This window comes from Aestuariirhabdus sp. LZHN29 (assembly GCF_049985285.1).
Classification (GTDB): domain Bacteria; phylum Pseudomonadota; class Gammaproteobacteria; order Pseudomonadales; family Aestuariirhabdaceae; genus Aestuariirhabdus.
Map to the genome: position 1 here is coordinate 1190420 of NZ_JBNIEU010000002.1, position 40581 is coordinate 1231000.

Below are 40581 nucleotides of genomic sequence, written 5' to 3' on the forward strand. Positions count from 1 at the left end.
TGGGAATTAAACCTCTGTATTACTCTGTTGGTGAGAATGATGAGTTGTTTTTTGGGTCGGAGCTCAAGGCATTACTTGAATACGGTTTAGTTGAAAAAAAGCTCGACCTGACAGCAATAGATGATTATTTCGCCCTGGGATACGTACCTGAACCCAAATGCATCTATAGTGGAGTTTTTAAGTTACGACCCGGTCATTTTGTCGAGTTCAAAGCAAAGGAAAAGTCATTACGAGAGGTCCGCTATTGGGGCCTTGAAAGAGAAGATGACTGCAAAGACAACGCTGAAGCGGCGCAAGAATTAAAATCCAAGCTAGCGGAGGCGGTTGAGCTCCGCCTTGTATCAGACGTCCCGATTGGTGCATTTCTATCGGGTGGAGTAGATTCCAGTAGTGTGGCTACGCTGATGGCACAGCGCAGTAGTGACGCCATTAATACCTGTTCAATCGGATTCTCCGAGGCAGACTTTGATGAGAGTGAGTATGCAGTAGGTGTTGCGAGCAAGATTGGATCCCGTCATATTTCACGTAAAGTAACGTTGCTTGATACGAGCTTGGTAGATCGCTTGGCAGACACTTACGATGAACCTTTTGCTGACAGTTCTGCGTTGCCAACCTATCGTCTCTGTGCGCTTGCTCGTGAAAAGGTTACGGTAGCATTATCGGGTGACGGTGGGGATGAGCTTTTTGGTGGCTATACCCGTTATAAGTGGCACCTCAACGAAGAGCGTTTTAGGCGTTTGATGCCGGATAGTATCAGGTGTCCCCTGTTTTCCCTGGCTGCAAAAATCTATCCCAGAATGAGTTTTGCACCTAAGTGGCTTCGACTTAAATCCACATTCGCTGCCTTGGGCCGCGATTCTATTAGCGCCTATTTCAATAACATTGCCATCATTCCAGATGAGCAGCGTAGTAAATTGTACAGCGCACAGATGCGCAATGAACTTCGAGATTATCGTTCCAGCGACCTGTTTAAAAACTATGCCAGAGAGTCTGGGAGTAAAGATCCACTTTGGATGGTTCAGTACATTGACCTGAAAACCTACCTTCCTGGGGACATTCTCACAAAGGTTGATCGAGCTAGTATGGCTCATGGCCTGGAGGTTAGAGTTCCAATTCTCGATCATCATCTTGTTGAATGGGGAGCTGACCTGGCTGAGGACTTCAGGGTCAGGGAGGGTGAAGGAAAGTGGATACTTAAAAAATCCATGGAACAGGACGTTTCTGATGAAGTGCTGTATCGAAAAAAAATGGGTTTTGGTGTCCCGGTGTCCCAATGGTTCAGGCAGGAATTAAGACCCCAGGTTGAAGCGTTAGTTGATAGCCCCTATCTGAGTCGGTTGGATCTTTTCGATAGTAGACAATTGCAAGCTCTGGTTCGAAATCATCTTACCGGGTTACATGATAACGGGGCCGCTCTTTGGAGCCTGTTAATGTTTGAGGCTTTCTTACGGGTGGTTCACTTTGCAGGAGATGACGATTGAAAATCCTGCACATATTCGACCACTCCCTTCCTCTTCATAGCGGATATACGTTTCGTAGTCGGTCTTTGATAAAAAACCAACGTTTGTTGGGTTTTAACACCTGCCATCTTACTGGCCCTAAGCAGGGTATTCATGCGGACCCGGGTAGCGGGCAACAGGAGGAAGTTGGCGGGCTTGTATTTTATCGATCACCCACGCCACCAGTGTGGATTTCCAACAATCGGGTGTTGCAACAGCTGCATGTTATCTACTGGTTAATTATTAGGACTTATCAGGTTTCACGGAAGGAAAAACCTGATCTATTGCATGCTCACTCACCCTCGTTGAATGGTTTTTGCGCAGTTGTTGTAGGAAAAATTCTCAACATTCCAGTGGTTTATGAGATTAGGGCTTTCTGGGAAGATGCCGCAGTGGATCACGGGAACACCCTTGAAGGGAGTTTCCGTTACCGATTAAGTCAAAAGTTTGAAGAGTGGGTTGTCAGGCGAGCGGGAGGTGTTGTAACGATATGCGATGGTTTGATGTCTGATCTGGGGAAGCGTACGACTCTTCCAAGCTGCACCGCAATAGTTCCTAACGCGGTGGATGTTGATAAATACCCCGATCGTACAGATAGTCTAAAAGCGCGTTGGGCTAATGACGATTATGTTCCTGTCATCGGGTTTATTGGTTCATTCTATCGCTATGAGGGGTTGGATATTCTTGTCGAGTCCATGGCTATTCTTCGCGATAGGGGGCTGGGTTTCAAGTTGCTTTTAGTCGGGGGGGGGCCGGAAGAGGGACGTTTGCATGAACTGATAGCACGATTTGAGCTTGGCGACTGCACCGATATGCCTGGTCGGGTCCCACACGAAGAGGTTGACAGGTTTTATGACAACATTGATATGTTGGTATATCCAAGGCGCTCAATGCGGTTAACGGAAACTGTAACCCCCTTAAAACCTCTTGAAGCCATGTCGATGGGGAGAGCTGTCGTCATGTCCGATGTGGGTGGGCATCGGGAGCTTATTCCTGATGGGGTAGGGGTAGCGTTGTTTGAAAGTGGAAGTTCTAGCGAGCTAGCAGAGGCTATCGTTCGTGTTGTCACCCGTTTAAGAGGGGATCCTAAATTAGACTGGCTTTCCAAAGGTCGAGACTATGTTGCAGAACAGAAGAGTTGGTCTGCATCGGTTTCCAACTATCAGTCTCTCTACAAGCAGCTTTTGGAGCGTCAATGAACTCAGTTCCCACACCTAGACTGATTGTGTTTAGTACGCTTTTCCCCAGTGTTATGGAGCCGCTGAAAGGCTGCTTTATTTATCAACGGGTACATCGACTTTACAACGGTAAAGGCGTGGTGGTTGTCTCCCCCCAGCCCTGGTTTCCCTTTCAGCGTCTACTGGGAAGATTATTCAATCATCACCGTAGTGTGAACCCCTACGAGGATCGTTTTGGAGCACTGCAGGTACTTCGGCCCCGCTTCTTTTCTCTTCCCATCGTAGGGAAGTGGCTCGACCCCCTGTTTATGGCGATGGCCTCCTACCGTACAGTCAAGCAACTCTCAAAGGGGAACGGCTGCAGCCTTCTTGATGCTCATTTTGCTTTTCCTGATGGGGTGGCAGCGAGTTATCTAAAGCGCTGGCTCAAGCTGCCACTGGTCATCACGCTTCGGGGCACAGAGATCAAACACTGCACTCATCCGATAAAGCGGCGCCTGATTGGCTCCAGCCTGATACGGGCAGATGCGGTGATTGGTGTTTCCAACTCGTTACTGGATGCGATGAAAACCCAGGGGTTTGGTTTGCCTCACGCCGAGCGCATTGGAAACGGGGTTGATACCAACCAATTCTTTATGAGTCCTGCAACAGGTTCCCGTAGCTCCCTCGGCCTGGATGAAACGGACCCTCTACTGATTACGGTCGGCGGTCTGGTACCGAGAAAGGGGCAGCACCTGATAATTGGGATGCTACCTAATCTACTAAACGACTACCCTAACCTTCATTACCTGATCATTGGAGGATCTTCTGGCGAAGGGGACTACCTGCAGAAATTACGGAGCCAGGCACAGGAGGTGGGAGTCGATTCTCATGTTCATTTTCTTGGAACCCTGTCTCCCGATGAGTTGCGGCCCTGGCTAAATGCCGCCAATCTTTTCGTGCTGCCTACGAGCAATGAAGGCTGGGCCAATGTTATTTTGGAGTCAATGGCCTGTGGTACTCCCGTTGTCGCAACGCAGGTAGGAGGTAATGCTGAGGTTGTTAGCGACCCATCGACGGGGATTATTGTCCCCTACGACCCTGAAAGTATTGAAGCGGGTATCCGTGAGGGGCTTGAACGGCAGTGGGATTCTGATTCGATCGCTTGCTTTGCCAAAAATAATAGTTGGAATGATCGAATTGAACGCCTGGAGGGCTTATACACAGAAGTTTTCCGGTCGCTAGAAAAGGGAACTGAGAGTGCGTGACCTTTTCGTTACTGCGGTAATTGCCCTATCTCTGCTGTTTATTCTGAGGCATCCCTATATAGGTATCCTTGTCTGGAGCTGGTTAGGGTATATGAACCCTCATAAGCTGACCTGGGGGTTTGCAACAACCTTACCATTCGCCCAAATTGTTGCGGTTGTGACCTTGCTTGGGATCTTGATCCATCGTGAAAGAAGCACTATTCCTCGCGACCCCCTCGTTGTAGTGCTGGTTCTCTACGCTCTATGGTTATTGATAACCACCTTGGATGCGCAATACAGCGCCTATGCATGGCCTCAACTGGAGAAGGTTTACAAAATACTCTTTATGACCTTTATTACCCTCTACCTGATTAACAGTAGGAAACGCATCGAATTGTTGGTCGCGGTGATTGCACTTTCAATCGGGTTCTACGGAATAAAGGGCGGTATCTTCACACTGATTACCGGCGGGGGGTTTCGGATAATGGGGCCTCCAGACAGTTTTATCGGAGGGAACAATGAAATTGGATTGGCCCTTATCATGATCGTGCCGTTGTTTCGCTACTTTCAGCTTTCATCAACCTATAGGTTGGTTAGATGGGGGGCAGGAATCGCTATAGGACTTTGTTTGATTTCGATCCTGGGTACCCAGTCAAGAGGAGCTCTGTTGGGATTGGGTGCGATGGCGTTCATGTTGATTATGATGAGCAGGAAACGATTTGTTTTGCTGGTTTCTCTCATCGTTTTGCTACCGGCATTGGTGACGTTTATGCCTGAAAGCTGGCATGAAAGAATGGCCAGTATTGGGAGCTATCAAGAGGATAAGTCGGCTCAAGGCCGTTTCTCAGCATGGAGGTTTGCGTTTGAAGTGGCCAAAGATGAGCCCTTTACCGGGGGAGGATTCGAAGTTTTTGCGGGGCGGACCGATGCCCATAGCATCTATTTCGAAGTGCTTGGAGAGCATGGTTTTATCGGTTTGGCGCTCTTTCTCGCTTTGTTGATTGGAGGCTGGGTTGCGAGTGGGCGAGGGGTTAAGGATAGGTCGGAAAAATGGCGTTCCGATTTGATGGCGATGGTCCGAGTAAGCCTTGTTGGCTACGCAGTATCTGGTGCGTTTTTAGGTCTGGCCTATTTTGATCTCTTCTATCACCTTATTGCTATTATTATCGTTACAAACTCCCTTTCCATAAATGGAATGCGGGCCGGGGAAGAGCCGTTGCTAGTCGGTACGCCAGCGCGAGGACGTGCCGCAAAGGAGACCAGGAGTGAGCCCTAGAATCACAGATTATGCCCGAGATAGAGCTATTGGCCTTATTAAGTCGGGATACAGGAAGCTCAGGAGGGAGCCGGCAGAGCGGGTCATACTCGTAGCGGGCGTGCAGCGTTCAGGTACGAATATGGTCATGGATATATTTGATCGATGCATCGATACAGACGTCTACCATGAAACCGATGAACGAGCGTTTGATAACTATCAGATGTTACCTATCGACAGGATACAAGGGCTGGTTCTTTCCAGTCGCTCGCGCTGTTTCATCATTAAGTGTTTATGCGAACTACAGTCTATTGATACGCTAATGGGCTCCTTTGGCAATGTCAGGGTTGTCTGGGTGGTGCGGCACTACCATGACGTGGTCAACTCGATGCTGGTCTCTTTTAGAAATCAGGCTGAGCAGGTTAAACGTATCATCCGCTACAGAGTGTCCGACGGGTGGCTCTCTGAGGGAATGAGCGATGAGACCTATAACCTGCTTTGTGAAACAGTCGGTGACAAGGAGCTTGACGATGCATCGGCCTCCGCGTTGCAGTGGTACTTTCGGAATATCCTGTTTTTTGAGAAGAATCTTGAAAACCATGAGGACGTTATGTTGGTCCGGTATGAAGATCTTGTTAGAAATCCGTCGATGCAAATGGACCGGTTATACGGCTTCGCTGGGTTGGACGAATCCTATCACTTTAGTAAGGAGATATATTCATCTTCAATTGGTAGGAAGAAACCGCTGGATATACAGTCCGATGTTGAAATTCTTTGTCAGGCTTTATACAACAAATTCGAAACCTACTTCTCTCCCTCGAAGTGAGACGTATATATTGATTTTAATTGGTTAGCCGTTTCGCAGAAATCGGTCAGGCAATCAGCCTTCATTAAGGGGTCCGATTGTAGATTATAGAGAAACCAATGTAGGCCATCTTCAAACGGTTTGGCTACCAAAATCCAGGGGTATTGAATCACGGCACGATCTTTTGCTGCGACTATTTTTTGTAGGCAGTGGTCTGCTAATACGATACGGCCGCTCTGGTGGTCGGGGACATCAAGTAGGAGGTCAATATCAGGGTAAAACAGGTGGTTGACGTCGGCAGAGGGTGGGCGGGTTAGCCACACTCCGGTTTCCAGAAATAGTGCAGAAGCCGCCATATCATCTGTTGGAGAACTGCAGTTTTCCGATGGTTGACTCCTAAGGGGCCTGCTTTGGGTGACAGGTATACCAAGGTGCCTGAATAGACTGGGGAATACTGAAAGGTTGGCGCAGTACGTGTGATCTATTTTTCCGATGTTTTCAGGCGTTTTAATGATGCAAGGCACTCGATTACTGAATAGCCCATCCAGATTGTTTCCTTGGCCCCATGAATCATTTTCAAAAAAATCGATGCCATGGTCAGAATAGATGACGACAGCACAGTCGTCGTAGAGATCGCTTTGCTTTAGCTGGTCGATAATATCACCTACTCGGCGATCAAAGTTGGTGATGCAGCCTTCGTATAGTGAAAGAATCTGGTCCAGGTCAAAGGCTAGCCGGGGATCTTTCTGACTCTTGATTATATCTTCGGGTTCGGTAAGTTTTACCATGCAAAATGGAGACTGAGTTGTTTCCGCTTTGCTGTAAAGGTCATAGTAGGGGGCCTCTGACCCGAATGGCGGGTGGGCAGTTGATAGGAACAGGTTTAAAAGAAAGGGTGACTCCTCCTGACTGTAACGATTAATCGCTTCACAAAATCGATAGGTTGCCTGTTCATTTTGTGGCACACCGGCGGCGAAATGAATCTCCGGGAGCAGGCTTAGTCCGATGCGGCCGGAACTAAAAAGAGAGAGAAACAGGCGGTATTGTTTTGTACCCTGACGCAGTAAGTATCGAATATTCCACTGGTCGGGGGGAGTATTATGTTCGTCAAAACCATAATCATAGCGCGCAAAATCGCTGCCGGCCCAATCACTATAGGTTGCTGTTCGGTACCCCATCCCTTTAAGAAAACGAATCTGGGATTTCAGGTTTACCGTATCTGGGTCGGTAAAGTTATCCCAAAGTTTTGTCTCATTTGGCCACTGAGAGCAAAACAGGGATGCTAAAGAGGGCGCGGTCCGGGCAATTGGGGTGACCATGTTCGTATAACGAACTGCTTGTTTGCCGAGTTGATCCAGGTTGGGAGTGAGAGATGTTCCCTGTGGGGTAAGTTTTCCTAAGTAGTCCTCCCGGAAAGTATCGCAGCCAATCATGATTATGTTCGGCAGGGCATGCGTCTTTCTTTCGGAGGAATCGGTTTTGGAAACGGGTGGTTTTCTTTTGTAACTTACCAGAAGATCTAACTGAAGAAGGATAACCAGGAGGGATGCAATAGAGTAAAAAAAACCATCCGTAAGAAATAGAAGTCTGAGAGCACCAAGAGTTGCGGTAGCAAGTAGTAACCACTCAAGTGTGATAATGAATCTTCTAGGCATCAACTTCCGTAGGCGCAGCCAGTGGCGGCTCTGAATATTGCTATTTATTGCTATAGCCGCCGGATTATTATGGAGGATTGTGCCGACTCTAAGCAAAACCATTCCGCCAGTAACTCCTATCGAAAAGAGCAGAATAGCAACTGTAGAGAGCTGCGTATCACTTAGAGTGCTCAAAAAAATAACGATGGTGGCACTGTAAAAGGCCAGGGCCGATAACAGTAGGCTACTTATCAACCATTGGCGCGCTATTGATAGTATTGCCAATACCCTAAAACGCGACACAATAGCTTTTGAGACCCCGGGTCCTGTTCTGGAATAGGACCTAAGCGATGTAAATAAAATGATGCAGGAACCGACCATACCGGTAAGTCCGATAAGGCCGATAAGTGCAATTAGATCAGGAGCGCTATTCATAAGGAGGGGACTTGTCGCCTCGTCTTTGGTAAAGGCTTATATAGGCTGCTATCTCCCCAGCTGTACTGGAACAGCGCATTAAATAGAAGCGCAATCGGGCCAATGGAATCGGCCACAGCAACTGACAGATATTGAGCGCCATTTTAGTAAACAGGAAGCGGGGTGGTAGCTGGCGGTTGGTGATTTTTATGTAGGCAGCAGAACGGCTGCGGGAATAGGCTTTTTTTAGTAGATAGCCTAGAGTCAGGCGTTTTGAGTCAACCCAGTGGTACTGCAGAGGGGCGGGGTCGTAAAGGATTCGGTAACCCTTGTTAAGAGCGCGTCGTACATAGTCACCGTCCTCTCCACCTCCAAGGTTATGTCCCAGGGGGCCGAGGTATACATTGAAGTCACCCACCTGAGCCGTGACAGCTTTGGCCATTACCAGGTTGCCGCCCCCGGGTAGCCGCTCCTTTGCAGTGATCTCTCTATTTTCCTCCCCAAGATCGTAGTGGGGGATTGGCAGGGGGTAGACCGGGTATTGTTTGTCGTGAATCCACAGGGGTTCATGACCGTCCCAATCGGGAATGATTTTACCGCAGAAAATTTCATAATCAGGGTTCTGCTCTATTACGCGCTCAATATTCCGGAAGAAGCCATTATCGATCCGATGGTCATCATCGATGTAGATTTGATAGTCGCCGGTAAGGTGTTTTATAGCGAGATTCAGTGCATGGGATTTTCCTGCTTTCTCCTCGATGAGCACTCTTAGAGGGAAAGGGTAGCTTGCTGCTAGTTCTTTAACTCGCTCTTCGGTATCGTCCGAGCAATGATTCGCAATCACTGTTACTGAAAGATCTGCATGCAGTGGTTTTTTGGCGGCTGATATAGAGGATAGAGTCTGCGCCAATAACGCGGAACGGTTATGAGTGCAAATAATGACCTCTAGCTGCATTGTGACTGTTCCGTGTCTAGCCCTCTATCCCGATAACCCCGGATCATTCCAATTGTATGGGAGACGTTCATCCATTCCCTTACCGCCGGAGAACGAGCCCGTAGTGAGGCTATGCAGGCGGTAGCAGATTGGTTGATGAGGTTTCTATACAAAAAACGTGGTGCCCCAAATAGATTTTTAGTGTAGCTGGGGTCTCGATAGCGAGCTGTTCGATACCCGGCACGGTGGTGAAGATTTAGAAAATAGGAACGCGTCAGTCGCCACTCCTCAACGAAATGATCTACTGCCATCTCTGGAACATAACCTAGCTTGATGCTCTTGTTTTCCAGAAATTGTCGAAACATGATGCCGTCAGACCCTCCACCGATAACATTTCCTACACGATTAAATTTTTTGTTAAATACCAACTCTTTATTGTGTCGAAAAATGTCCATGCGATATGCAATATTTGCTGTCCATAGGGGATACTGGTCACTTTTTATTTCGAAACTACTGTCACCGTAATCGATGGCAGCGAGAAAGGGGAGCAGGCTATCGGATAGCCATCCTGGCCGTTTTTCGTGGAATGAAATCTGAACCTTGCCGCCAACCACGTCGTAACCACTTTGCAGGGCACGATAAGCAGATTGTATGAGTCCCGTTAGAGGGATTTCATCATCGTCAATGAAGATCATATAGTCTTCATCGATGCACTCTTTTAACGCCCGGTTTCTTGCAGGGACGATACCTTGTTCTGGTTCGGTGACAAAATCAAGGGGATGCCCTGTTTCTCTTTTCAGGGTTGCCAGCACTTCAAGGGTGTTATCGCTACTGTTATTGTTAATAACCAGTATACGGATCGGAATATCACACTCCTGCTCGCGGATCGCTTCGATAAGCTTAGCAAGGTTATCCGCTCTGTTGTAGGTACAAAAACAGAGTGTGATGCGCAGACTCATAGGTGGTTTCCTTGTGAGGAGGGTGGGTTAACCTTGGGTGTGAAAACACTTTTGATTAGATAGCGCAATAGCGCTTTTGCGCTGCTGTTGTTGCTTCCTAGAATGAGCTTTCGTTGAACTCTATTGAGCGTATCCATATTTTCAATTGTCAATCGCTTGATCTGATAGTCCGATAGGCTCGCAGAGACACGCCCTGCCTCGGTGGAGCAGGCGTATAAGAAGCCAGCATCTCTAACGCGTGCCATAACGTCTTTATTATAGCGGCCATAGGGGTAGGCGAGTCCAAATACGGGTTTACCGATCTGGTTTTCGAGTTCGGACTTTGCTGCAACCAGTTGCTCCTGCAGATCATTGGGCTGTATTGCGGTCATATCCTGGTGGTACGCCCCATGGAGCCCGATCTCAACGCCTAAACTAGCGAACCGTTTTATCTCTTTCATGGATAGTAGCGACAAGGCTTCCCTGTTTTTTTGCCAGTCACTATGGGAGCCAATACTGTGATAGACCACGTAAAGGGTAGCGGTGTATCCGTGTTTCAAAACGAGTTCAAGAGCCTTGCTGTTGTTCGCGTAGCCATCATCGAACGTTAGCAATATATCCGCTTTGGAGCGCACTCCTTCATCAGTGAATACCGAGCTTACCGAGAGGTCTGACAGCTTCATCATCGCTAAATGGCTGCGGAATTCATTAAAATCGAGGGACCATAGCCAATCATTATCCGTATCATGAAAAGCATGATACATAAGTGCTGTTTGAGGCAGACTTTTCAGTAGCTGATTTTGAGCTAATGTGATCATGGAATCCTGTGGGTCAGTGATAGCGATGACTCTTCTATTTACCTATATCGTTAAGTTGCAACGCCTGTCTGGAGTCAAGGGGAGCAGGGTTGAATATGGAATAGGTATTCGCTGCCACCGCGTTCCAGGAAAAATCCCTGTGAGCCCGTTGATGTGCATTGTTAGCCAGCTCGCCCCTAAGCTTTTTATCGTTGAGTAACCGAAAAACGCCATCGAAAACGGAATCTACAGAGTCACCATCGCAGTTTAATCCCGTCTCCATATGTCGTACTGCCGATACGACACCACCACTTAATCCGGAAATAGATGCTTTGCCGCAGGCTGCGGCTTCTAGATAGACCATTCCAAATCCCTCCACATCACCATCTACCTCTCTGTTTGGCATCACAAATAGATCACAAGAGCGGTAAAGCGCTGGAAGGTCCTCTTCGTCAACGGCGCCAAGAAGCGTTACGCTGTCAGATAATTTTTTGTTGCTTATCATCGTTTGCAGGTACTGCTCGTCCTCACCGATGCCAGCGATTGCGTAATGCACCTTTACTCCTGCTGCGCGCAGTCGTGCCGTCACCTCGATCATGGTATCGAAACCCTTCCTTCGCGATAGTCGCCCTACCGATACCAGAAGGCACCCTTCGGCGCTGTCGGGCAATCTATTACGTATAGATAGGTCGGAAGGCAAAGCCTGTTCCTGGAACTGTTCAGTTTTAACTCCCGGGTGGATCAATCGAATAGAGCCCTGATCCACACCAAGATCAATGAGTCTCTGCTGGGTAAATTCACTGTTCGCAATGACGATGTCCGTATGCCGGTAGACCCAGCTCATTACTCTGCTTTTTATTGGGGTACGCCAGGTCGTAATCTCTTCACCGTGGGCGTAGATTAAACAGGGTTTGCGAAATAAACGCGCCAGAGATAAAGCCACCAATCCTTCGGGGAGTACACGGCCTGCGTGGTATTGAAGGGGACGATGCCGCCAGGCGATTTTGAATCCGCCCCACAGTAAGCGCCAGTAAAGAATTAGGGACTCGGGTCTTAACCAGCGCACCCGTTCCAGTCGCACTCTATGAATGCTGTTGGGGTGTCTGCGATCTGCTTCTTGAACCTCGGGTGCGGAGGCCGTTAGGATATGAACCGACCCTCCCCCAAGCCGACGGTAGACTTGATCAAACCATACCGCCGTTCCGCCTTTGGTTGGTGCAAACAGCTCGGTAATGACCAGTGCGGAATAGTTATCGGGTTTCATGGTGTTGCCCTTGAGATGACTGTGTCCGTAGGTAAAGTGTCTACCATCATGGGTGGGCCCTGTTCAGCAGGTCTGCTGTTATGTACGCGGTCTACCCATATTCCCAAAGCCATCAAAACCCACGCCAGCTCGCCAAAATAATGGGCATGCTCCCCTGAGTTCAGGCTCAGCACATTGTTCGCAAGGTTGGGAGCAAAAACCCCCAGCTCTGTCAGTGAATCTATGGAGTCGAAAGTTAACCGCTCAAGCGATTTATCCTGTTGTAACCAGTACCCATAGGGAAGCCCGAAACCATGCTTGGATTTGTTGAGTATTTTGCCGGGAAGGAACTCACTCATACTTCGCTTGAACAGGTGACGTAACTCGTGGCGATGGATCTTTAGGTCGGATGGGAGCGATGCCGAAAGATCAACCAGGGCATAATCAAGCATGGGGTAGGCTACGTCGATACCAGCAAGGCTACACATGGTATTAACCTTTACCAGATCGTTGTCACACAGGGTGTATTTCCAGTCGAGGTATAGCATTCGGTTAAGAGCGTTACTGTTTACTTCTTGAAACCGTTCATGCTGTTGCGCTGCCACTTGGGTGGAATTATGGGCCTGCAAAAAATCCTCGGATAACAGGGACCTCAGATCGATGCGTTTAAGAAGGTTATAGCTGTGGAGCCTGTCGGGAAGTGGGATCGAGGCTTGACTGACATAACTTCTGGCTTTTGATATGAGCCGAGCACCCTGGAACGGGAGCGCCGATAGTAATTGCTCTGTACCGCCTCTCAGGTAAGCAGGAAGTCGATTAAAGTGTTCAAACAATAATTGCTTACGATAACGCTCGTTGCCGCCAAAGAGCTCATCCCCTCCATCGCCGGCAAGCAATAACTGCTTACCGTTCTCTCGCGCTAAGGAAGCACAGAAATAGGTGGGTACAACACTGGAGTTTCCAAAAGGTTGTTCGAAGGCTTCCATGATAAAAGGAAGCGTTTTTACGACGTCCCCTGAACTGACTGAATAACTGGTGAGATTGGCCCCGAAATGGCTGGCGGCACACTGGGCATATTCGCTCTCGTCATAGCGTTCAATCGGAAACCCAATTGAATAGGCGTCCTTACCAGCAGTGTAACGACACATCATCCCCGTAATCGTCGAGCTGTCTAGCCCTCCACTTAGAAAGGTCCCGCAGGCGTTATCGTACCTACAGGTGACGGCGCTCTTTAAGGTGTCAAATAGTGCTTCCGAAAGTTGCGTGGGGGTATCGCTTGATTTGGTGAAGTCAGGGAGCCAGTTGGTTCGGGTGGTGAGGGCTCCTGTAATGGGGTTTAAGCTGAGAGTCTGTGCCGCATCGATTCGGAACACTCCCCTGTAGATTGTGGCAGGGGCGGGGATGCAGTGAAAAAACAGGTATTGGTATAGCGCGTCCGGGTCCAGGCTCGCTTTGTTAGCCGATAGTTTCGTAACCCAGCTTAGGCGAGTAGAAAGTGACCAGTAATTTGATTCCCGGCAGTAGTATAGGGGGAGTTGCCCAAAGCGGTCCGCTAACAGGGATACCTCTCCATTGTCCTCTATTTGGATCTCAAGATAGGGGCTTGTGAGGGGGCGCTCCGTGGTCCAGCAAAAGCCTGCCGCTCCCCGCGAATAGATAAAGCCTGATGAGGGCATCGGATTGCCCGCAGCGCTGATTCCAGGCGCTACCACACCGACGGCGTTACCTTCCGGCAGCACACTGAAATGGGTCCATACGCAGGCGGGCAGCGTCTCTGCTCTACCAACGCAGACAAGAAGGTGGCTCTGCTGCATTCCGTTGCTAACTCTTGCTTTTTTTATTGAATATCTGGGTTTTAAGTCTAGAGCATAGGCTCAAACTCTGAGGAGAAAGGCGATCATGTTATATAGTATTTGGCTATTTAAAATAATTTTTTATTCAGTGCTTGTTGTCAGGGGCTGGGGTAGGTTCGTTGATTTGCACTACACTAAAGAGGGCTAAGATCAGGGGAGGTGGGGGAGTTGACTAGAGGCTTTGATTTCATAGGGAAAAAGGCTCACTGCGTATTAGGATTGGTTGGCCTTTTTATTTTTATGATACCGACAAGCACTACGGCAAATCAGGTGCAGGAAGAGGAGTGGGCGTATCTTCCACCCTATTGTTGGGCGCGCCTTAGACCCAGCAATGAACAGGAGGTTAGGCAATGGAAGGATATACTGGGACCTGATTTTGAGCATGTTCATCATTTTTGCTTCGCCCAGGCCTTCATGCGCCGGTCCCTGAGCCCGAGAAAAAACTCGAATAATAAAAACTATGACCTCCAGGTCGCAAAATCCAATCTGGAGTATGTGTTTTCCCATCTTGAAAGCCCGCGCTATGTGTTGCTTCCCGAAATCAATATTCTAATGGGCAAAGTATACGAACGCCTGGGAGAAGGTTTTCTCGCGATCCGTTATTATCAAAAAGCGATCGATATAAAGGCGGATTTCCCACAGGGTTACGCAGTTTTTTCAGATTACTACAAGCGTCAGGGGGATCTGGAGATGGCAAGGGAGTTATTGGTTAAGGGTATGGAACAAAATCCAGATTCAATTATTTTAAAGCGGCGCATCGATCGGCTGAATTCTGGAAGTTAGTCCGCCGGGGCGGCCAAGGCGTCCTTTACAGAAGGTTCCTGTAGGACGGGATCCACCTGAATTATCTATGGATGCTTCCACTGTGCCTGTATTCTATACGTTTCCCATCCGCGTACTTTGCATGTCTGGAATTGAAGGCTCTGTGCGCCGCCTTCCTAGGCTTTTACCAGTAGTTTTTTCTGCAGGGTTACGGGAAAAAGGGAGAAAATAGTGTGACGAAGATCCTTTGTTTTCCATTTTCCCTGTTTTAAAAGGTAGCGAAAAAGTGGACTACTTACATTCAAGTTGCCCCGCCAAAAATTTTCATAGGCTTTGCGCCTGACCCGTTCCCAGGTCCAATTTTCGATCTGCTCACAAGAGAATCTCTTCGCAATGTCGGACCGGCGTTTGAGAAACTCTAGCTGTACTTCAAGGTGAACGATGACCAGCCGAGCTTTTTGGCTGGTGATTTGGCCGTCACCATGAAATCTGTAATACGCAAGAACCTCTGGCACCAACGCGACGGAAATATCCGGAGACGCTCGAAGCCATAAGTCGAAATCCATGCAGCAGGGCAGTTGGGCGTTGAATCCCCCCAGCTCCTTAATCAGTGAAGCCTGAGTTAACGCGGCGTGAATTGGCCAGATATTCTCTCTCATTAGCGCTTCTACCAGACCTTTTTCGCTGTAGTCTGGTGGAACATAACGGGGACATAAGTTCGCCGCTAATCCCGTTCGTTGCCAGCCACAGTAGCTGATTGATGCACCAGTATCCCGGGAGTTTTTCAACATGGTTTGGAGGAAGTGAGGCTCCCACCAATCGTCAGCATCGAGAAAAGCAATATACTCCCCCTTTGCTCTATGCAGGGCTTGGTTGCGAGCCCGAGCTGCCCCGAGATGATCCTGTTGAAGAAGCTTAATGCGAGTATCTACCAGAAAGGGGGCGATCAATTTACAGGTATCATCGTTGGATCCGTCGTCTACAATGATCAACTCCCACTGTGAAAGAGTCTGCTCTTTTACCGATTGAATGCTTTGAGTAATGAATGCGGCAGCGTTATAGCTGGGCATGATCACGGATATATCTATCTTGTCAGCCTCTTTTTCCACAGTCTGATCCTTCAGTCACTGGTATGCACTGTTTCTATTTAAGATCAAATTTCACGACATTGGAAATGGAACTCAGGTTTTGATCCTCATCCCAGCTTTTTATAGCGATGTAGTAAGTACCCGGGGGGAGCTTCGATAAGGGTAATTTCCTATCAATCCCAAACCAGGCGTGTGGCAGTAGTTCCGTCAGCCTGAAGTGCTCGGGAGTTCCGGCAGGGGATGGAGAGGGCTCTCCAAACACATGCTCAGCCATCCAGAAAGCATCGAGCAACTGCCAGTTTGGATCATGCAGAGGCCCTCTATCTGACTCCTTATTGATGGACCCTTTGCCGAGGCGCAACTTCAGCTTCCTTTTCCCCTCTGATTGCCGTTTTATAGCCTCCTCGGCTTGAGAGATCGCCTTGTCCCTGCTGGTTACTCGGTCTGGATAATTATTGGCTGCATACTCCACAATCGGCCTATTGCTCAGTTTGACAAAGTAGCGCTTCGCATGGCCGCTCGGCCCGTCGTCTGCCGGGCTTAGCCAACGTAAATCGACACCCTTTTCCCTGGAGGTTTGAATGATCTCCAAATTATTTATCGTTTCAGGTGGTTTCTCAGACGCTTTGGATATACCCGCAGAGCGTTGCCAGTTAAGTACCTGTGTGAACCAGGAGCGAATCCACCGGGTTTTAGTTTTCTCTGCGATTACCTTGTAACGTTTAAGAAGGTTAGGGTCTCCAGAATAGTGATACAGGAGTGGGAGCGCCTGCAGGTAGCGGTCATGCCAGATAGGTTTGAAGGGGGGGGACGCCGTACCATAACGACTATGAGGCATAGACACGGTTTCGTTGAAAAGGCCCAGTTCCGGAAAAAATAACGTGTGATTGGCGAAATAGTCGGTTTGAGCCCAAAGTGCATCAAGGATACGTTCGTCCTGGTATGTCTTGTAAGCTTCATGGAATGCCAGTGGAGCTTGTGCTTCCATCCAGGTTTTTGCTTTGGAACTATAAAGTTTGGAACTCAGCGGGGAGAATAGTTCTGGCAAGGTCAAGTTGCTGGCGGCCTCCGGAGGTGCCTCAAGGGTTGCGATGGGCTTGTCTTTCCAGTTGCTGAATTGGCCGTGACGAAGACGAATCAGCTTAAGCGCGCGGCGAATTTGCCAGCGCGCGAAATAGTCCATCACCGGGTTGCCGGTCGCATGGAACCCTGCAAGGTTGGTGTAAAGCATCCAGTTGTAGATTCGTGAGTAGTGGGCCCGCCGTAACGCGTTACGGTCCCGTTCGAAAAGCTGGGTATCATCGAGTGATAGCGGTACGCCATTAAATAGTTTCAGGGCCTGAAAATTCAGCCCCCAGTTGACGAACCCGTTGATGGTTTCCAAGGCCCAAGGTGAGCCTGTGAGGTAATACCATTCAAACATTCTGAACAGTGCATAATGTTCGATATCCGGGAGCCACTTATAGTAGTTAAGGTAGCTTTGGCCTTCGGGTATTTGCTCGCTGTCCCTAGTGCTTGCCCAAAGGTAGATCTCTTTGGCACCAAATCCTGCAACCTGGTTCCACTTTTCAAGCTGCTCTTGAAGGTTTGCAAACGGGCGCTGGTTGCTCCAGTGCAAGGGTGGCAGGCGATAGTTCAAGCCGGGGTTGTGATTAATACTCCAGCGGCTTCTCGCTTCTTCCCGTTCGATGCTTTCGCCACTTCGCTCCTGTAAAGGGGATAGCCAGCTTGAGCTAAGGCTCCTGTGGTGCCCCCCGGAATTATAGCTTCTTTCCTTGCCAAATTTGCGGTGTCCACCAAGGTCGGGCAACCAGTGTCGGCTCGAACGCTTAGGCAGGGAATAGCCCTCGGAGGCGATCTCCTGGTACCAGGCACCGGTGTCCTGATACCAACTGACTGGGGCCATGGCTCTGGGTGGAAATTGGAAGCTCTGGGCGATGGACTCCAGCGAGGAGGCTGTTGCGCGGCCCGGAAATACTGCGAGCATCAGATCATGGTAATTCCTTTCTCCTATATCCAGTTGGTACCAGCCTCCCTTGTTGCTGGCTTCGGAGCTGTTTTCCTTTTGTTCCAAACGAGCATTGAATTCCACTGTCAGCTGCCCGTTTGATAATGATATTTTTTGCGGGGATTTTTGCCATAGGTCGGCCAGACTGACCATAAGGCTACCGCCTTCACCCGACAGCGCCAGATAGCGCGCAGTTTGGTTTTCAGTAGCACCTGCTTGTTTGGGAGCCAACAGTTGACCGGGAGACGAGAAGTATCGGCCTGATTTTTTATAGTTCAAGGGAGCCCGCTGCCCGACCCAGGTTGTTTGATCGAACGCAGCCTTACGCGATTCCAAACGCTGGGACTTGTGATCTGCTAGCCCATAGAGGACCGTATCCGGCTCGGTCAATGCGAGTTGGGTTTGCCAGGCGTTCATACTGTAAGGGAGTACCCAAAAAGGCTGGTTCGGGTTGCTGTTTTCCACACTGTGTTCGATACGCACGCGATTACTGTCACGGTAAAGATGTATACGGGTTTGGCTCTGGTAAAACCCGTGTTCAAGTGGTGGGCCATCGAGGGGAACAAACTTACCTCGAATCAATAGCACCGCTCGCTGACTGCCGTTCATCTCCAATGAGATGTTTTTTTCGCTGTAGTCACTGATAAACTGTCGCTGCTGAATACCAGTGGCTACGCGTTTCTTGCTCGATCTCCACCCATGGGTGTTCCACGCGCTTCCTTTTTGGTGCTGGGAGTAGGGCGCGGGGTAAGACTCTATCAGCAACCCGTCTCCTGACCGGGACTGAAGTATCGGGGTTTCTCCGGCATCGAGACGGCTAAATAGTCGGTTGGATTTAAGGTCTATATCAAGCGAGATCTTGCCGTTACTGATACGCCAGTAATCAACATTTTTTTGAATGGATAGAAAGGGTTGAGTATCTGCCGCGGGGCGGTTCGTTAACCAAAATTTTCGTTTTTGATCAGGTTTTAAACTTGCTTGAAAATCAAGTAATACCCACTTGAGGGAATTATCCCGTGCCCAATACCGGCTTAGGACAGTGATCTGGCAAGGCACTTCATTACCGGCCTCATCCTCTAATCGAAGCTGTGCGGGGTCTTGAAGCAACCCAAAAGGGAGAGGGATGCCACTGGTGACAGGCGTCTTTAGATGCTCTGTTGAACCTCGATCCCAGACCTCCAGAGCTACCCTGAAATGCTCTCCATCCCACTGATATTCAGGATTCCCCTTAACCAGATCTGCCCATGTTTTGGTGGGGGCGAGGGTGAATAGCAATGGCGCCACCACCAGGGTCAGGGTTACCAATAGCCGGCAGCATCCAGGCTTGCTCATTTATTCTCCCCCTCTTTCCAGTGACAAAGTTCTATTTGAATACCTCCCTCAGGCAATGCATGTTCAAACGCAACCACTCTATCGCTTCCTTGTGTCACCACAGCAGGATGCCGCATCGGGTTATCAGATCGGCGTAAAAACAACGATTCGCCCGGTGCAGAGAGGCCCTTGAAAGATGATGTAATGAGGTCGTAGCGCACTCTTCCCTGGCGCTCCCTTTGCTGGGCTATAGCAACAGCAATAACCCACGGAGAAGGGGTTCCAGCCTCCGCAGTGGATACGCCAATAGAGCCGTACAGCGAGAGGTTTTCGTTGAATAGCGAAAACATAGTGCCGGAGTCCCAGCCAGAGTGACTCCGTTTTTTCTTGTTGGCCAGGGTATAGGTGGTTTTGCTTTCAGGGCTAAACCGTATGCCCGGTGACATTTTTTTGCCACGCCCGGCGATACTGGCGCCCGTAAACAGGCAGATATCTGCTCGATAGCAAAGGAAGCTTGAGTTGGTTCTGGCCAATATCGGGCTCGGTGGACGAAGCTGCCACGCAAGAGACCATCCGGAATTCGATGGTTCAATTTCCGCGAACCACCAACTGATACGCCTGCTTTTTTCTGGAGCCCACTGGCTCTTATCCTCCCAGTTTATCCAAAGCTTCCCTCCCAGGGACTGTAGTGAAATATTCTGTCCTCGTTGCGGAGTCAATGAGGTGTGATCATCAGACGCGGGGTTGTAACCCCAGCCTGGGTTGTAGGTGCTGACCTGCCCTTTGTCTGGTACCAGATAGCCCTCATGTTTTACTGCACCATCGGCCGTCAACGTGACGACGTAGGGGCGATAGAACCCGTCGATATAGCTAGCCCAGGTGACTGCAAACCCCTCTTCAAAAGCAATTACGTTGGGTTGGGTCTGATTCAACGGGGCTGAGGTTAGGGTCCAGCGACGGTCAATGTGAACACCGCCTTCTACCCGTACGAGTGCTGCTTCGATATCCCAACCTGTCGTTTGTCGGTATTGTTGCCATACAAGCAGGTGCCGCCGGTTGTGAGCGATTTTTGGGTTGGTGCTTACAGCGGTGGGATCACTGACCGTTTTCGTTGACCGGCCAATCCACTGATGGGTTGAGGATATTGCGTTTAACCTGATCTGCGGAGCAGGGTGATTCGGATGGGGTATTCCGCTGGCCCATGCAATCAGATAGTGATTACCTGCCGCAGAAATTGCGGGCAAAATTTGTTGGGGTAGTGGGGCGTCGGGCTGCGGTGAATGGGGTAGGGCAAAGCACTCGAGCGCAGTGAGTTGCAGTGCCAGTAATCCGACGACGATGCTCACCGTTGGGCCCGATAGAGCTTGAAGGTATGGGTTTTATTCAGACCTTTACCTGCAATAAACTGGCTCATTCCAACCCAGGGTACCAAGCCCGCGTAGAGGTTGCCCTCCCAATCCCGCCCGTACAATGGGGAAACCATCATGACGCTGAGATTCCCTTTGGGTTTGAGTTGACCCTTTGCTTGCGGGAGAAAAACAGCGGCCCCTCGCGCCTTGTTGGGGTGGAGGCTGGAATATCCCCAGCGACCATTTTGCATCAGGGTCTGGGTCTCCTCGCCTTTGGTTGTTGGAATTCTGCGGATATCGTACTCATCTCCGCCGCAGACGTAGACTGCACTGCCACCGGGCTCTACTGTCAGCGAGTTAGGGGTATCAAAATAGACCGCCATGGGGTCCCCGTCTCCAATGTGATGGGGCTTGGGGTGGCTTGCAACAATGCCCGCAAAATGATGGAGCTTGCCCTTGTCGTCAACTTTGATAACAACATCGGGAGTGCGAGAGACGAAGTAACTGTTTCCATGCCTGTCGGCATCCCCCATCATAGGCTGAAGTTGAGCCTGGGTTTTACCCGGCATGGTGATGCTGGAGGGCCAAAAGCCTAGCCAGGAGGCCGTTTTCTCAAGTGGATTTACCGCCCAGGCGCCCAGACGCGTGGCGATGATCAAGCGCTGCTTGCCAGGAGAGGCGATGCTGAAAAGATTCCCAAGGTTAAGGCTTTCAGCGCTAACAGTTTTTCCTGTTGTTGCGGACTGACGCGTGCCACCACCGGCAACCGTATCGACGAGCCAGAGTGCTCCCGATTTATATAACCGGCGCACCCGCCCGTTACCCGTATCACCGATAAACACTTGCGTGTTGTGGGCACAGGCAAGGTTGTGGCTTTTATAAAATACACTGACCCCCATACGGAAGCGTGCATTGTTAGCATTACCGTCGATCAACCCTTCGAAACCGTCTCCGGCTATGGGCCAGCGTTGTCCTGTTGCGTCGATGCGGTCAATCCTCTGTCCACTGGCAAGAAACAGGCTACCGTCTTCGGTGCCGCACAGGTGATGGAGTGCGCTGCCCGACTGAACTGCGTCGCCAAAATCAGGCCCACCACTGATCGCCCCGACAAATGGAGCTACCTGCCACTGCTCATTGGCCAGGGCTAAATGTGCGTGCAATGCCGTAACGGTTAGTATCAACAAGAGCTTCCAGTTCATGGTGACCCTTTTTCGCTTCTGCTCTTGTTTATGCCTAGACGCTTCAGGTCAAGTTTGAGCTGCCATACCTTGATTGTCGTGGTGCCTGTCAGCAGAAAAAAGCTGTCTCTCTTTTTGCTGTAGACCATTGAGTAGTTCATACCAAGGGGAGGAAGGTTTCCGTTGGGTAATTTCGAATAACGATTACTCTTCACGTCGTATACAAAGGTAAAGGCGCGCTTGGGCTTGATTGGCTTTCGGTATCCGGAGGGTTGCTTTACAAAGGCGGTATCATCTGGCGATAGTAGAAAAACGCCATCCAGGCTACTGAACGCTACCGGGAAATGTTGGTCTTCGGGAACTGCATCGCCTGATGGTTGCATAATCTCCCAGCGTGCTGGAGCATCATCAGTCGAAGGGTAATAGAGGTGGACACGGTTGCTGTTCCTGTGGTCACCGAAGACGGCAAAGAGTTGGTTGATCGAGTCGTACTCCATCACGTAATGGATCTCGTGTTTACTTCCCGGGCCACTCTTTACCCATGCCTCAGCGCGGGAGGGGAGCTTCCACATCCTCCATTTGTAAAGCATTACACTCTCCGCACTAAGGTCATAGGCCGAGGCCCCGGCGAATGCTTTCGGTTGTTTGGCGTGTTGGCCAAGAATTTTCCAGTTTCTATTTTCTACGTCATAGATCCAGGTTGCCCATTCGCCTTTGTTTGACATTTTTTTACGAACAGGATTGTGCTCGGGAAACGAGGTGACGACCAGGGCCCTTCTCACCGGGTCAAATACTATGTTGTCATAACTGTGCATCGCCCAGGGGCGCAAGGTACCGGCGTTACCCGCGATATGAACTCCAGCCTCCGATATGCGATAACTGGAAACGGCCGAAGGCGGGTAGTGTTGTATCCAGCGCCTGTTTTCTATATCAAATTGATAAACGCTGTTGTCGTGATCAAGGCCATGGGTGTCAGAGCCGAACATGTAGATTGAGTCGTATAGCGGGTCGAATGCGATCCCGGCGTGGTGATGCCGGCGCCATCCATCAGGGGTCGATTCGTAGTAGAGCTGCCAGCGATTAGTGCTATCGTTAGCTGTGAGTGGTGATATGTGGCATAGGAAAAGAGTAGCAATCGATAACAATGCTGGCAGTGAGGTTAGGGCGGGACAATAGGGGGTAAAGTGTCGAGCGCTCTCCATCTTTATTGACACCCGTTGACGAAACATCATTAGCATAGCAGTACGAAGATTGGTGACTTAGAACGTACAGCTATTAACAAGAGTCAGTGTATGCACGGGGAGGGATCACCAGTGAATCTGTTTAGGCGAAGACGTTGGCTCGGGTGGGTAGGTTGCGCGCTTTACCGGGGCAAAACATTTTTGATTCTGGCTCTGGGGCTTTGGGCAGGGACCCTCCCGGCTGAGGCGTTCGAGGAGGTTGTGCAGCGCGTTACGCCCTCGGTTGTCGGGGTTGGGAGCTATATGCGTACGCGCACGCCTGCTCCACTTCTGGTCGGAACAGGCTTCGTAGTGGGTGACGGCTACCATGTCATCACCAACGATCATGTCGTAACCCAAACGTTATCGGATGAGACAGGGGAGGAGCTTGTTGTATTTGTTGGTCGAGGCCAAAATGCTGAACGCCGTAAGGCCCGGGTTATCCGGCGGGATGCACAGCATGATCTGGCTCTCTTAAGAATATCAGGGACTGCTTTACCGGCTTTCAAGAGTGAGGCGCCGACCAGAGAGGTTCGGGAAGGGCGTTCGGTTGCGTTTACCGGGTTTCCTATCGGCGTGGTATTGGGGCTTTATCCGGTGACTCATAGAGGGTACGTATCCAGTATTGGTCCCGTTGCGATTCCGGCCGTTGATAGTTCACAGCTGGATATCAATATGATCAAGCGCTTACGCGATCCATTTCTGGTGTTTCAACTGGATGCTACTGCTTATCCGGGCAATAGTGGTAGCCCGCTATTTGACCCCGAAACGGGGGAGTTACTCGGCGTAATCAATAAAGTGTTTATTAAAGAGTCCAAGGAAAAGCTGCTGGAGCGTCCGAGTGGCATCACCTATGCGATACCTTCGCGTTATGTGAATGAGCTGTTGCAGGCCAGATAGCTTGAGTCCGCTTTGATGGGGGTAACCTAAAAGTGGCGCCGATCAAATTGCTCACGGCGGTCATAGATGACGGGGCGGCCATCGGCATCTATAAACGGATAATAGACAACAGAGGCGTTTCGTCTACGAATAAAGCTGGATCGCCGTTTAGCCTCGAGGGAAGAATCGAGAGCCTGGCTTACGCTCATTCCGTGCCCCCGTTGGTTATGACGTAAACTGCTTGAAAACAGAAGGATAGTGGCGAGTATCGCCCCAAGCAGCAGCATAGCACTGATTAAGTACAGATCTTCCGACATGGTTAATCTTCCCGGGTGGACTTGCCTCCCAATGTGCCGGCCGTACAGCATAGTGGCTGGAATTGAACCCTGCTCCTTCGTAACGCTAGCTCCTGGAGTAATCATTGAGCAAATACTATACCGAGCTGGATAAGTTTACGTTTATCAGTTGGTTAGCTATACCTAATATCCAGGCGTATCCTAGAATGTTAAAAATACTGACAGGAGTTGAAGATGGAGGGTTGGATTGGTGTTGATCTTGACGGAACCCTTGCCCACTACGATCACTGGCGCGGACCTGCCCACGTGGGTAAGCCCATCGAGCCGATGCTGCGGCGCGTAAAAGCCTGGATTCAACAGGGGGAAGATGTGCGTATATTTACCGCCCGGGCATCGGTCCCGGAGTATATCCCTCCCGTTAAACGTTGGTTGGCCGAGCAGGGGCTCGGAGACCTTATAGTCACCAATCAAAAAGATTTTGCTATGGTGCAATTATGGGATGATCGATGTGTGCAGGTTAAAAAAAACCAAGGAGAGCCGTTGATAAAAAGAGGCTTTTTCAGTTAATAGCGACCTGTTTATTGATTGTTTTTACGGCTCCAGAGCAGTGAGTCTTTGGCAAGCTGGAGCCAGCGCTGGCTCTCCTGGCGGAGCTCTGGAACGGGTGCCAGGAGTACAAGTAGCAGGTAGACTAGCGCGCCCCAAGTAGCGGTGCCTAGCAGGTAAAACCAACTCTGGTGGTCGATGATAAGGTAATCACTCAGGAGTAAAGCCGCGACCATGGCCAGGTTCATGATAAGAGCCGGAACCATTGACCGAGGAACGATGGAGAAAGAGCCTCCTAAGGTTCGGCATGCCAACCTCGACATCCTTAACGATAAATAGGCAAAGCTGGGAAGCATCGCCATTGCTACTCCAACGATGCCCCACTGTACCCCTATAAGCACTGCCACCAATTTTATAACCGTCGCCTGAAGTTGGATGGGTATCTCTTTCCCCAGCTGGTTTTGTGCCGCCACAACCGCTCCCGAATAGATCGAAACAGTACTGAGCATTGAAACAACGCAAAACACCTGTAGTGCAGGTACGCAAAACAGCCATTTCTCTCCATAGACGAGCAATACAAAAGGCTCTGCAATCCAGGCTAAGCCCACGTAAAAAGGCCAACTGATCGCTTGCATCATGATTAATGTTTTACGGAAAAGGTAGGTGGATTGATCCCTGTTGTCCTGAAGCGCCGACAGAGCACGGAACAGGGTTTTGTACGCCGAGGATACAACGATTTTAGTGGGCATCTCTGCAAGGCTGCTAGCCTTGTTCAATAAACCAACCTGGTGGGTTCCAAGCTGATAGCTCGTAATGAGATTTTCCAGCTGTTTGCGTGTGTAAATGACGATCTCAATAGACGCAAACTTCATCCCGAACCACCCGAGTTGAGTTGCAGTCTGGTGTTGGTAACGATACTTTGGGGTCCAGCGACTCAATCTGATCAGTACCACCGCCTGAAAAACAGCTCCGATCAATCCTCCGATAATCAGGCTCCAGGCCTGAAAGTTCTCCGTTGCGAGATAGATACTACAACTGGAACTTACTATCAGGGTGATCATGCGGACGACGGCAATTTCTCTTATTCGTTGGTCACGATTAAGAAGAGCCGATGGGATATTGGATAGCGGACGGATAAGAAAGGAGAGCGCGGAAACTCGCAGCATATCCCGGTACTCGGGATCGCTAAACCATTCGGAAAACGAGGGGGCTATAGCGTAGAAAGCCAGAAAGATGAGCAGGCAGATCATACTCTGCACCGTAAACACTATATTGGCGTCGTCGACCTCGAGCTTTTTAGCCTGGACCAACGCAATCCCCATCCCCCCAGCGGCGATAAGGCCTGCGGCCCCGGTGAACACCTGTATGGTAACCAACATGCCGAAGTCGGCAGGAGCGAGTAGCCGGGCCAGAACCACTCCTGAAACAAACATAAGTATATTTTGCCCGACATTACCTCCAAGCATCCATAAGGTGTTATGGCGGAGCTGTTGACTAAGCATCGGAAATTGAGCTGCTTCTAATGATGCGTGAAACAGGCATCGCTATCGTGCACCCTTGCCGAAAAGTATGACCTCTGCCGTTTGAATCAAAATCAGTATATCGAGAAAAAGGCTATGGTTTTTTAGGTAGTAGAGGTCGTATTTAAATTTTTGACGTGAATCATTCACTGTGGCGCCGTAGGGGTAGCAAAGTTGGGCCCAGCCTACAAGACCAGGCTTTATGCGATGGCGTTCGTCGTAATAGGGTATCTCCACCTTTAGTGTTTCAACAAACTCTGGACGCTCCGGACGGGGCCCTACGAAACTCATCTCCCCTTTTAGGACATTGACCAGCTGGGGTAGCTCATCAATACGGTATTTTCTTATAAATTTTCCGATTCGAGTTGTTCGAGGATCGTCTTCGGATGCCCACACCGCACCGTTTTTTTCAGCTTCCATGATCATGCTTCTAAATTTCAATAATTCAAAAGGTTTACCCCCTAAGCCGGTTCTTGTTTGTCGGTATAGAGCGGGGTATGCGATGCCGTCGACGAGTTTAATTGCCATCCAGGTAAGAATAAGAATGGGGGCACTGAGAAGCAGTAGGGATAATGCCGATAGAATATCGAACAGCCTGCGCGTTTCCAGCTGGTAAACGCCCGTATGGAATCCGTCGGAAAAAATTATCCATCCAGGGCTTAGCAGCTCTATTTCTATGGTTCCGGTCTCTCGTTCAAAAAAGCTGACCTCATCAATTACCTCGATACCCAACATTTTGCATTCAAGGAGTTCGTTGACCGGTAAAAACTGACGCCGGTCATCTACCGCAACGACAACCTCATCAATTTGGTGCGCAATGCAGAGCTTGCTTAGCGACAGATCGGTTTCAATGGCGCGATCCTTACAGATAAACTCTTCACCAGGAGTGGGTAGGTAACCGACGATTTTGAACCCTCGGCGGTCGGACTCTCGGCGGAATCGGCTGGCAATGAGATTGGCTCGTTGTCCCGCACCCAGGACGAGCACGCGTATGCGGAGCAGTTTTTCATCGACCAACTTTCCAAATACAAGTCGAGTCGCGGCGAGAAACAATAAGTTAATGGCAGCCGAAATAAAGAACACTCCCCGGCCGATAATAAGCTCGGGTACCAGATAATAAAATAGTGCCAATGTTATGTTGGCCAGGGTGAAGCTGATCAGCGTCCGCAGTATCAGTCCGCTGGAGCCTTCCCGCAATCGCGATTGATACATCCCCAGTGCGTACATACAGACGATGAAAGTTGCGCTCACCAGAACCGCGCGGTACGTCAGGGGGAGCAGATCCGGGTTATCCAGCTCCGGAGCCAGCGATTCGTAGCGTAGCCAGATCGCACAGAAAATACCGGTGAAAAAGAGCGCAGACTCCACGAGTCCGAGAATTAGGTAGGGCGTTTTTATATGGTGATTGAATATTCTTATGCTACTCACACTAAGTCCCTTTTCGGCGCCGCATTCCGTTTGCGATGGTCGGTTTCAGTATATAACACAGCGTTGAGGGCGCATCGCCCAAATATATCTATTAGCCATAAAAAATAAGTTCTATATGCATCGGTCTGTGTGTTTGGCGCTGCTCCGGGGGAGTAGTGGACCCCTTTGTGGGGCGGTTTCAGGCGCAAAGTCGCTGGTCACTCGTTCACCCTTCAGGCTTTTTTTCCAGGTCCCGTTTCTTTTAGACTAGTGTAGTAGTTGACCACTAATAGGTTTTTTGGCGAACGTTTTTTCTTTATGGCCGTTAACGCAGCTATATTAGATCAAACGAGGGTTGGCCATTTCAGATAGTTGCAGACAGATCTTTTGGGAGTCCTGCATTTGCCCAGCGCCCTAGCAACACAAAGGAGCTCCCTAAATTAACCCGACCGGCTCGGGGCACTATAGAGTCAACACTGGAGTTAGGATGGAGCTAAGCAGGATACTGGATGAGCGTATGCCTCCGCTGGGCTGGTTTCTACAGCGTCACGGTAGAAGCGCGAGTGTCACCTATGGCGCGGGTGTCGAGTGGATTAACGGGAGGCTGGTAGAGGGGGTATGGTCAGAGAGTTTTAGTGAGGGGCATCCTGAGCAAAGCCTGAATCTGTTCGGGAGTTGTGTGTGCTTTACGGGCAATACGATTTTGATCTGTGCCTGCACATCACCCCTGGAGCCTATCTATTTTTGTCAACAAAGCGGGGCTTTTTACGCATCCAACTCTCAGGTTCTTTTACTTGCAGGGTTAGGAAAAAGGCTTGTTCCTGGTTGCACTGAGTACGCTGCATTGAACCAGTTGCGTACACGGGGTCTGGAACAGGTTATCGTTCAGGTGCCGGTAAGTGGCGGAACAATAAATCGATTTATTCATCATAACCTTTTGATTAACGAGAGCGACTATGAGGTGGTTGAAAAGAAAAGGCCGAACGCTTTTCGCTCCTATACCCATTACAAGGAGTATCTCCAGGCGAGCCTGCATGGATGCATAGATAATGCCCGTTACCAATCAAGACATACCCGCTATGAGCTGGTGACGACCCAGTCCCGGGGCTACGATTCTACCGCGATCAACGCATTGCTAAATAAAAAGTATCCTTTAAGAGCGTTCACCTGTAGGGACTCTAAACCTATTGGTGAGGTTTATCGTTCGGGAAAAAAACGTGTAGGCCCAAGCGACGAGGGTTCGGAGATCGCTTCCCAGCTCGGCTTCGAATGTGAGGTGATTGAAAGGAGTGATTTCGAGAGATACCCGGAACTTGAAATTTTTATGAACGCGGCGGTACACAATAATGAAGATAGAAACGTGCTCCCCATTTTTGCCAAAGTAGACAAACCATCCGTGCTGTTGACCGGTAACGCGGGTGAGCTGTGGTACACCTGGCGCGGAATGGAGCATGCCCATTACGAGGGCGATGCGGATAACCTGCTGAAAAAGGGGGATCTCGGCGGCTTCGGTATGAGTGAAGTGAGGTTATGGCACAACATTGTCCATATAACGGTACCTCTGATTGGTGCGGTTCAGAGGCTTAGTGTTCATGACATTACAGAGTCTGAAGAGATGAGTCCCTGGCGACTCAATAATGACTACGATCGCCCCATTCCGCGCAGAATAGCCGAAGAGGCGGGAGTGAGCCGAGAAAACTTTGGGCAAAGTAAGATGGGGTCCGTAGTGATGATGCCTACTCCGGAACTTCCCCTTGATCCCGCTTATAGAAAAGCATTTCTGAAAGACCTGGTGGCTCGAAAACTTTTGCATCCATTGCAGCGTCCTTTTCTAGGTTGGGTGCAGCGCTACAACAACTGGATACTTTGGAATAATCCAAACCGCTATTTTAGTGACCACCGACGTTATCGCCTAATCTATTACTGCTCTCGTTTACTCGAAAAAGTTACAGGAAAACGCTATAGATTCAGGCCTGTTTTGGAGCATTTAACAGCAGAGCTCTATCGGTACTCCTGTAACGAGCTGGCAGCCCGGTATAGTTGGTTAGAGAAAAAGGTTGAGGATAACTCTTCTGCACTAGCGGTGGCCGACACGACCGATAAACACCCCCATGAGCACAACTCCGCCGGCGAGCAGTTGGGGTAGGGTGAATCGTTCCCCGAGTACCGCCATAGCGAGCAGTGCGGTGCACAGCGGAAGAAGGTTGATAAAACTTGTAGCAAGGGAGGCCGGCATCTGGCCCACGGCGTAGTTAAACAAACCGTAGGCACCGAGGGTGACGATAATGCCCAGATAAAGAATCGCCATCAAGGCGTCTGGTGCGATGGTTGTTGGCATCCCCTCAAGCAAGGCTAGAGGGAAAAAGAAGATGGCACCAATCAGTGCCTGTACCGCGGTTAGAAACAGGGGGCGGTAGCGGCTTGAAAGGTGCTTCAGGATCAGGGTATAACCGGCTGCACAAGCCATTGCCAACAGCTCAAGGAAATTTCCCAGTAACGGGTTTGGTGCCTGTTCGTCAGTTGGACTACTAAGGCTCAGCCAGAGGCTACCCGCGACAGCGATGAAGAATCCGATCAGGGAAAGGCGGGTTATTTTCTCCTTCAGGAAAAGATAAGCGCCCAATGCAACCAGCAAGGGAAGTGTTGCGGATATCATTCCGGCTTGGGCAGCACTGGTATTTATTAGAGCATAGGCCTCAAAAATAAAGTAAAGGCAGGGCTCAAAAGCGGCCATTGCGATCAGGTAGCGCCAGTCCCCTTTACGGTACTTGGGGCGCCCAAGCATTGGAAGCAGAAGAATAAAGCAGCAGGTTGCGGCTACCATGCGCGCGAAAATCACCACCATCGGTGTATAGCTTTCGAAGGCGATCTTTAAGGCGATAAAAGAGCTGCTCCACAGGAGTACGGCGCAGAGAAGGGCCAGAGTGGGTAATCGCAGGGAGTGGGGAGGGCTCAAAGCAGGTCCGGTCACGTGATTTTGGGGCGAGTATAACGGCAGTCAAGGCCCTGCACCAGAGACCACAGGATGCTGTTTGAGGACGCCCTACACAAATAGATCGGGCATTAGTTCCCCACCTTCGGGGTTATAGCGGTAGCAGTCGAAGTCGGTTACACCACGTTCGCGCAGCAGATCCTCATCAATAAGGTTGCGGCCTGTGATCTCAAGATTTTCGGTGCACAGGATCTCCCAGGCAGCGTCGGCCATGATGGCCGGGGTGCGGGCTCGGTCAAACGCCCTGCGGCCACCGAGTTCGAACTCTATGGCAGCGGTGGCAATAATGGTTTGTGGCCAGAGGGTATTTACCGCGATCCCCTTGCTGCGAAACTCCTCAGCCATTCCTATGCTTAGCATCGACATGCCGTATTTGGTAATAGTGTAGGGGGCGTGATTGCGAAACCAGCGTGGATCCAAATCCAGGGGCGGGGACAAACTCAGAATATGGGGGTTTTGGGATCTCTTGAGATAGGGCAACACGGCTTTGGCACAGACCAGTACCGCCCGTGAATTTACCTGGCTCATCAGATCAAAGCGTTTAACGTCCGTATTTTCGACATTGGTCAGGCGTATTGCTCCGGCATTATTGATCAGCGCGTCGATGCCACCGAATTTTTCCACGGCGTTGGCAGCCATAGTTTCGACCTGTTCGGGATGACGCACATCAACCTGCAGTGGTAATGCCTCTCCTCCAGCGGCTTCAATCTCCTCCGCGACGGTATATATGGTCCCCTCAAGGTGCTGGTGTGCAGTTGCTGATTTTGCGGCAATGACGATATTCGCTCCATCCCGTGCACAACGTAGTGCGATTTCACGCCCTATGCCTCGGCTTCCGCCGGTGATAACAATGGTTTTTCCTTTTAGGGACTGCATAACGGATAGGCTCCTGATCGGGTTTGGCATCTATTTGGGTTATTTAAAGTGGTGATAGTTCAATCAGCACCTGTCGGGATTTGACCTGGTCACCTCGCGCGCCGCGGATTGTTTCAACGATACCGTCGATACCCGCTTTGAGGGGATGCTCCATTTTCATCGCTTCTACAATGGCCAGCGACTGACCGCATTGAACCTGATCACCGATAGCCACCATGATGTCGCTTAGACTGCCGTCCATGGGAACCTTGACCTGGGTTTCGGCTCCCTCTTTTTGTTGGCGGTCCGCTTCGTGGGTTCGGTTTTCGTATCGGTAGTGGACGCCGTCGAGCTCAAATTCCAGTTTGTTATCCTGTTTATAAAAGGGGGCACGGCGCAAACGGCCGCCGCTAACGAATTCTACCTCTGCGGACTCTTTTACCGAATATTGGTCAATTCTGATCAGATCGTCGGCGGCTTGATCGGTCGAGTTTTTGTGCTCTATTACCATGACCGCACCCTGGTCTGAAGTGGTGCAATCGAGGCGGTATTCCAACCCGCCGGACGTTAACCTTAATCGACATTTGGCGTCGGCCGCGCTGTGCCAACAGTGGTTATTTGCGTACTGTCTGGGTTCAGATACAAAAAGGGCCGCCGCCAAAGCGTTGGCCAGCGCTGAGTGCGGGGCTAATGATAACGACGGATCGTCGCAGAAGTGGCTCCCTATAAATGCAGTCGTGGCATTTGCGGCTATAAACTGCGGGTGGCGAAGGATGTTTGTCAGGTACTCTTTGTTGGTTTTTACGCCCAACAGTGATGTTTTTTCCAGCGCTCTAATCAGTCGACGCCGCGCAATTTCCCGTGTCTCCCCCCAGCAGATAACCTTGGCTTGCAGGGAGTCATAAAAGGGCGAGATCTGGCTACCATTTTGCAGGTTGTGGTCGACGCGAACGCCCTCGAAATCAGCCGGGCTCCAGCGCGCCACGGTGCCCGTTTGAGGCAGGTACTGTTGTGCCGGGTCTTCGGCGTAGAGACGAACCTCTATTGCGTGGCCGTGGAGGTTGAGCGCATCTTGCTTGAACGGTAGGGGCATTCCCTCGGCAATCTGCAGCTGCCAGGCAACTAGATCGGTACCCGTTACCAACTCCGTTACGGGGTGCTCCACCTGAAGACGAGTGTTCATCTCAAGGAAGTAGAAGTTACGCTCAGCATCGACGAGAAATTCAACCGTTCCTGCGCCTACGTATTGGCAAGCCCTGGCCGCCTGCACCGCGGCATTGCCCATTAGCTGGCGTAACTCCGCGTCCACAAAGGGGGAGGGGGCTTCCTCCACAACCTTCTGATGACGCCTCTGGATAGAACAGTCGCGCTCGCCAAGGTGGATCACATCTCCACTGTGATCACCAAAAACCTGGATCTCGATGTGGCGAGGAGCAATAACGGCTCGCTCAAGAATCAGTTCATCGCAACCAAAGGCTGCTAGCGACTCGGATGCGGCCCGCTTGAGTGAATCCTCCAGCGCGGTAGGCTCAGTGACCAGGCGCATGCCTCGTCCACCGCCACCGGCAGAGGCTTTGATCATCAGGGGATAACCAATCTTACTGGCTTCGCTGCGGAGGGTTTCTATGGATTGGTCTTCCCCTTCGTAGCCGGGGATGGTGGGTACCCCTGCCTCGATCATGGCGATTTTTGATAGCCGTTTTGACCCCATGAGTTGAATAGCATCGGGGGATGGGCCGATAAAGATCAGACCAGCCTGTTCGCAGGCGCGGGCAAATGCACTGTTTTCCGACAGAAAACCGTAGCCTGGATGAATCGCATTCGCCCCCGTGATTTGTGCAGCCTGCATGATGTTATCAACGTTTAGGTAGGAGTCTTGAACCGGACCTGCGCCGATGCATACCGCTTCGTCTGCCAGTTGCACATGAAGGGAATCCCTATCGACATCGCTGTATACCGCAACGGTAGGGTAGCCCAATGCTTGCGCGGTACGTAACACACGAACGGCTATCTCTCCGCGGTTGGCGATCAATAGTTTTTCTATGGATGGCATCGAAAATCTCCTATCAGGTCCAACGTGCCGAATTAATGGATTATTGAGCCCAGCAGGGAGGGCGTTTTTGTATGAACGCCAGGGTACCTTCGCCGCCCTCGTCGCTGCGAATTGCCTGGGCAAACTTTGATGCGGCGTGATCCAGTAATGCTTCATGCTCCATTGTGTCGCTGGCCAGCAACAGGGATTTGGTAATGGCGTTGGCCTCGGGAGCGCAGCGTTTTACCTGTTTTATCATCGACTCCAGCAAGCCGGGAAGTTCGGAGGCGCTGGAGTGGTAATGGGTCAGTCCGAGGGCGAGTGACTCCTGGGCACCGAATCGGGAACCCAGCAGCATAAGGCGCCGGGCCTGGGTAAGGCCGATACGTTTAACGACGAAGGGCGCGATCTGGGCTGGCGGAATTCCGAGTCCCGTTTCCGGCAGGCCAAACTTGACACCGTCAACGGCTATGGCAACGTCGGAGACGCAGGCCAAACCAAATCCTCCTCCAAGTACCGCTCCCTCCAGCACCGCAATAACAACCTGGGGAAGTCGGTTGGCCCGGGTGATCATATGACCAAAAGCCCTGTTTAACTCATAGAAAGGGTCCCGCTCATCGGTGGCGGCGGTAGCTCTGGCTATGGCCATATCCTTGATGTCGCCGCCGGCACAAAAGTTTCCCTCGGCACCGCGTATCAAAAGCGCTCGAATGTCACGGCGTGGTTCAATCAAATCGAACAGACTGGCAAGTTCCTCCACCATCTGTAGGCTCATGGCATTGCGCGAGGATGGCCTTTGTAGCCAGAGATGCAAGCAATGACCCTCAAGCTCAACCTTGATAGTCTCATAACCGGGTAGCGGTAGAGGCTCCATGTTCAAGACCTCCTTTTTGCGGGCAGAATATTCATGTATTTGCAGATGATTCCAAGCATGATTTCGTCCGCGCCACCGCCGATGGAGGCAAGGCGTGAGTCACGGTACGAGCGCGATGCGACGTTGTCCCACATAAAGCCCATGCCCCCCCAGTACTGCAGGCAGGCGTCGGAAACTTCCCGCGCCAAACGGCCACCTTTGAGTTTGGCCATCGAGGCGAGCTTGGTAACATCCTTACCCTCTATGTAGGTTTCACAGGCCTGATAGGTGAGGGCACGCAACGCTTCTATCTCGGTTTGCAGTTCAGCCATACGGAAATGGATGACCTGGTTGTCGATCAAGGGCTGGCCGAAGGTGTGGCGTTCACGACAATAAGTAATGGTTTCGCCCACGACTCGTTCCAACGCTTTGAGGGTGTTTGCCGCTCCCCATAGACGCTCCTCCTGGAACTGGATCATCTGCATCATAAATCCTGCGCCCTCGCCACCAATACGATAGCGCTGCGGAACTCTCACATCATCAAAGAAAACCTGTGCGGTATCCGAAGAGCGCATTCCCAGCTTATTCAGGGGTTCTGAAAGCGTGATGCCCGGGGTATTGGCAGGCACAACGATCAACGATTTATTACTGTGAGGCTTACCTTCGCTGGTGTTCGCCAGCAGACAGAAGAAATCGGCCTGGGTTGAGGTGGTGATCCACATCTTGGAACCGTTGATAATGTAATCGTCTCCATCCTTCCTGGCGGCGGTTTTCATGCCGGCTACATCGGAGCCTGCACCGGTCTCTGATACCGCGATACTGGCCACCAGATCGCCGGCGATTGCTGGAGCGAGAAACTCCTGCTGCAATGACTTGTCCGCAAACCGGGCAAGGGCCGGAGTTGCCATGTTGGTCTGTACCCCGATAGCAAGTGGCACTCCACCGCAATGGGCCACCCCTAGCTCCTCTGCGGCCACCAGCTCATAGGAGTAATCGAGCCCCATGCCACCCACGCTTTCTGGTTTAGATATTCCTAACAGGCCTAGATCGCCCATCTTTTTGAAGAGTTCGTGGGCGGGGAATATACCCGCATTTTCCCACTCGTCGACGTAGGGGTTGACCTCTTTCTCGATAAAATTTCGGGTGGTGCGGCGAATCTCTTCGTGTTCCTGAGTGAATTTCATGATCAAACTCTCTTGTCAAAAAAGGGTGTCTTGGTCTAAAAGCGGGCAATGCCAAAGCTATTGGGTTGGAGTTCGCGTCGGTTTGCTTCGTCACAGGTCTGCAGCAAGAAACCAAGCAATCTGCGGGTATCACGGGGGTCGATCAAACCATCATCCCAAAGCCGGGCAGTGCCGAAAAGGGCGGTAGAGCTAGCATCCAGCTTTTGTGCGGTAACCTGTTCGATCATATCCAGCATTTTAGGGTCGGCTTCTTTGCCGAGCTTAGCGTGCTTTTGCTCGGTCACTATGCGCAAAACTTTTCCAGCCTGTGCCCCGCCCATAACGGCAGTACGACTATTGGGCCATGCGAATATAAACTGTGGGTCCAGTCCTCGACCGCACATGGCGTAGTTACCCGCACCGTAAGAGCCGCCAACAACAATGGTTATTTTGGGTACACGAGCATTGGCCACCGCCTGAATCATTTTTGAACCGTGCTTGATAATTCCGCTTCGTTCCGACTCGGTGCCCACCATAAATCCCGTGGTGTTATGGAAAAATAGAATCGGCGTGCGGCTCTGATCACAAAGCTGGATAAATTGGGCAGCCTTATTGGCGCCTTTAGCGGTAATGGGCGCATTGTTGCCAATGATGCCGCAGGACAACCCCTCTATTTTAAGATGCCCACAAACCGTTTGATTATCGAACAGGGGTTTGAAGTCGACAAACTCGGAACCATCGGCGATACGTGCGATTATTTCCCGTACATCGTAGGGCTGCTTCGGGTCCGTTGGCACGACCCCCAATAGTTCGGAGGGGGGGTAGAGTGGCTCGCTATAGGTCGCCGTTGCTTTGTAGGTAAGCTGTTCGTTCCAGGGAAGTTGTTGCAGGATCTCCCGGGCTATACGAAGTGCATCGGCATCGTCCTCCCCGAGGTACTCCGCGGTGCCGGCAATTTCTGCATGGAGTTCGGCGCCACCCAGCTCTTCGTCGCTAGCGATCTCGCCGGTGGCGGCCTTTAGGAGAGGGGGGCCTGCCAAAAACATTTTGGCGCGGTTGCGAACCACAATTACATAGTCAGAAAGGCCGGGTTGGTATGCCCCCCCTGCCGTGGAACTGCCGTGGACAACGGTGATTTGGGGTATCCCCGCAGCGGAGAGCCGTGCCTGATTGGCAAACCCGCGCGCACCTTCAACGAAGATATCTGCGGCATAGTTAAGGTTGGCACCGCCACTCTCCGCCATGGTGACAATGGGTAGTTTGTTTTCCTTGGCGATCTGTTGGAGTCGCAGGGATTTTTCCAGCCCGGAGGGGGAGATAGTCCCCCCCTTGATCGCGCTGTTGTTGGCGATAAGCAATGCGCGAATACCCGCGATAAAACCGATCCCCGCTATTATTCCGCCGCCGGCGAGGGAGCCGTCCTTATCGTCGTGCATTTTGTAGCCTGCAAGGGTCGATAACTCCAGGAAGGGTGAACCCGGGTCGAGAACTCTTTGAATGCGATCCCTGGGTAGCAGCTGGCCGCGATTTTCGAATTTTTCACGGGCCGCTTCAGCGGTCTCGATGACCTTTTGTTCGATAGCGCGAAAACCATCAATCGCGCTCTGCATCGCTTGACAGTTTTGCTCGAATTGCGCTGATGCCGTATCGATTTGTGATTGAAAAATAGCCATGGTGGGTTCCTGCTGGAGGCGTTAGTCTTTCTTCTGCAACACGTTGGGTGTTACGGCTCGGTGAAACCCATTGTAACTATGGGAGTTGCGTGCTTTGGGCAGGGGCCATACGCCTGAGCCCTGGGAGGCAGCCCCATCCACGCGAATGGTATCTCCGCTGATAAAACTGGCGCCTTCGCTGAGTAAAAAACAGATCAGGGAACTCACTTCGGCTTCGGTTGCCAGGCGCTTCAGTGGCACCTGTTCTACAAGGGTTGGAATCACCGCGCGGAAGGGGCCTTCGTAGGTATCCATACCGCTGGATGCGACCCAGCCAGGCGCGACGGCATTGACCCGAACACCGGCGCAGCCCCATTCGTATGCTGCGGTCTTGGTCAGGTTATCCATACCCGCTCGTGCTGCACCCGAGTGGGCCATGCCCGGCATTCCGCCCCAGTTGTCGGCGGTAATATTGACTATGGCACCGCCGTGTTTGGACATCGATTGGTTATAGACTTCCCGGGCAAACAGGAACCCACCGGTGAGGTTGGTGCGGACGACTGTCTCAAACCCCTTTTGGTTAATGGCCGCCATGGGTGCCGGGTACTGGCCGCCGGCGTTATTAACCAGTCCATGGAGCTGTCCACATTCGCTAATAATCGACTTCACGCAGGCGGTAACAGCATCCTCCTCGCGAATATCACAAACTCGATACTCCGCCTTGCCGCCATCTTCCATGATCTCTTGCTGAACCCTTCCCAGCTTGTCCAACTTACGCCCAATGAGATATACCCGAGCACCGAGGGCACTGAGCTCGTGGGCGGTGCAGCGGCCAATGCCGCTACCACCGCCGGTTACGATGATGTTGTGATCAGCAAATAGCTTGCTGTTGAAGATTGAGCGGTAGTTCATTGATGAACTCCTGTTGCTAGGAGGCTACTGGCAAGAGCTGAAGGGACTGGGATCTTAAGGTCCAGCAGCTGTTGGGCGAAGGCTTTTCCCTGAGGGTCGATGCGCAAGCTGGCGATCCCGCCACCGCCGAGGCTATTCTCCAGCAGAAAGTTTAACGCGTTAATTCCGGGCCACTCCCAGCGCATGACCTTGCCGTTGTCAGGGTCGAGCAGGTGGGCAAACTCCGCCGCGATGCGTTGCTCGGATAACCCGTTACGAATATAGGGCAAGTAGTCGGCTTTTCGAGCGATTACCCCGATGTTGCTGTGATTGCCTTTGTCGCCGCTACGCGCCCAGGCCAGATCGATCAGACGAACACTGTCATTGCAGGGCAACAAGCTATCGTCGTCAGTGGAGGCTGGTTCAGCAGAAGGTGCTATATAGGGGGTACCGGAGACTGAAATTCCAACCGGCGCCTTAAGGTTATCGAGTTCAAATGTCACCGGAACCCTGGATTTGTCGATCAAAAATGAAAAGAGTTTGATCACCGGTTGCACATTGGGCCGTCCACCGACCAGCCCGGTGAGTCCCGGCGCCATGCCTGTGGCTGCCTGGGCGATCTCCCTGGAAAAGAGGATTAAGGCATCTTTGAATGGGTGGGCGACGGATATTTTGAGCACCACCTCACGGGTATCGCAACGTTTTCCACGGGCGCCGTAGGTCGCCTCGGTTCCGAGCAGCTCCACCGATCGGGCACTAAAGTCACCTTTGTTGGCGTTGCCCAGCAGGGTCGACACCTTATTGAGGATCGCCTCTGCGACCCGACGTGCTTTTGCTGGGGCGTCAATCCCGCCGATAAGGCAGGTCGCTGTACACCGAAAGCCATCCATATAGGTAGCGGACACTTTGTAACTGTTGGTCGGGGGGCGTCCTTTTGCGCCAGAGACGGCGACTCGGTTATCCCCATCCTGTTTCAAGCGGATGTTTCGAAAGTCGCAAGTGACGTCGGGTAGATAGTAGCTGCCGGGGTCGCCGATCTCGTAGACAACCTGCTCGGCGACGGTGGCTACGCTGACCAGCCCGCCGGTGGCGTCCGCTTTGCCGACGACGAAGTTTCCGTCTTCATCGACCTCTACAAACGGGAAGCCAATGGTTTCGTAATCGGGTACGGTTTCCCAATCGGTAAAATTTCCCCCGCTGCATTGGGCACCGCATTCGATGATATGGCCGGCGAGACTGGCCTGGGCCAGCTTGTCGAAATCTTCATAGGACCAGCCAAATTCATGCACAAGGGCGCCGGTTACCACGGCACTGTCAACGCCACGACCCGTGATAACAATGTCGGCACCTGCGTCGAGTGCTGCGGTGATCGCTGCCGCACCCAGATAGGCATTGATACTGACCAATCCCCTGGGGAGCGAGGCGTTGGTATACATCTCCTGAACCCCTTCATCAGCCAACTGTTTGGCAAGGCTCATCAGGTTGTCGCCCTCGACGACGGCTACTTTTAAGGGCAGCCCCTGTTTTTCTATCTCCCCGCGTAGGGCTTGTGCGCAGCCTTGAGGGTTTATACCCCCCGCGTTGCTGATGACCCGTATTTTCGCGGTAACGAACTCCTCCAGTAACGGAGCAAGGGTAGTGATAAAGTCTGGAGCGTAGCCCATAGCCGGATTTTTCATCCGAGCCCCGGCCATGATCGACATGGTGACCTCGGCCAAATAGTCGAATACCAGATAATCCAGCTTGGCACCCTGCACAAGCTGGGCAGCAGCAGTCGAGGTATCACCCCAAAACGCGGATGCGCAACCGATTGTGGTCTTTTTCGTATTGTTCATCGATTTTCTATCCTAACTGGAGTAGCTTGATCCTACCAAGCAAGCGCTTGGTTTGTAAAGTGAGCCATTCAGGATATGATGAGCGCCTAAACGTTAACAGAACACAGGAGAAAGCTCCGCAATGAGCAATGAAGTGACGGATTTACCCGGTCTTGATGCTTTGTACGCGCGTTTTTCTACGATGGAGGTTGTGGACCCCGAGAGTGCCAAGGGGCGCTTGCTGAAGACGGCCGCCCACCTGTTTCATGTACGGGGGTTTGATCGCACGACGGTGCGGGATCTGGCCAGCGCCGTCGGTATTCAGTCGGGTAGCATTTTTCACCACTTCAAAAACAAGAATCAGATTCTTGAAGCGGTGATGCATGACACCATCGTATTCAATACACGTTTGATGTTGGAGGGGTTGCGCTCGGCCACGTCGGTTAGGGAGAAGCTACTGACATTGATTCTCTGTGAACTGGAGTCGATCAATGGTGTTACCGGTGAGGCGATGAATGTGCTGGTTTTCGAGTGGAGAAACCTGCCCGAAGATAAGCAAGCGGGCATTCTTGAACTCAGGGATACCTATGAAGGCCTATGGTTGAGCGTGATCCTGCAAGCTCGCGAGGAGGGGCTGGTATCGGGTGATCCCTTTGTTCTGCGACGATTGTTAACCGGAGCGTTGTCATGGACATCGACATGGTATCGTGAGGGGGGCACGCTTACCGTCAGGCAGCTTGCCGAACAAACGCTGCAAATGATAACCCATGATCGATAGCCCCAGTTTGAGCGTTTTGTAAGCACCAGGGGTATAGCGGGCCAGGATACTCCTGATGCTGCAGCGCACTTTTATAAAAACCAAGAAAATCATTGACTAACGCTGCGGGGTCAGTACAATTCGCTTCACTTTCCGGGTGGTTAGCTCAGCTGGGAGAGCGTCTGCCTTACAAGCAGAGGGTCGGCGGTTCGATCCCGTCACCACCCACCAA

Annotated in this window: 32 protein-coding genes and 1 tRNA gene (1 of these 33 running past the window's edge); 11 read left to right on the plus strand and 22 right to left on the minus strand. The window is 51.2% G+C overall.

Going from position 1 to position 40581, the window contains the following annotated elements; translation table 11 throughout:
- The 5 genes in view from ACP3PW_RS12260 to ACP3PW_RS12280 are tightly spaced (each overlapping or abutting the next) and all read left to right on the plus strand, a layout consistent with a single transcriptional unit that may run on beyond the window.
- Positions 1 to 1481, plus strand: partial view of an XrtA/PEP-CTERM system amidotransferase gene (locus tag ACP3PW_RS12260; RefSeq protein WP_426416984.1) — the 3' portion only. It extends 424 nt beyond the left edge of the window; only the last 1481 of its 1905 coding nucleotides appear in the window; its start codon lies off the left edge, out of view; it ends in the stop codon at positions 1479 to 1481.
- A complete protein-coding gene (locus tag ACP3PW_RS12265; protein WP_426416985.1) occupies positions 1478 to 2698 on the plus strand; it encodes a TIGR04063 family PEP-CTERM/XrtA system glycosyltransferase in 1221 nt (406 codons plus the stop codon). The genes ACP3PW_RS12260 and ACP3PW_RS12265 overlap by 4 nt, the downstream gene beginning before the upstream one ends.
- Complete coding sequence (locus ACP3PW_RS12270) at positions 2695 to 3924, plus strand: glycosyltransferase (RefSeq protein ID WP_426416986.1); 1230 nt, start codon at positions 2695 to 2697, stop codon at positions 3922 to 3924. The genes ACP3PW_RS12265 and ACP3PW_RS12270 overlap by 4 nt, the downstream gene beginning before the upstream one ends.
- Positions 3917 to 5179 carry a putative O-glycosylation ligase, exosortase A system-associated gene (locus ACP3PW_RS12275; protein WP_426416987.1) on the plus strand — a complete coding sequence of 421 codons (1263 nt, stop codon included), beginning with the start codon at positions 3917 to 3919 and terminating at the stop codon, positions 5177 to 5179. The genes ACP3PW_RS12270 and ACP3PW_RS12275 overlap by 8 nt, the downstream gene beginning before the upstream one ends.
- Positions 5169 to 5984, plus strand: coding sequence for a sulfotransferase domain-containing protein (locus tag ACP3PW_RS12280; RefSeq protein ID WP_426416988.1), 816 nt, complete (start codon positions 5169 to 5171; stop codon positions 5982 to 5984). The genes ACP3PW_RS12275 and ACP3PW_RS12280 overlap by 11 nt, the downstream gene beginning before the upstream one ends.
- Here ACP3PW_RS12280 and ACP3PW_RS12285 read toward each other — a convergent pair.
- From ACP3PW_RS12285 to ACP3PW_RS12310, 6 genes are read right to left on the minus strand one after another with little or no spacing between them, the layout of a single operon-like run.
- The gene (locus ACP3PW_RS12285) at positions 5963 to 8032 is read right to left on the minus strand and encodes a sulfatase-like hydrolase/transferase (protein ID WP_426416989.1); all 2070 of its coding nucleotides are present in this window, start codon (positions 8030 to 8032) and stop codon (positions 5963 to 5965) included. The genes ACP3PW_RS12280 and ACP3PW_RS12285 overlap by 22 nt on opposite strands.
- A complete protein-coding gene (locus tag ACP3PW_RS12290) occupies positions 8025 to 8966 on the minus strand; it encodes a glycosyltransferase (protein WP_426416990.1) in 942 nt (313 codons plus the stop codon). The genes ACP3PW_RS12285 and ACP3PW_RS12290 overlap by 8 nt, the downstream gene beginning before the upstream one ends.
- A complete protein-coding gene (locus ACP3PW_RS12295; protein ID WP_426416991.1) occupies positions 8957 to 9904 on the minus strand; it encodes a glycosyltransferase family 2 protein in 948 nt (315 codons plus the stop codon). The genes ACP3PW_RS12290 and ACP3PW_RS12295 overlap by 10 nt, the downstream gene beginning before the upstream one ends.
- The gene (locus ACP3PW_RS12300; RefSeq protein ID WP_426416992.1) at positions 9901 to 10701 is read right to left on the minus strand and encodes a polysaccharide deacetylase family protein; all 801 of its coding nucleotides are present in this window, start codon (positions 10699 to 10701) and stop codon (positions 9901 to 9903) included. Before ACP3PW_RS12300 ends, ACP3PW_RS12295 begins: the two co-directional genes overlap by 4 nt.
- A 34-nt stretch (positions 10702 to 10735) precedes the next feature.
- Positions 10736 to 11944: a glycosyltransferase family 4 protein gene (locus ACP3PW_RS12305; protein WP_426416993.1), complete on the minus strand. Its 1209-nt coding sequence runs from the start codon at positions 11942 to 11944 to the stop codon at positions 10736 to 10738.
- Positions 11941 to 13737 (minus strand): asparagine synthetase B family protein, encoded by a 1797-nt coding sequence (locus ACP3PW_RS12310; protein ID WP_426416994.1) that lies wholly within the window; start codon positions 13735 to 13737, stop codon positions 11941 to 11943. The genes ACP3PW_RS12305 and ACP3PW_RS12310 overlap by 4 nt, the downstream gene beginning before the upstream one ends.
- A 207-nt stretch (positions 13738 to 13944) precedes the next feature.
- Between ACP3PW_RS12310 and ACP3PW_RS12315 the strand changes: the two genes are divergently transcribed.
- Positions 13945 to 14559: a tetratricopeptide repeat protein gene (locus ACP3PW_RS12315; RefSeq protein ID WP_426416995.1), complete on the plus strand. Its 615-nt coding sequence runs from the start codon at positions 13945 to 13947 to the stop codon at positions 14557 to 14559.
- A gap of 155 nt (positions 14560 to 14714) precedes the next feature.
- On the opposite strand, the gene ACP3PW_RS12320 is transcribed toward ACP3PW_RS12315, so the two are convergent.
- The 5 genes from ACP3PW_RS12320 to ACP3PW_RS12340 form a co-directional block, all read right to left on the minus strand.
- Positions 14715 to 15647: a glycosyltransferase family 2 protein gene (locus tag ACP3PW_RS12320; protein WP_426416996.1), complete on the minus strand. Its 933-nt coding sequence runs from the start codon at positions 15645 to 15647 to the stop codon at positions 14715 to 14717.
- Positions 15648 to 15681: 34 nt separating this feature from the next.
- A complete protein-coding gene (locus ACP3PW_RS12325; protein WP_426416997.1) occupies positions 15682 to 18966 on the minus strand; it encodes a hypothetical protein in 3285 nt (1094 codons plus the stop codon).
- Positions 18963 to 19778: a hypothetical protein gene (locus tag ACP3PW_RS12330; RefSeq protein ID WP_426416998.1), complete on the minus strand. Its 816-nt coding sequence runs from the start codon at positions 19776 to 19778 to the stop codon at positions 18963 to 18965. Before ACP3PW_RS12330 ends, ACP3PW_RS12325 begins: the two co-directional genes overlap by 4 nt.
- A 509-nt stretch (positions 19779 to 20287) precedes the next feature.
- Entirely contained in the window at positions 20288 to 21493 is a 1206-nt protein-coding gene (locus ACP3PW_RS12335; RefSeq protein ID WP_426416999.1) for a hypothetical protein, read from the minus strand.
- Positions 21490 to 22458 carry a hypothetical protein gene (locus tag ACP3PW_RS12340; RefSeq protein ID WP_426417000.1) on the minus strand — a complete coding sequence of 323 codons (969 nt, stop codon included), beginning with the start codon at positions 22456 to 22458 and terminating at the stop codon, positions 21490 to 21492. Before ACP3PW_RS12340 ends, ACP3PW_RS12335 begins: the two co-directional genes overlap by 4 nt.
- Positions 22459 to 22785: 327 nt before the next feature.
- Between ACP3PW_RS12340 and ACP3PW_RS12345 the strand changes: the two genes are divergently transcribed.
- Entirely contained in the window at positions 22786 to 23592 is an 807-nt protein-coding gene (locus ACP3PW_RS12345; protein WP_426417001.1) for a S1 family peptidase, read from the plus strand.
- A gap of 26 nt (positions 23593 to 23618) precedes the next feature.
- Here the strand turns inward: ACP3PW_RS12345 and ACP3PW_RS12350 are convergent, their stop codons facing one another.
- Positions 23619 to 23888, minus strand: a complete 270-nt coding sequence (locus tag ACP3PW_RS12350) for a hypothetical protein (RefSeq protein WP_426417002.1) — start codon at positions 23886 to 23888, stop codon at positions 23619 to 23621.
- 213 nt (positions 23889 to 24101) lie between these two features.
- Between ACP3PW_RS12350 and ACP3PW_RS12355 the strand changes: the two genes are divergently transcribed.
- Positions 24102 to 24434, plus strand: coding sequence for a hypothetical protein (locus ACP3PW_RS12355; protein ID WP_426417003.1), 333 nt, complete (start codon positions 24102 to 24104; stop codon positions 24432 to 24434).
- Between the two features lie 11 nt (positions 24435 to 24445).
- Here the strand turns inward: ACP3PW_RS12355 and ACP3PW_RS12360 are convergent, their stop codons facing one another.
- Positions 24446 to 25915 carry a lipopolysaccharide biosynthesis protein gene (locus ACP3PW_RS12360; RefSeq protein WP_426417004.1) on the minus strand — a complete coding sequence of 490 codons (1470 nt, stop codon included), beginning with the start codon at positions 25913 to 25915 and terminating at the stop codon, positions 24446 to 24448.
- A gap of 42 nt (positions 25916 to 25957) precedes the next feature.
- Positions 25958 to 27361, minus strand: coding sequence for a TIGR03013 family XrtA/PEP-CTERM system glycosyltransferase (locus tag ACP3PW_RS12365; RefSeq protein WP_426417005.1), 1404 nt, complete (start codon positions 27359 to 27361; stop codon positions 25958 to 25960).
- Positions 27362 to 27827: 466 nt separating this feature from the next.
- On the opposite strand from ACP3PW_RS12365, the gene ACP3PW_RS12370 reads away from it, so the two are divergent.
- Positions 27828 to 29486, plus strand: a complete 1659-nt coding sequence (locus tag ACP3PW_RS12370) for a hypothetical protein (protein ID WP_426417006.1) — start codon at positions 27828 to 27830, stop codon at positions 29484 to 29486.
- Here ACP3PW_RS12370 and ACP3PW_RS12375 read toward each other — a convergent pair.
- The 8 genes from ACP3PW_RS12375 to ACP3PW_RS12410 form a co-directional block, all read right to left on the minus strand.
- Entirely contained in the window at positions 29418 to 30296 is an 879-nt protein-coding gene (locus ACP3PW_RS12375) for a DMT family transporter (protein ID WP_426417007.1), read from the minus strand. The genes ACP3PW_RS12370 and ACP3PW_RS12375 overlap by 69 nt on opposite strands.
- 87 nt (positions 30297 to 30383) lie before the next feature.
- Positions 30384 to 31208, minus strand: coding sequence for an SDR family oxidoreductase (locus ACP3PW_RS12380; protein WP_426417008.1), 825 nt, complete (start codon positions 31206 to 31208; stop codon positions 30384 to 30386).
- A gap of 43 nt (positions 31209 to 31251) precedes the next feature.
- A complete protein-coding gene (locus ACP3PW_RS12385) occupies positions 31252 to 33240 on the minus strand; it encodes an acetyl/propionyl/methylcrotonyl-CoA carboxylase subunit alpha (protein ID WP_426417009.1) in 1989 nt (662 codons plus the stop codon).
- Positions 33241 to 33280: 40 nt separating this feature from the next.
- Positions 33281 to 34093: an enoyl-CoA hydratase/isomerase family protein gene (locus tag ACP3PW_RS12390; RefSeq protein ID WP_426417010.1), complete on the minus strand. Its 813-nt coding sequence runs from the start codon at positions 34091 to 34093 to the stop codon at positions 33281 to 33283.
- Between the two features lie 2 nt (positions 34094 to 34095).
- Positions 34096 to 35256, minus strand: coding sequence for an acyl-CoA dehydrogenase family protein (locus ACP3PW_RS12395; RefSeq protein WP_426417011.1), 1161 nt, complete (start codon positions 35254 to 35256; stop codon positions 34096 to 34098).
- A gap of 35 nt (positions 35257 to 35291) precedes the next feature.
- A complete protein-coding gene (locus ACP3PW_RS12400; RefSeq protein ID WP_426417012.1) occupies positions 35292 to 36908 on the minus strand; it encodes an acyl-CoA carboxylase subunit beta in 1617 nt (538 codons plus the stop codon).
- A gap of 21 nt (positions 36909 to 36929) precedes the next feature.
- Complete coding sequence (locus ACP3PW_RS12405) at positions 36930 to 37799, minus strand: SDR family oxidoreductase (RefSeq protein ID WP_426417013.1); 870 nt, start codon at positions 37797 to 37799, stop codon at positions 36930 to 36932.
- On the minus strand, positions 37796 to 39613 hold the full coding sequence (locus ACP3PW_RS12410) for an acyclic terpene utilization AtuA family protein (protein WP_426417014.1): 1818 nt from the start codon (positions 39611 to 39613) through the stop codon (positions 37796 to 37798). The genes ACP3PW_RS12405 and ACP3PW_RS12410 overlap by 4 nt, the downstream gene beginning before the upstream one ends.
- Positions 39614 to 39734: 121 nt before the next feature.
- Between ACP3PW_RS12410 and ACP3PW_RS12415 the strand changes: the two genes are divergently transcribed.
- The gene (locus tag ACP3PW_RS12415) at positions 39735 to 40370 is read left to right on the plus strand and encodes a TetR/AcrR family transcriptional regulator (RefSeq protein WP_426417015.1); all 636 of its coding nucleotides are present in this window, start codon (positions 39735 to 39737) and stop codon (positions 40368 to 40370) included.
- Positions 40371 to 40504: 134 nt separating this feature from the next.
- Positions 40505 to 40580: transfer RNA gene (locus ACP3PW_RS12420), tRNA-Val, on the plus strand.
- Position 40581: the final 1 nt, after the last annotated feature.

Excerpts from the sequence above, each read along its gene's own strand:
- ACP3PW_RS12305 (WP_426416993.1), bottom strand. The coding sequence starts at position 11,944 with ATGAAACCCGATAACTATTCCGCACTGGTCATTACCGAGCTGTTTGCA.
- ACP3PW_RS12290 (WP_426416990.1), bottom strand. The coding sequence starts at position 8,966 with ATGCAGCTAGAGGTCATTATTTGCACTCATAACCGTTCCGCGTTATTG.
- ACP3PW_RS12415 (WP_426417015.1), top strand. The coding sequence starts at position 39,735 with ATGAGCAATGAAGTGACGGATTTACCCGGTCTTGATGCTTTGTACGCG.
- ACP3PW_RS12295 (WP_426416991.1), bottom strand. The coding sequence starts at position 9,904 with ATGAGTCTGCGCATCACACTCTGTTTTTGTACCTACAACAGAGCGGAT.
- ACP3PW_RS12395 (WP_426417011.1), bottom strand. The coding sequence starts at position 35,256 with ATGAAATTCACTCAGGAACACGAAGAGATTCGCCGCACCACCCGAAAT.
- ACP3PW_RS12380 (WP_426417008.1), bottom strand. The coding sequence starts at position 31,208 with ATGCAGTCCCTAAAAGGAAAAACCATTGTTATCACCGGCGGAAGCCGA.
- ACP3PW_RS12340 (WP_426417000.1), bottom strand. The coding sequence starts at position 22,458 with ATGTTCGGCTCTGACACCCATGGCCTTGATCACGACAACAGCGTTTAT.
- ACP3PW_RS12300 (WP_426416992.1), bottom strand. The coding sequence starts at position 10,701 with ATGATCACATTAGCTCAAAATCAGCTACTGAAAAGTCTGCCTCAAACA.
- ACP3PW_RS12350 (WP_426417002.1), bottom strand. The coding sequence starts at position 23,888 with ATGTCGGAAGATCTGTACTTAATCAGTGCTATGCTGCTGCTTGGGGCG.
- ACP3PW_RS12270 (WP_426416986.1), top strand. The coding sequence starts at position 2,695 with ATGAACTCAGTTCCCACACCTAGACTGATTGTGTTTAGTACGCTTTTC.
- ACP3PW_RS12355 (WP_426417003.1), top strand. The coding sequence starts at position 24,102 with ATGGAGGGTTGGATTGGTGTTGATCTTGACGGAACCCTTGCCCACTAC.
- ACP3PW_RS12390 (WP_426417010.1), bottom strand. The coding sequence starts at position 34,093 with ATGGAGCCTCTACCGCTACCCGGTTATGAGACTATCAAGGTTGAGCTT.
- ACP3PW_RS12405 (WP_426417013.1), bottom strand. The coding sequence starts at position 37,799 with ATGAACTACCGCTCAATCTTCAACAGCAAGCTATTTGCTGATCACAAC.
- ACP3PW_RS12385 (WP_426417009.1), bottom strand. The coding sequence starts at position 33,240 with ATGCCATCCATAGAAAAACTATTGATCGCCAACCGCGGAGAGATAGCC.
- ACP3PW_RS12400 (WP_426417012.1), bottom strand. The coding sequence starts at position 36,908 with ATGGCTATTTTTCAATCACAAATCGATACGGCATCAGCGCAATTCGAG.
- ACP3PW_RS12325 (WP_426416997.1), bottom strand. The coding sequence starts at position 18,966 with ATGAGCAAGCCTGGATGCTGCCGGCTATTGGTAACCCTGACCCTGGTG.
- ACP3PW_RS12360 (WP_426417004.1), bottom strand. The coding sequence starts at position 25,915 with ATGCTTAGTCAACAGCTCCGCCATAACACCTTATGGATGCTTGGAGGT.
- ACP3PW_RS12410 (WP_426417014.1), bottom strand. The coding sequence starts at position 39,613 with ATGAACAATACGAAAAAGACCACAATCGGTTGCGCATCCGCGTTTTGG.
- ACP3PW_RS12310 (WP_426416994.1), bottom strand. The coding sequence starts at position 13,737 with ATGCAGCAGAGCCACCTTCTTGTCTGCGTTGGTAGAGCAGAGACGCTG.
- ACP3PW_RS12335 (WP_426416999.1), bottom strand. The coding sequence starts at position 21,493 with ATGAACTGGAAGCTCTTGTTGATACTAACCGTTACGGCATTGCACGCA.
- ACP3PW_RS12285 (WP_426416989.1), bottom strand. The coding sequence starts at position 8,032 with ATGAATAGCGCTCCTGATCTAATTGCACTTATCGGCCTTATCGGACTT.
- ACP3PW_RS12370 (WP_426417006.1), top strand. The coding sequence starts at position 27,828 with ATGGAGCTAAGCAGGATACTGGATGAGCGTATGCCTCCGCTGGGCTGG.